Raw genomic sequence first — 57,165 nt, 5'->3', positions numbered from 1 at the left:
GCTGGAAGTACGGGCGAGCGCCGGGCAGCAGGTCGAGGTGGGCGACACCCTGGTGCTCCTCGAATCGATGAAGATGGAGATCCCGGTCCTGGCGGAGGAACCGGGCACCTTGGCCGATGTCAAGGTCGTGGTCGGCGATGTGATCCAGGCCGGCGACATCATCGCCGTCTACGAATGAACGGTGCGGGCAGGCGATTGCGTTCGCCGGACCGCTCGGCTGAGTAGCCCCAGCTATGTCGACGCTGGCAGATCTTCTGGCAGAACACACGCAGCTGTCCGACGCCGCGGCAGCCCACCTGCAGCGTCTGGTCGCGGAATGGCAGTTACTGGCCGATCTGTCGTTCGCGGACCTGCTGATGTCGGTGCGGACCGAGAACGGCGACATGGTGACGGTGGCACAATGTCGCCCGAACACCGCGTCGACCGTCTTTCCGAGCGATGAGGTCGGTTCGGTGGCCGACCGCGCGATGAATTCGCAACTGGACCGGGCATTCTTCGCCGACCGGGTGTTGCGTGACGAGGACCCGGAGTGGTTCGGTTCGGTGGCGATTCGTCGCGAAGCGGTTCCGGTGGGGTTTCCCGGCGCCGACGGAGCGATCGCGGTTCTCACGCGCGCGGTGGATCTGACCCATCCACGGTTGCCGTCACCTCTCGAGCTGGCCTATCAGGACTCGGCGAACGATCTGTGTCAGATGGTCGCCGATGGGACCTTTCCGCATCAAGAGGGCAATCCGCGCGGTCTGTCCACACCCCGCGCGGGTGACGGATTCGTCCGGGTCGACGAGCACGGGATGGTCGTCTATGCCAGCCCCAATGCGTTGTCTGCGTTCCACCGGATGGGGTGGAGTGCGGAACTGACGCACACCCGGCTGTCGGAGGTGACGTCGGCGTTGTTGACCGATCGGTTCGAATCCGAGGACGTGGCCACCATGATCGATGCGGCAGCGGGGGTCACCGCGCCGCCGGTGACGCCGTACCGCGACGTCGGGATGCGGATGGAGGCCGATGCCAGTCGGGCGACCGTGCTCATCCGTGCGGTACCGCTGCATCCGCGGGCCGTCGATACCGGTGCGGTGGTGTTGATCCGCGACGTCACCGAGGTCAAACGACGTGACCTCGCGTTGATCAGCAAGGATGCGACGATCCGCGAGATCCACCATCGGGTCAAGAACAATTTGCAATCGGTGTCGGCGCTGTTGCGTCTGCAGGCACGGCGCACCTCCAACCCGGAGGCGCGCGGCGCGCTGACCGAGGCGGTACGCAGGGTGGCGTCTATCGCCCTCGTGCACGAATTGCTCTCCGGCAGTGTCGACGAGGAGGTTGATCTCGACGAGGTCGTCGATCGGTTGGTGCCGATCCTGGTCGACGTCGCCTCCAGGGATGCCAGAGTGCAAGTGCGGCATCGTGATCGACTCGGTGTGCTCTCGGCGGAGCTCGCGATGCCGCTGGTGATGGTGCTCACAGAACTGATCCAGAACGCGATCGAGCACGGCTTCGATGATGGCGCCGCCGACAGCGAGATCGAGATCGTGGCCCACCGGGATGTCCGAACACTCCGTATCGCCATACGTGACAATGGTTTCGGGCTACCCGCTCATTTCGACATGAGCACCTCGGATCGACTCGGCCTGCAGATCGTGCAGACCATGGTGTCGATCGAACTCGGTGGCACCCTGGCCATGGGAGCGAATCCCGCGGGCCGGGGCGCCGAGGTGAGTGTGACGATCCCGTTGCGCTGAAAGCGAACCTGCTGATGGCCGAGATCGTATGTCCCACAGACGAAGAGACCCGGCCGGGGCCGGGTCTCTTCGATGTCGCCGTGGCGACTGGAGGCTGTGGCCCCTGTCAGACGCTGCTCCGCGTCCGCGTCCGCGCGGTGCGCCGTTTGAGCGCGCGCCGCTCGTCCTCGCTCATTCCTCCCCAGACGCCTGCGTCCTGCCCGGACTCCAGGGCCCACGAGAGGCATTCGGCCGTGACGGGGCACCGGGCGCAGACGAGCTTCGCATCAGCGATCTGTGCGATGGCCGGTCCGCTGGTCCCCACCGGGAAGAACAGCTCCGGATCTTCGTCGCGACAGATTGCTTTGTGACGCCAGTCCATTCCTTCTCCTTCAGGTGCTTGACGCACCACTCGACAACTACCAATGTCTGGTTTGTTGTGGCTGTAACCGCTAGTTCACGCGGACCCACCAAATGTTTCCGCACTGTTGCTTGTGAATACTTTCACGAATCCAGGCGAAGTCAATGGTGTTCCGTTAACACGTGTGCAATATCACTGTTCGGTGACCCTCCCCGAGGGGGGTGGCTGCACTTGGTTGCGCACCGATGTACTACTCTACTCGGGTTTGTGGCTGCTTTGGTGTGATTTTCGCTGGTCGCCGAAAGAAATCCCTGGTGGTCTTCGAGTCATAGTCGGTAGTCTGTGAGGCATGCCACGACGACGACGTTGATCCTCATCACACCGACCGCGCTCCCGGCGACGGGCTGAGGGCGCCGACCGGCTGAGCGTGGCCGCCTCGGTCGCGGCACTGGCCGAGGACGCGATCCCGCTCTACCCACTGTATGCGGTCATGTTCGCCGACCCCGACGTCGTCGGGGCCGGACTCTCACCCGCGTCGATCTCCGTGCTGTTCATCATCTGGTCGGCGTGCTCCTTTCTCTTCGAGATCCCGACCGGGCTCCTTGCCGACCGTGTCTCGCGTCGCCCCCTGCTCGTCGTGGGTCCGCTGGTGACCGGGGCAGGCTTTGCGCTGTGGACCTGGTGGCCGTCGTTCGGGGCGTTCGCTGCGGGCTTCGTGTTGTGGTCGGCGGGCTCGGCGCTGCGCTCCGGCACGACGCAAGCGCTGCTCTACGACACCCTGGCCGCCCGAGGGCACGCCGTGCGCTATTCGGCGCTGGCCGGCCGACTGCGCGCATTCGGTGCCTGCGGTGTGCTCGTGGGCACGGTCTCGGCGGTGCCGTTGGCGGCGTGGGGCGGATATCAGGCGGCCGGCGCGGGGAGCGTCGCGGCGTGCGTGGTCTGCGCGGTCGCGTCGTGGGCACTGCCCGAAGAGCGGGCACCCGTCGGTGACGTCCACGATCTCGCGCGAGGCAACGGCGACGGAGCCGACCGGGAAACGGATGCCGAACACGGCGTTGCGTGGACCGTCTCGGTGACGGCCATCCGCATGCTGTGCACCGACCGGGCGTTGGGCGGGCTGTTTCTGCTGGTGATCGCGCTCACCTGGGTATCGGCACTCGACGAGTATCTGCCGCTGCTCGCCGACGAGATGTGGCATGGGGGCCGGTGGGGGTGGCCCCCTTCCATCGGGGTCCCCGTTGCGATGATCGTGGTTGCCGTCGGGGACATCGTCGGTGGCTGGGCGGCACACCGGACCCGAGTCGAGCGGCTCACCGCGCGGGGCACGGCGCCGTGGCTGCTCTTGGGCGCAGCGGCACTGGCAGTCGGCTCGTGGTGGGCCCATCCGGCCGGAATCGTGGTGGTTGCGGGTGCCTTCGCGATCTTCGGCTGGGCGTTCGTGATGGCCGAGGCGATGATGCAACGGCGGGTTCGGTCCGAAGTAAGGGCCACCACCTCGTCGGTGGTCGGCGTGGGGGAGGAGGTGATCGCTGTGGTGGCGTTCGGTGCCTGGGCGCTGGGATCGGGCTGGTGGCCCCCATCGGTGTTGTTCGCCGTCGCGGCGGTGCCCTATGCCGTGCTGGGTGTGCTGCTCGGCGTCGGGGTGGGGGCCACCACGGCGAGAGCGTCGGCGCGATACCCGAAATCGACCGCATGATGGGCGCCGATGTAGTCGCCGTCCATCTGGACGTCGATGGGTTCCTCGGCGCGGAACCGCACCCAGGCGACGTCGTCGTTGCGATGCAGATGGCGCGCTTTCGGCGTGCGATGGCTGAGCAGCCGGGCGGCCAGCGGGATATTGCGGGCGACGCCTGTCGACGTGGCCGCGAACACCCCGAGTCGCGTGTCGAAGCCGGTCGTCGGATTGGTGCGGATCTCGAAGTCGCCCAGGTAGGTCCACGGACTCGTGTTCGACACGAACGCAAACCGGACGCCGTCGATCGGGTCGAGGCCGGGCAATTCGACGGTGAACGACGAACGGTCCATCGCATTGCGCAGGAAGGACGCGACAGTCGTCCACAGGTAGCGCATCGGCGTGGCCGCCTTGCCGGCATGCCGCTTGTCCTCCATCGCATGCACGACGACGGCATCCATTCCCATACCGGTGTTGAACAGGAACCACCGATCGCGGGTGTGTCCCAGGCCGATGCGCCGGCACCCGCCGCCCTCTAGCAGTCCACTGAGCTGAGCGGTCGCCGCGAGTGGATCGGGTTCGATACCCAGGGTGCGCGCGAAGACGTTGGCACTGCCGCCCGGGATGACGCCGAGCGCCGGCAGCCGGCGGTCGGGATCTGGCATGGTGCTCGGCGGCCCCAGGATGCCGTTGACCGCTTCGTTGACCGAGCCATCGCCACCGTGGACGAGCACCACGTCGAATCCTTCGTCGACCGCACGGGCGGCCAGCTCGTGGGCGTGACCACGATGGGTGGTGTGCTCGACGTCGAGGGCGAACCGTGAACTCAGCGTGTGCGCCAGAGCGTCGCGGCCGGCCGGGGTGGTCGCGGTGGCGAAGGGATTGACGATGAGCATCATGCGCACGAGATCCCACGATATGGGGTCCGGGCGTGTGACGTGCACCCGCCCATCTCCGTTGTCGCTCGCCACCCATAGTCTGGAGTGGTGAGCAGCAAGCAGGGCGCCGGTCGCGCAACAGGTGGTGACGGGCAGTCGGGGGCCGATTCCGCGGTGGCGCAGCGACCGCCGACCACCGTGCGGGCGGCCGGTGCGGTGACCGCGCTGGAGGGCGCCGTCGCCGTCGTCGTCGCGATTGTTCTCGCCATCCGCGAGGCGGCGGGCCATCGGGAGGCGTTCATCAGCGGCTACGGCACTGCGGCATGGTTCGGCATCATCGGCGGCGGAGTGTTGATCGGCGGCATCGCCCTGCTGACAGGTCGCCGATGGGGACGAGCGATTTCGGTGGTCGCCCAGATCCTGCTACTGCCGGTTGCCTATGCGCTGCTGACCGACAGCGGGCAGCCGTGGTTCGGTATCCCACTGGCCATCGCGGCGCTGGCCGTGCTGGTGCTGATCTTCAGTCCGGCATCCACGCGATGGCTGGTCGGCGAGTACACCACCGACGACACCCCCGAGTCGGGAGCCGGCTCGCGACGACGACGCTGACCCGGGCGGTACCGATCACGGCCGGTTCGACTCGGGCCGGTCGGTAACGCGGGTTACCCCAGACGGGGTGAGTGATCGGCCGTACAGTTGAGGCCATGACCCGCATGCTGGCCATCGCGAATCAGAAGGGTGGGGTCGCCAAGACCACCACTGTCGCGTCATTGGGCGCGGCGCTGGCCGACCTTGACGTGTCGGTACTCGTCGTGGATCTCGATCCCCAAGGCTGTCTTACCTTCTCACTCGGGCACGACCCCGACCAGCTGGAGTCGTCGGTGCACGACGTGTTGTTGGGCGAGGAGGAGATCGCCGACGTGTTGCTCGACACCGACGACAACGTGACGCTGTTGCCGGCGACCATCGACCTGGCCGGCGCCGAGGCGTTGTTGTTGATGCGGCCGGGGCGGGAGTACGCCCTCAAACGCGCACTCGCAGAGGTCGCCGAGGACTACGACGTCATCCTGATCGACTGTCCACCGTCACTGGGTGTGCTCACCCTCAACGGGCTCACCGCCGCCGACGAGGTGGTGGTTCCGCTGCAGTGCGAGACGCTGGCCCACCGCGGCGTCGGGCAACTGTTGCGCACAGTCAACGAGGTGCAACAGATCACCAACCCGGCGTTGACGACCCTGGGCGCGGTGGCCACCCTCTATGACGCGCGCACCACCCACAGCCGTGACGTGCTCGGTGATGTCGCCGACCGCTACGACCTGCCGGTTCTGGACCCACCGATACCGCGTACGGTGCGGTTCGCCGAGGCGTCGGCGTCGGGCACGTCGGTGATGCGCGGCCGGAAGAACAAGGGCGCCAACGCTTATCGTGGACTGGCGGAGAATCTCTGGAAGCATTGGGAGGCCGGGACACCGGTCCAGACTTTCGACACCGCCTGACGTCTGAATCTGTATCTACGAGCGGCGCAGCGCTCCTGCGTGACCAGCCGGGTGCGCAGCGCCGACGATGCTCCCGAGCGGGGTGTGTGACGACCCGGCATCGTACGGCCGGGATCAGGCAGGGGAGTAGGACGTGACGGTTGGCCCCCACTGTTCGATGACGTCGGCGCCCAGCACCCGCAGAGCCACCGGCTCGTCGCGGCGGCCGTCTCGCGGCAGGGTCATCGCGCGCAGTTCGCGGCCGGTGGCCCCGTCGCGGACGCTGACGCCGTCGGCGGTCGGCAGGAGCAGCTGGCCGGCCATGACCTCGCCCGTCCCGATGGTGCCGGGGATCTGGTAGATGGGCCGAAGATCGGAAGCGTCCAGCACCACGGTGGCCGTGCCGGTGTAGAAGGTGGTCAGGCCGCCGCCGGTGACGACGACTCCATCACCGGGGGGTGCTTGCACCCCGTTGACGGTGTTCGTGGCGGTGGGTGCTCCGTCCGAGGAGAACTGCCGGATCGTCGGCGTTCGATTGCCGTCAGGCGTCGGGGTGTCCGCGGCGGGAAGCGGCGGGTCGCCGCCGCCGTCGTAGACCGCGATGGTCGAACTGGTCATCGCGATCAGGATCGGCGGTGGGCCCGCTGAACCATCGGTGATTATCGATGAACCGTACTGCTGCACATCTTCATCGTCGTCGAGGACGGCACCGAGCACGGTCAACCGGTAGCCAGGGTCATCGGCGCAGCGCTCGATGACCGCGACGCGGCTACCACCGACCGCGGACGACAGCAACTGGCAGTCAGAGCGGCCCGGCTGCACATCCGGGTTCACCGGTGCATCCACCCGGCCGTACTCGATTCCGCGCACCAGATTCGACCCCCACGTCTCCAGACGTGTAGGGCCCTGGGAGACAACGTAACCGGAGTCCGACAGGAGTCGGACCCGATCGTCGGCGTCACTGCTGCGGCCGCCCGCACGCTGTCCCGAGGAAGCGTCGAGTGCGGTGATCTCGCCACAACCGCGCGAGTTGCGGTAGGCGGCGAGCACCTTGTTGTTGCTCGCCGGCCACGCCGCGATCGCCGCGCACAAGTCCAGGTTCCGGGTGTAGCGCCACAGTTCGCGTCCGGTCCGCGGGTCGCGGCCCGCCACGGTGCCGCCGTCGGCGGTCACCACGGTCGAGTTCGCGACGGCCGGGATCCGGGTGGCCGGCGACTGCGCCCGCCACGAAGGTGTGAGGGCCGTGGGCACCTGCGCCGACGGCTCGACCTCGGGTACCGGCGCGACGGCTTGAACGCTCTCGGTCTGCCGGACCGGACTGTTCGCCCAGACGAGCAGTCCGACGACGACGGTGACCACGATGATCGCCGCGGTGACCGCCAGGTCGACCGGGGTGCGACGCTCAGGTCGAATACGGGCCACGTGCCCTCCGGTCGCCACTCACACGTCGACCAGCGCCGAAACGGGTCACTCGGCTGCGGCGACGGTCGTGGTCTTCTCCGGCTGTGAGTCGCCCGACGCAGCACCGCGCTTGGCGCTGCCGCGACGACGACGACGTCGACGCGGGCGCTCACCGCCGGCGGAATCGCTACCGTCGGCCGCACCGGCCCCCGCGTCTGTGGTGTTCTTGCCCGACGTCTGATTGTCGGCGGCGTCGTCCGAGGACCGCGCCGCTCCGTCGGAGGACTTGCCGCCGCGGGTACGTCGACGCACCCGGTTCGACTTCGGACGCTGCGACCTGCTCGTGCGCTCCTCGCGCTCACCGGATGGCTTCGGCGTGGCGATTCGTCCGGTGGCCGATTCCGGGATCGAGAGCTCTTCGCGCAGATGCTCCGAGGTCGAGTAGGTCTCCACCGGCGCCGGCACATCGAGACCCAGCGCCGAGTTGATCAGCTCCCAGCGATGCAGCTCATCCCAGTCGACCAGGGTGATCGCGATGCCGGTCCGGCCGGCACGTCCGGTGCGGCCGATGCGGTGCACGTAGGTCTTGTCGTCCTCCGGGCACTGATAGTTGATGACGTGGGTGACATCCTCCACGTCGATGCCGCGGGCTGCGACGTCGGTGGCCACGAGCACGTTGATGTCACCGTTGCGGAAACGCTTGAGTGCTTTCTCGCGCGCGACCTGTCCGAGGTCACCATGTACCGCGCCGACGGAGAAACCGCGTTCGGCGAGGTCGTCGGCGACCTTCTGTGCCGTGCGCTTGGTGCGGGTGAAGATCATCGTGGCGCCCCGGCCCTCGGCCTGCAGAATGCGTGCGACCAGTTCGGCCTTGTCGAGTGCGTGGGCGCGGTAGATGAACTGCGTGGTCCGCTCGTGGACGGCCGAGTCATTGGCGTGTTCGGCGCGGATGTGGGTCGGGCGGTGCAGGAACGTGCGGGCCAAGGTGACGATCGGACCCGGCATGGTGGCCGAGAAGAGCATGGTCTGCCGGGGTGTGGGCAGGGCTGCCATGATGCGTTCGATATCGGGCAGGAACCCGAGATCGAGCATCTCGTCGGCCTCGTCGAGCACCAGCACGCCGACCTTGCCGAGGATGAGGTGGCCCTGCTGGGCGAGATCGAGCAGGCGGCCGGGAGTGCCGACGACCAAGTCGACGCCCGACTTGAGGTCGGCGATCTGCGACTCGTAGGGGCGCCCGCCGTAGATCGAGGTGATCTTGAGCGGACGGGTGGTGCCGTCGGCGAGGGTGACGTCGAGCTTCTTGGCCGCGACCTCGAGGTCGCCGGTCACCTGCAGACACAGCTCGCGGGTCGGCACGATGACCAGGGCGCGCGGAGTGTTGTCGAGTGGGCGGAGACCCGATGCCTCGGCAGTCGCGAGACGATGCATCATCGGTACGCCGAACCCGTAGGTCTTGCCCATGCCGGTACGGGCCTGACCGATCAGGTCGTCCCCGGACAGGGCCAGGGGAAGCGTCAGCTCCTGGATCGCGAAGGTATGTGTCTTGCCGTCGTCGGCGAGTGCCTCGACGATGCTGTCGTGCACGCCGAGTTCGGCGAAGGTGGGGGAGGTGTGGGTTTCGTCGACGATCGTCGTCTGGACGTCGTCACGGGAGTTGGTCCCGGTGGTATCGCTCATGTGAGGTTGTATGCCTTTCTGCATTTCACGCACGCACGAAAGGCACCACAGTGGGGTCGAGCGGCCTGCGCCGGAAGGGCCCTGGTCGGGCCGCGTCGGTGGGTCCGGGACGGACCGCGCAAACCGCGTTCGGTGACTGTGTGGTGGCTCCGCTCGGGCAGTGTCACCCGGCGACCAGTGCGCGCACATTGTCCGGTGACCGCGCGATGAAAGGGCCGCTCCGCCCGGCCGTGATGAGTCGTTGCCGGTCGGTTCGCCACCGAATCGTCATGATCGCGTCAGTGCACCGTCGTCCAGTGTACTTGGTGAACGTCGAGAGCCCGCATACCATCACCAGCATGTCGACTGCGCCGCACCCATCCGGAGTTTCCCCCGATCCCGCAGATACCGCTGCGACCAGCGTCGATGGCGGTGCCATCGGCAAGTTGTTCGCCGTCTTGCTGGCCGGTGAATACGCGGCTTTCTATCGCCTCATCGACGAGTCCCGGATGGCACCCGACGTCGCGAGCAAGGTGGCCATCGCCCGGATGGCGGCGTCGGAGATCAATCACTACGACACGTTGGCCGAGCAGGTCTGCGCGCGCGGCATCGACCCGATCGCGGCGGTCGAGCGTTACCGATCGATCTTTGACGACTACCACCGTGTTACCACCCCGAAGACCTGGTATGAGGCGCTGGTGAAGGCGTATGTGGGCGACGGGCTCGCGGCCGACTTCTACACCGAGGTCTCGGGAGTTCTGCCCGCCGATGCGCAGACCGTCATCCGCGAGGTGATGGCCGAGACGGCCAACTCCCGGTTCGCGCGCGACCAGGTCGCGGCCGCCGTCGCCGCCGACCCGTCCTTGAGATCGCCGCTGATCCTGTGGGGCCGGAGATTGCTCGGCGAGGCCGTCACGCACGCCCAGTGGGTGCTCGCCGCCGAGGAGGAGGTCACCGACCTGCTGTTCGCCGGTTCGGCATCGCTTCAGGGTATTGCCGGATTCTTCGATGCGATCACCGCCGACCACGCCACCCGGATGGCCGAACTCGGTCTCGGTGGATAGGTCGGGTGGGGTCGAGGCTTCGCGTGTTGCGCTGTGAGCGGAGCCGATGTCGTCGGCGATCGGGTCTGATCTAGCCTGGATCAGCAGACAGTTGAGTGCCGTGTGCGCGGTTGGCCGCGACGCGGCGGATGACCTTCGGAAGGGTGGCCATGGCCGTTGAAGTGAAGATCGGAATCACCGACAGTCCTCGTGAGCTGTCCATCCAGACCACGCTCACCAGTGACAAGGCGTACTCGGAGGTCGAGGCGGCGCTGTCGGGTTCCGGACAACTGCTCGCGCTCACCGACGACAAGGGCGCGCGCTTCTTGGTGCCGGTGACGAAAATCGCCTACGTCGAGGTGGGCAGTACCGAGAACCGGCGGGTGGGCTTCGTCGCCTCCTGACCCATTGGCTCCGATGTACGGCCGCTGTCGATGAGTGTCGACGGCGGCCGAAGTCGTTTCCGCAGCCGGCTCCGGGGAGAGCGCGGCGGTATCGAGCGCTTCTCGGAGCTTCTCAGGCCAGGTCGTCGGAGTCGTCGTCGCCCGTCCCGATGCCCTGCAACGGCACGTGGGACAGCCCGCCCCACAACAGGGCGACCGTGGTGTCCACCGCGGCCCGCTTGTCGACCGGGCGTTTGGCCTCGAGCCAGTAGCGGGCGTTGACCTGGCTTGCGCCGACCAGCCCCGCAGCCAGCATCCGCGAGCGGTACGGGTCGAGGCCGGAGTCGTGCATGACCAGCCCGTAGACCGCGTCGACGCATGCCTCGGTGGCTCCCTCCACCCGCCGGATCACAGCGGGGTCCTTGGCGTCGGAGGAGAAGATGAGCCGGTAGCCGGAGTTGTCCTGGTCGATGAAGTCGAAGAATGCCTCCACCGCGGCACGCACGCGCTGCTTGTTGTCGGTCGTGGTCAGCAGCGCGCGGTTGACGTCGCTGACGAGCTTCTCGGCGTGGGAGTCGACGACGGCGATGTAGAGGTCCAGTTTCGACGGGAAGTGCTGATACAGCACCGGCTTGCTGACTCCGGCATGCACGGCGATCTCGTCCATGCCTGCAGAGTGGTAGCCGCGCTCCACAAAGATCTCGCTCGCTGCATCGAGCAGCTGCATACGCCGGGCACTGCGCGGCAGTCGGGTGTTGCGCGCGGCACCGTTCGACGGGTTTGTGGTGGTCGACATGGGTAGAGCGTACTCGGCGACGATGCCGGGTCCCGTGGCCGCACGGCCCCATCGCGACACACCGTTCCACGCCTGCGCGTTTACCTGTGAGAAGGTTGAGCTGTGAGTCACCCAGGAGGCGGGCCGAACTCGCCCTACCCCGGGGCCGGAGGGCCCGGCGCGACCGGTGGGGGGATCGGGGCCGGGCGGACAACCGGCACGACCACGGGCATACGCACCGGTGCCGGGTCGTCGGCGGAGCCCCCGCGGGCCAGACCGAAGCCGGACCAACCACTGCGTGCCCGGTGGGATCCCACCGACGACAGCGGACGGATCCGGGTCGATCGCGATGCTCAGCCCGAGCGCAAGAAACAGAGCGCATTGGGTCGGTTCGTCGCCACCTATGGGTGGCGCGCCTATGCCATCCCGGTCTTGATCGTGCTGACCGTCGTGCTCATCGTGGTCACCGTGCGGTCCGCCGACGACACCGCCTTCGTGCCCGCCGCGGACGTCAACCCCGATGCGGCCTCACGCAACACCGACGTGAGCAAGGAGACCGGGCCGATCGGTGCCCCGACCGGAACCATCCAACCCGAGGCATTGCCCGCCGGGACACTGCCCGCCGGCGGGCCGTACACCGAAAAGGGGCGTGAGGTCTACCACGTGGTGCCCGGGGCCGGCAAGCAGGTCGGCACCGGCGGCGAGGTCTACACCTACACCGTCGAGGTCGAGAACGGCATCAACGCGCAGGACTTCGGCGGCGATCGGTCGTTCGCGAAGATGGTCGACGCGACCCTGGCGAATCCGCGCAGTTGGATCGGGGACGGGAAGGTCAGCTTCCGACGCATTGACTCCGGTGAGCCGGACCTGCGCATCACGCTGGCATCGCCGGCCACGACACGTGAGTTGTGCGGCTACCAGATCCAGCTGGAGACGTCGTGCTTCTATCCGCCGGAGGAGCGGGTGACGCTCAACGAGGCGCGCTGGGTACGTGGTGCCATCTCATATCAGGGTGACGACCTTCTCTACCGGCAGTACCTGATCAACCACGAGACAGGGCACGGCATCGGGTACGAGGCGCATGAACCGTGTAAAGAGAACGGCGCGCTGGCGCCGGTGATGATGCAGCAGTCGTTCGGGGTGGCCAACAGCGAGATCATGGCGCTCGACCCCGATATGCAGGCGAATCGCAGCTATGTGTGCAAGCCGAATCCGTGGCCGTTCCCCGACCTGTGATGCGGCCATCCGTGGCTGCGGAATGACCGTGCCGCCGCGGCTGTTGTGATCAGCAGACCGCTCTCGAACAACGACGTAGGAGGAGGCGCCCGTGTCGTCCTTGCCCCCGCTGGTGGAACCTGCAGCGGAACTGTCCAACGAAGAGGTGGCCCGATACAGCCGCCACCTGATCATCCCGGATGTGGGGATGGACGGCCAGAAGCGGTTGAAGAATGCCAAGGTGCTGGTGATCGGCGCGGGTGGTTTGGGATCACCCACGCTGCTGTACCTGGCTGCCGCGGGTGTCGGCACCATCGGCATCGTCGAGTTCGACGTGGTCGACGAGTCCAATCTGCAGCGTCAGGTCATCCACGGACAGTCCGACATCGGCCGGCCCAAAGCAGAGAGCGCCCGCGACTCCATCCTCGAGATCAACCCGTTCGTCACGGTCAACCTGCACGACGAGCGCCTGGAACCCGAAGGCGCCATCGAACTGTTCTCCCAGTACGACCTGATCCTCGACGGCACCGACAACTTCGCGACGCGTTACCTCGTCAACGATGCCGCCGTGCTCGCGCACAAGCCGTACGTGTGGGGGTCGATCTACCGGTTCGAGGGTCAGGCGTCGGTGTTCTGGGAGGACGCGCCGGACGGGCGCGGCCTCAACTACCGAGATCTGTATCCGCAGGCGCCGCCGCCCGGCATGGTGCCCTCGTGCGCCGAGGGCGGTGTGCTCGGCATTCTGTGCGCCTCGATCGGATCGATCATGGGTACCGAGGCGATCAAGTTGATCTGTGGCATCGGTGAACCGCTGCTGGGTCGCCTGATGGTCTACGACGCCCTGGACATGAGCTACCGCACCATCAAGATCCGCAAGGACCCCGAGGGTGAGCGGGTCACCGAGCTCATCGACTACGACGACTTCTGCGGGGTGGTCTCCGATGAGGCCGCCGATGCCGTGGACGGTTCGACGCTGACCGCCGCAGAGCTCAAGGAGAAGATCGACGCCGGCGATCGTGTCGCTCTCATCGATGTCCGGGAGCCGGTGGAGTGGGACATCGTCCACATCGACGGTGCCACGCTCATCCCCAAGGACGAGATCCTGTCCGGTGTCGGACTCGCCAAGTTGCCGCAGGATCGCCCAACGGTGCTCTACTGCAAGACCGGTGTTCGCTCGGCAGAAGCGCTCGCCGCGCTCAAGCGCGCAGGGTTCGCCGATGCCACGCACTTGCAGGGCGGGGTCACCGCGTGGGCCAACCAGGTGGACAAGACGCTGCCGGTCTACTGATCGGGCGCGTTCATGTGGTCCGGGACTTGATTGGAGACCAGATGCCCGCGTCGTTGCCGCATTCTGCCTGCATCGCTCGGTAATCTCTGCAGATGTGAACACCGTCGAGCCGCCCGAACACGTGCTGAACACGTTCGGGCTGACCGCACATCCGCCGATTCAGATGGGCGATTCCTGGGTCGGCGGTTGGCGGGTCGGTGAAGTCGTCTTGTCCTTGGTGCCCGACCACGCGCGGGCCGCATGGTCGGCGTCGGTCCGTGAATCGCTCTACGTCGAGGGGTTGCGGATCGCGCGACCGTTCCGCGCCACCGACGGCCGATATGTTGTGTCCGGGTGGCGAGCGGATACCTATATCGCCGGTGCGCCAGAGCCGCGGCACGACGAGGTCGTCCTGGTGGCCGATCGCCTGCATGCGGCCACCGCAACGCTGGACCGGCCACGGTTCCTGTTGCAATCGCCGGCGCCGCCGCATACCGACGTCGACGTGTTCACCGCCGCCGATCGTGCGGCGTGGGAGGACGTCCCGTTGCGCACGGCCCGGGCGGCCGGCATGGGGGAGCCGACGTCGCCGGATGGTGCGCAGAGCGTCGAGATGCTGAAAACCCTTGCCACCCTTCGTAAGAACGTGTCGCTGCAGTCGCAAGTGGTGCACGGTGACCTTTTCGGCACCGTCCTGTTCGCCGGTGCCGCCGCGCCGGGCATCACCGACATCGTGCCGTACTGGCGGCCCGCGTCCTGGGCGTCAGCGGTGGTTGTGGTGGATTCGCTCGCCTGGGGTGGCGCTGACGACGACCTCGTGCGACGCTGGGCGGATCAGCCGGAATGGCCGCAGATGATGCTGCGGGCAACCATGTTCCGTCTGGCGGTCCACGCGTTACATCCGCGTGCCACCGCCGGCGCACTACCCGGGCTGCAGCGGGTCGTGGATCTCGTGCGCTTGATGCTGTAGGCGCAGGTCAGAGTCTTCTGGTCCTTCTCACACGCGCGCCCTCGCGATGTGAGCACAACGTGACTCTTCGGTCACGCGAGGGAAAATCCCGGCAACACACGCTGCCTAACTTTGAGTCCAATCGTCCGACAGAGTCGTCGGTCACTGCGTCCACAACAACGATTGGATGACTCATGCCCGTACTTCCCGCATCCGTGCGGACCGCGCTCGCGCGTGACCACCGGATCACCGACTGGGATCCCGAGGACCGCACTGCCTGGGACAACGGCAACGCCGCCATCGCCAAGCGAAACCTGGTGTGGTCGGTGATCTGCGAGCACGTCGGCTTCTCGGTGTGGTCGCTGTTCTCGGTGATGGCCCTGTTCATGGGACCGGAGTATGGCATCAGCCTCGATCAGAAGTTCATCATCGCGGCGACCGCCACTTTCGTCGGCTCCTGCCTGCGCATTCCCTACACCCAGGCGACCGCGCGGTTCGGTGGCCGCAACTGGGCGATCTTCAGCGCCATCGTGCTGCTGATCCCGACGGCGCTGACCATGATGCTGATGATGAACCCGGGCGAGTTCGGATTCGGCTGGTTCCTCGGCGTCGCCGCACTGACCGGTTTCGGTGGCGGCAACTTCGCCTCGTCGATGACCAACATCAACGCCTTCTATCCGCAGCGGCTCAAGGGCTGGGCGCTGGGTCTCAACGCCGGCGGCGGCAACATCGGTGTGCCGGTGGTGCAGCTCATCGGCCTCGCGGTCATCTGGCTCGCCTCCGATCAGCCTGAGATCGTCTGTGCCATCTATCTGGTGGCTCTCGCCGTGGCCGGTGTCGGCGCGGCGATCTACATGGACAACCTCGATCACCAGACTTCCAGCGGCCGCGCGATGATCGACTGCCTCCGGCACAAGGACACCTGGCTGATCTGCCTGCTCTACATCGGCACCTTCGGATCGTTCATCGGTTTCGGATTCGCTTTCGCGCAGGTCCTCAACATCAGCTTCACCGAGGCCGGCGCCGAGAAGCCCGCGCTGGCCGCCGCCACGATCGCCTGGATCGGGCCGCTGCTCGGCTCTGTGTCGCGCCCCTACGGTGGCAAACTCGCCGACCGCGTCGGCGGCGGCAAGGTGACGTTGTACTGCTTTGCCGCGATGACGCTGTCCGCCGCGATCCTGGTCATCGCCGGCACCGTCGCCGACAGCAATGGTCAGATCAGCGGGGGTGTGCTCAGCGCATTCGTCGTCGGCTTCATCCTGCTGTTCCTGCTCTCGGGAATCTCAAACGGTTCGGTCTACAAGATCATCCCGACCATCTGGGAGAACAAGTCCAAGGAGCTCACCGGCCTGAACGCGTTGGGCAAGACCAAGTGGTCGCGCAGCATGTCCGGTGCCCTCATCGGCATCGCCGGTGCGGCAGGCGGTCTCGGTGGCGTCGGCATCAACCTGGTGCTGCGGGCGAGTTATCAGTCGAATCAGTCGGCGACCGTTGCCTTTTGGATCTTCATGGGCTTCTACGTTCTCGCTGGAGTCATCACCTACGTGTTCTACGTCCGACGTCCGATGGTGATCAGCGAGACCACCGATCTGCAGGTCGCCGCCGACACGGTCGGTGCCGGCGAGACGACAGACGGCTCCGGGCCCGCCGACAAGGCGATGGCCTGAGCCAGACCAGCTCAGAATCAACAAGGAGTAACCAGTGACCAGCGAATCCAAGACCGTAGTCGTGGTCGGCCACGGCATGGTGGGTCACCGCTTCGTGCAGACCCTCCGTACCCGCGACATCAACGACACCTGGCGGATCGAAGTTGTTTCCGAAGAGGCCGATCCCGCCTACGACCGCGTCGGACTGTCCTCGTATGTCGGTTCCTGGCAGCGGGATTCGCTGGCACTGGATGGCAACACCTACGCGGGTGACGATCACGTCGTGACCCACCTGGGTGAAGTCGTGACCGACGTCGACCGTGCGGGCCGGCGGGTGGTGACGTCGGTGGGACGGGAAATCGACTATGACGCTCTCGTGCTCGCCACCGGGTCATATGCCTTCGTCCCGCCGGTTCCCGGACACGACAACGACAAATGTTTCGTCTATCGCACGCTCGATGATCTGGACGCCATCCGGACGGCCGCCGAGGCAGCCGGACCGGGTGCGCCCGGAATCGTCGTGGGCGGCGGTCTGCTGGGACTGGAGGCGGCCAATGCGCTGAAGCTGATGGGGATGGCCCCCCATGTGGTGGAGTTCGCGCCACGGTTGATGCCCATGCAGGTCGACGACGGGGGCGGGTCGGTCCTGGAGAACCTGGTGACCGACCTGGGGTTGACTGTGCACACCGGCGTCGGAACGGCCGACATCGCCGATTCCGACTCCGGCGGGCTCACCGTGACGCTCAGCGACGACAGCGAGATCGATGCCGCCCTGGTCGTGTTCTCGGCGGGCGTGCGGCCGCGCGACCAGGTGGCCCGCAACGCCGGTCTTGCGGTCGGCGAACGTGGCGGCGTGCTGGTCGACACCTCATGCCGAACCGATGATCCCGACGTGTTCGCGATCGGGGAGGTCGCCGCAGTCGAGGGTCGTTGCTACGGGCTGGTCGCGCCCGGATACAGCACCGCCGAGGTGGTGGCCGACCAACTCCTCGGGCAGCAGTCCACTTTCCCCGGTGCGGACATGTCGACCAAGCTCAAATTGCTCGGTGTCGACGTGGCCAGCTTCGGTGACGCCATGGCGACCACCGAGAACGCGCTGGAGATCGTCTACCACGACCCCGTTGCCGGGCGGTACGCGAAAGTGGTGGTCTCCGATGACGCCAAGACACTGCTCGGCGGCATCCTCGTGGGTGATGCGTCGGCATACGCGCTGCTCAAACCGATGGTGGGCAGCGAGATCCCGGGTGACCCGGCTGCGCTGATCGCGCCGGCCTCGGGTCCCGCGGTCGGCGTGGACGCGCTGCCCGACGAGGCCGAGATCTGTTCGTGTAACGGCGTTTCCAAGGGAACCATCTGCTCGGCGATCGCCGACGGCGCCTGCGAGATCGCCGACATCAAGAAGACCACCTGCGCCGGAACCACCTGCGGTGGCTGTCTGCCCAGCGTCAAGTCGCTACTGGCGGCCTCTGGTGTAGAACTGTCCAAGGCCCTGTGCGAGCACTTCGAGCAGTCGCGCGCCGAACTGTACGAGATCATCTCGGTCACCGGTATCCGCACGTTCTCCGAGATCATCGACCGCTACGGCAGCGGTCAAGGCTGCGACATCTGCAAGCCGACGGTGGCGTCCATCCTGGCCTCCACGTCAAGCGACCACATCCTCGACGGCGAGCAGGCGTCCCTGCAGGACACCAACGACCACTTCCTCGCCAACATGCAGAAGAACGGCTCCTACTCGGTCGTCCCGCGCATGCCGGGCGGGGAGGTGACCCCCGAACAGCTCATCGTGATCGGTGAGATCGCCCGTGACTTCGGTCTGTACACCAAGATCACCGGTGGTCAGCGCATCGACCTCTTCGGCGCCCGCGTCGACCAGCTCCCGGAGATCTGGCGTCGCCTCGTCGACGCCGGCATGGAATCCGGGCACGCCTACGGCAAGAGCCTGCGCACGGTGAAGAGCTGCGTCGGGTCCACCTGGTGCCGCTACGGTGTGCAGGATTCCGTCGGCATGGCCGTCTTTCTGGAGAAGCGCTACCGGGGCCTGCGGTCGCCGCACAAACTGAAGTTCGGTGTGTCGGGCTGTGCCCGCGAATGCGCCGAGGCGCGGGGCAAGGATGTCGGTGTCATCGCCACCGAGAACGGGTGGAACCTCTACGTGGCCGGTAACGGCGGACAGAGCCCGAAACACGCCCAACTGCTGGCCAGCGGAGTGGATGACCAGACGCTGGTCGCCTACATTGATCGGTACCTGATGTTCTATATCCGCACCGCCGATCGCCTGCAGCGTACCGCGCCGTGGCTGGAGGCGATGGAGGGCGGACTCGATCATCTGAAGGCGGTGGTCTGCGACGACAGCCTGGGTCTCGCGGCCGATCTCGAAGCGGCCATGGAACGCCACGTCGAGGGCTACCGCGACGAGTGGGCAGCGGTACTCGAGGACGAGGATAAGCTCAAGCGCTTCGTCTCGTTCGTCAACGCACCGGAGGTGGTCGATCCGACGATCCAGTTCACCGACACCGACGTCGAGCGCAAGATCCCGGTGCTGCTCGACATGCCGTCGATGCCCGGCCGCGTCGACACCGAGTCCGCCACCAACGACGCAACAGAACGTGAAGGAGTGCCGACATGACAGTCGCTGCGCGATCGACGGCGAACCAACCCGCTGACCCGACCACGCATGCCGAGGCCGTACCCGGACAGTGGATCCGTGCGTGCGCCCTGGCCGATCTCGCCATCGGACGAGGGGCCGGTGTGTTGGGTCCCGACTTCGAGCAGGCCGCGCTCTTCCGCATCCCGGCGGTGGAGACCGACCGAGAAGCGGTGGTGGGACGGACCCGGCTGTACGCCATCGGCAACATCGACCCGTTCGCACGCGCAGCGGTGCTGTCCCGCGGCGTCACCGGCGACCGCGGTGGCGAGCCGACCGTTGCCAGCCCGCTGGGCAAGCAGGTGTTCTCGCTGCGCTCCGGCATCTGCCTCGACGACGAAGCGATGTCGGTGCCCAGCTACGCCGTACGGGTGGTCGACGACATTGTCGAGGTGTACTTCCAGCGCCGATGAGCAACAGCAAAGACACGGCCCTCGCCGACGACGCCGAGGCCCTACCACTGGCCGGATTCACCATCGGGATCACCGCGGCGCGGCGCGCCGAGGAATTCGCTGCGCTGCTCGAACGCCGGGGTGCCGAGGTGATGGCCGCTCCGACGATCCGGATCCTGCCGCTCGTCGACGACACCGAACTCGAGCAGGTGACCGAGACGATCATTGCCGATCCACCGGAACTGATGGTCGCCACCACGGGTATCGGCTTTCGTGGCTGGGTGGAGGCCGCCGACGGCTGGGGCGGGGCCGAGCCGCTGATCACCGCGTTGGGAAAGAGTCGGCTCATCGCCCGGGGACCGAAGGCCAAGGGCGCGATTCGGGCGGCCGGGTTGCGCGAAGAGTGGTCTCCGGGAAGCGAGTCGTCGTCGGAGGTGCTCGACCGGTTGCTGGACGAGGGGGTCGAGGGCGTGCGGATCGCGGTCCAGTTACACGGTGCGACCACCGAATGGGAGCCCTTGCCGGACTTCTGCGCAGTGCTGCGTGCCGCTGGCGCCCAGGTGCTACCGATCCCGGTGTATCGCTGGAACATGCATCCCGACGTCGATCGGATCGATCGCATGATCGGCGCAGTGGTACGCGGCGATCTCGACGCGATCACCTTCACCAGCGCGCCGGCCGCGGCGTCGATCCTCACGCGCGCCAAAGAACTCGGCAAGCTGCCGCAGTTCGTGCACGCGATGCGGACGGCGGTGCCGGTGATGTGCGTGGGTTCGGTCACCGCCGGTCCGTTGGAGGCGTTGCAGATCCCGACCAGTTATCCGAAACGGTATCGACTCGGCGCCTTGGTGCGGTTGATCACCGACGAGTTGCCCCGGAGAAGTCACAACTTGCGAGTTCACGGTCACGACACCGCCATCCGCGGTCAGGCGGTGATCGTCGACGGCGCGCTGCGTGATATGTCGGCGACCAGTTTGATCATGCTCAAGGCACTCGCTGCCTCACCCGGTCGGGTGGTCTCGCGCCACGAGCTGCTGGCCGGACTGCCCGGCGACAGCTCCGACACCCACGCCGTGGAAGTGGCAGTGGCCCGGCTGCGCAATGCACTGGGTGATCCGAAGATGATCCAGACCGTGGTCAAGCGGGGATATCGACTCGCTGTCGACCTGGAATACGAGGGGGAAGAGGACGGGGAATGAGGCATCGACACACTCGTCAGTACCTGCCGTTCGGCGACCGGCTGCGTGACGTCAGCCCGGTGCTGGTCGCTCACGGCACCCGAAATCCGCACGGCGTCAGCGTGATCGCGGAGATCGCCGAGGCCGTCGGAAAGCAGGTGGGTACCACCCGCACCGCCTTCGTCGACGTGCTCGGCCCCACCCCGGCCGAGGTCATCGCCGATGTCGACCGCCCGGCGGTGTTGGTACCGGCGTTCCTGGCGTCGGGGTATCACGTCCGCAAGGATCTGCCGCAGCATGTCGAGGCAGCGGGGCGTTGCGACACGATCGTCACCCGGGCGCTCGGGCCGGATCCGGCCATCGCCGATGTGGCCCGCCTGCGGCTCGTCGAGGCCGGTTGGGAGCCGGGTGACTCGGTGGTGCTGGCCGCGGCCGGCTCGTCTGACGAGAGCGCTTGCGGCCAAGTGCATCTCGCTGCCCGGCAGCTGGAGTCGATCATCGGCGGACGTGTCGAAGTGGGCTTCATCACCACCGCGACGCCGTCGGTTCCCGAAGCTGTCGAACGGGCATCGCGGAACGGACGCCGCGTGGCCATCGCGAGTTATCTGCTGGCGCCTGGGTTGTTCCATCAGCGACTGCACACCTACGGTGCCGATGTCGTCGCCGATCCGCTCGGAGCCGATCAGCGCATCGTGGACCTCATCGTCACGCGCATGCGCGCCGCGATCAGCCCATACCGTCGTCAGGCGCCGGTCAGCGGCTGACCCCAATGGCGACCTCCGGTGGATGGCCGCGAACGGAGTGAGTGGCGTATCGAGATCACATCACGGTCCCGCCAGAGAGCCGATCACCTCCGGTCAGTCATCGATGCCGGGTCTCCAGCGGCACTCGCGGAGGACGACCCGCCCGTCTCGGATGGGAACGCCCTCGGCGTGCAGCCTCGCCAACTGTCGCTCGGCCAGGTGTGGGGTCGGGCGGCCCGAGGCGGGGACCACGCGATGCCAAGGGAGGTCACCGGAATCGGTCCGCATGATCGCGCCTACGATCCGCGGGCTGGACAACCCGGCCGCATGGCCGAGGTCACCGTAGGTGGTCACCATGCCTTCCGGGATCGCCGCGACCAGTCCCCGCACCCGCTCCACGTCGTCATCAGTGATGGCGGCCATCTCAGACCTGCTCGAGAATCTCGCGGATCAACGTCGCGGTGAGTTCCGGCTCCAGGTACGGCACCATGTGCCCGCAGTCGGCATGTACCACCCGAATCGACTCCGCGTCCGCGCAGGATGCGAGGAAGTCGGGGCCCACGAACGGTGGCCGGACGCGATCGGCCACCACGACCACCGTCGACAGTCCGGTCGGTGGGAGCAACGCCTCGCGGGCCATCTCACTCCACGCCGTGGCCGCCGCCGGCGCACTCACCCGCCATCCCACCCGGCCGTTGGCCAGGGGAACCAGGTGCTCATCGATCTCCTTGTCCAACAGCGTCTCCGGGATGTCCGCCCACCCCTCGCTGCGTTTCGCCGACCGGGCGTGATCGGCGTCGGCGTAGTCCCAGTGGGCCAGGCTGTCGGTGGCGACCTCCAGCGCCCACGACGGATCGAGACCTTGCGCCGGGTCGAGCAACACCAACCCCGCGACCGCATCGCCGAGACGATGGGCCAGCCGGACGGCGAGCGCTCCGCCGAACGAGTGACCGACGATCACGAACGGACGCGCAGAGGCAGGGATGTGCTCGTCGACAACTGCGACCAACGCGTCGACGTGGTCTTCGTAGGACCACGGCGGTGTCCACGGCGAGTGGCCGTGGCCGAGGAGATCAGGTGCGATCAGGCGCAGGTCGGGTAGCTGGTCGCCGGCCAGTGCCGCCCACCGGCGGCCGTGGCCGGTGAGGCCATGGATGGCCAGGACAGCTGCGGCGTCGCCGGTATCGGGTCCGAATGTGTGGGTGGTCAACGGCATGACGCCATCCTGCCGTAGCAGCGTGGCGACTGCGTTGGCACGCCATCTTCACGGTGCTGCTCGCCGAGGCTGTCGGTGGCGCGTGCTTCCATGGGGACATGGCCCGACGCAGCGATTCCCACCCCACCGCGGGGACGGCGCTGCGTACCCGACTGACCGCGGCACCGGGCGTCGACGACCGTACGCGGCAATGGCCCGCGGAGGTCACCGAAGTGATCGAATCGGCGGTGACGCGGGATTCGTCGCGGTCGTGGTCGCCTGTCCGGGTACACGGTGGCCCGGGTACGGGAAAGACGTCGGTCATCGTCGACGCCGCGGTCGCGCGGCTGTTGCGTGACGATGTGGATGCCGAGTCCGTTCTGGTGCTCGCGGCGTCCCGACGTGCCGCGGCCTCGTTGCGAGAAGAGATCACCCGACGGGTGTTGTCGGCGACCTCGGGGGGTGCGGACGGTGGCGTCGAGAACCGCGCGCTGCGTGAACCATTGGTGCGCACCGTGCACTCCTACGCCTTCGCGGTGTTGCGGCTGCAGGCCTCCGCGCACGGCAATCCGCCGCCCCGCCTGATCACCGGGTCCGAGCAGGACATGGTGCTGCGCGAACTGCTGGCCGGTGACATTGAGGACGGCGCCCGGTACTGGCCGGAACGGCTGCGGCCGGCGCTGGGCACCGATGGATTCGCACAGGCACTACGCGACCTGATGATGCGGGCTGCCGAGCGTGGCGTGGGACCCGAGGAACTGACCGCGCTGGGACGCGAACACCGCCGGCCGGAATGGGTGGCGGCCGGTCGTGCCTACGCGCAGTACGAGCAGAACATGTTGTTGCGCGGCGCAGTCGGTGCCGACGCCCCCGGCGCATCGGCGCCCGCGGTGGATGCGGCCGAACTCATCGGTTCGGCGCTGTCGGCGTTTGCGACCGATCCGGATCTGCTCGCCGGGCAGCGCCGACGAATTCGGCATCTGCTGGTCGACGACGCTCAGCACCTCGACCCGCAGGCGGCGGCGTTGGTGACGTTGATCGGGACGGGCGCGGATTCGACGATCATCGCAGCGGACACCGATCAATCGGTGTTCGGTTTTCGCGGGGCCAGTCCGCGATTCGCCGACGAGCTGACCGACCTCGGCACTCCGCGAGATGTTCTGCTGGAAAAGACTTTCCGCAACCATCCCGAAATCGCGGCGGTCGGTGCCGCGCTCGCAGCTCGGCTGCCCGGCGCCCGGTCGCACCCGTATCCGAGGCCGACCGACGAGGCCGACGGCGATGACACGGATCCATTGCCCGGGGGTGCGGAGGTGAAGGTCTTCAGCTCGGCGGCCAAGGAGGCGACCGCCGTCGCCGACCTGTTGCGTCGCGCGCATCTGTTCGGTGGCGTGCCGTGGTCGCGGATGGCGGTGGTGGTGCGGTCGGTGTCGCTGGCCTTGCCTGCGTTGCGGCGCGCCTTCCGCTCGGCCGGGGTGCCGGTGACGACGCCCACCAGCGATCTGCCGTTGCATCGCCAACGGGCCGTCGGCGCCCTGATGGGTGTCCTACGCGTGGTGGCTGCGCGGGATCTGGCGCAGCGGGAGTCGGCCGAACGGGAGCTGGCCGGACAACCGGCTGATCGCGACAGGGCGGATGGCGAACCGGCAGCGCCGGACGCTGTGGACAAATCGGCGGTGGACGACGGATCGGCCGCGGACCATGAGTTCACGATCGACGATGCGGTGGCCCTACTGGGTGGTCCGGTCGGTGGCGCCGATCCCGGCGCGATGCGCCGACTACGTCGCGGTGTGCGGCGTCTCGACGAGCGCAGCGGGGGAGGCGCGGCCACCGATTCGCTGATCGCGATTCGGCGGGCGTTGCTCGACCCTGACGTCGCCGCCCGCTACATCGCGGCGCTGACCGAGGCTGAGGCCCGCCCGCTGGTGCGCACTCTCGACGTCATAGCGGCCGCCGATCGTGCCCATCGCGCTCGACGTGGGGTCGAGGAGACACTCTGGGCGGCATGGCAGGCCACCGGCCTGGAACGACGGTGGGCGGCGAGCGCGATCCGTGGCGGACCGGCGGGTGAGCAGGCCGACCGCGATCTCGATGCCGTGATGGCCATGTTCGAGGCCGCCGCCAATTTCGTCGATACCTTGCCCGCGGCGGGGCCGGCCGGATTCGTGCGGTACCTGGCGGCGCTGCAGATTCCGCGGGACAGTCGATTGGCCGGCTCGGCCAACGACGCGGTCACGGTGCTCTCGGCGCACGCTGCCGCCGGCCGCGAGTGGGACGTGGTGGCCGTGGCCGGGGTTCTCGATGGGCTGTGGCCGTCATTGCGCAGTCGTGGCAGCGTGCTGGCGACCGGACAACTCGTCGATCTGCTCGACGGTCTCGACCCGGATGCCCTGGACACGGTCGCGCGGTCGCGGTCGGCGCTCGCCGACGAACGCCGATTGCTGCTGGTGGCGTGTACTCGCGCGCGTCGTCGACTGCTCGTCACCGCGGTGGAGGACGGCGGCGGTGATGCCTCGCCGTCGCGGTTCGTCGTCGAGATTGCCGACGCCATCCGTCGGTTCCGGGGCACCGCCCTGCCCGATGCCGACGATCTCGGTGCCGACGGCACGGCGGACACGGCATTGGCCGAATTGCCTCTGGACCCGGGGGTCGACCGTGTGCTGTCGCTGCCGTCGTTGGTGGCGACGCTGCGCTCCGAGGTGGTCGGTGACATCGGTCCCGACGGTCCGGGAGAGAAGGCCCGCGCGGCCGCGGAACTTCTTGCCCAACTGTCGGATTCCGATATCCCTGGTGCCGCGCCCCGGGACTGGTACGGCCTGGGCGGGCCCAGCGCCGAGATCGCGTTGTGGGCTCCCGACCGGGGGCCGGTGACGTTGTCGCCCTCAAACGTCGAGGCGCTGACCCGGTGTTCGTTGCGATGGGTGCTCGAGCGTCATGGCGGCCGCGACGGGGACGGGACGCCGGCGCTGACCGGCAGCCTGGTCCACACGCTCGTCCAGGCGGTCGCCGGCCAGATCGAACCGGCTGAGGTCACCGCCGCGCTGCGCGGCATCTGGGATCGGGTGGACACCGGCGCGGCGTGGTACTCGGTCCGTGAACTTGAACGCGCCGAAGCGATGCTCACCAACTTCCGGGACTGGCTGCGGATCTCACGCGACGAGCTGTCCGAAGTGGGGGTGGAGGCCGATATCGACGCGACGGTTCCGGTTGACGCGGACGAGCAGGAGATGGCGGTGCGGCTGCGGGGTCGGATCGACCGGCTCGAGCGCGATCATCAGGGCCGTCCGGTGGTGGTGGACGTGAAGACGGCCAAGACGGCGATCACCAAGGCCGACGCCCAGGAGCACGCCCAGCTGGCCACCTATCAGCTGGCGTTGGCCCTCGGCGGGGCGACGAGTGGACAGTCCGAGCCGGTGCAGCCCGGCGGTGGACGGCTGGTGTACGTGTCGTCGGCGAACAAGAACACCGGCGCGGCCGAACGTGTCCAGGAGCCACTGAGCACCGAGCAGGTCGACGAGTGGATCTCGGTGGTGCGCAATGCCGCCCGTGCCAGCGTCGGTCCGGTGTTCGCCGCCACCCGCAATCCCGGATGCAGTCATTGCGCGCTGGCGTCGAGCTGTCCGGCCCAGCTTCGTGGGAAGATGGTGATCGATGACTGAGCGGCCCACGATCTCGGCCGTCGCGATCGCCGCTGCCCTTGGTTTGCCGACTCCGACGCCCGAACAGGTCGCGGTGATCGAGGCACCGATGGAGCCGGTGTTGGTGGTGGCGGGCGCCGGTGCGGGCAAGACCGAGACCATGGCCTCTCGGGTGGTGTGGCTGGTGGCCAACGGTCTCGTCGCTCCCGACGAGGTGCTCGGCCTGACGTTCACGCGGAAGGCGGCCAGTGAGCTCGGCGCGCGGATCCGGCGAAGACTGTCGATGCTGGCGGGGTCCTCGGCGTTGCGCGGCTGGGATGTCGACGGTGCCATCGCCGCCCGGCTGAGCGGCGGTGACCCCGAGGTGAGTACCTATCACGCTTACGCCGGGCGGCTCATCGCCGACTACGGTCTGCTGCTGCCGGTGGAACCCAACTCCACGCTCCTGTCGGAGACGGAGTTGTGGCAGATGGCGTTCTCGGTGGTGTCCAACTGGACCGGCGAGCTGCAGACCACCAAGGTGCCGGCCAGCGTCACCGAAGCGGTGCTGAAGCTCTACGGCGACATGGCCGAGCACCTGGTCGACTTCGACGACCTCCGTCGCGCCGGTGACGACCTGTACCAGCTGATCGACACACTGCCGAAGGGACCGCGTCAGCGCGACACCCCGACTCAGGCGTTGCTGAAGATCCAGGACGTCATCGACGAGCGGCGCGAACTCATCCCGATGGTCATCGCGCTGGGTGAGACGATGCGGGCGGCGACGGCCCTCGATTTCGGCAGCCAGATGTCCCTGGCGGCCCGGCTGGTGATGCGAAACCCGGAAGTCGCCGCTGCCGAACGCACCTCGTTCAAGGCGGTGTTGCTCGACGAGTACCAGGACACCGGCCACTCGCAGCGCATTCTGCTCGCCACACTGTTCGGCGTGGCGCCGGGCGCGCCGAAACGATCGGCGCGGGGATCGGTCGCGGTTACCGCGGTCGGCGATCCCATCCAGTCGATCTACGGCTGGCGTGGGGCCTCGGCGGCCAACTTGCCTCGCTTCACCGACGACTTCCGTCAGTCCGACGGCACCCCTGCGGTGCGCCTGGAATTGCTGACGAGTTGGCGTAATTCGGCACACGCTCTGCGGTTGGCCAACCAGACATCCGAAGAGCTGCGGCGCCGCGGCATCCCGGTCAGTGTGTTGCGGCCCCGGCCGGACGCGCCCACCGGCACCGTCGACCTCGCCCTCACCGAGACCGTCGTCGACGAACGGCGCTGGATCGGCGAACAGGTCGAACGCCTCTACCGAGGCGCCGAGGCGGCCGGTGAGCCGCCACCGACCACCGCGATCCTGGTGCGCCGCAACGACGATTCGGCGCCCTTGGCGGCCGAACTGGAGAGCCGTGGCATTCCTGCCGAGGTGGTCGGCATCGGCGGGCTGCTGCACGTGCCGGAGATTGAGGACGTGGTGGCGATGCTGCGCCTGATCGCCGATCCGATGGCCGGTACGGCGGCGATGCGGTTGCTGACCGGCGCCCGATGGCAACTCGGTGCGGGCGACCTCGCGTCACTGTGGAAACGGGCCACCGAGCTCGCAGCCGTCGAGTTCACTGCCGCCAACGGGATCGTCGCCTCGCGCGAGGCGCTCGACAACGCGTTGGATGCGGTGCTGCCCACCGAGATCGTGGATCGCGCAGGCATCGCCGATGCGTTGGTCGACCCGGGAGAGCCACATCGATACAGCGAGGAGGGTTTTCGGCGTATTCGGACGTTCGGCGCCCAATTGGAGTCGCTGCGCCGCCGGATCGGCCAGCCGTTGCCCGAATTGGTCGCCGACGTGGAGAACACCATCGGAGTGGCCGTGGAGGCGCAGATCCGGGCGCGCCGGATGCGTGGTGCGATCACCGGCCGTGAGCACCTCGATGCATTCGCGGAGTACGTGACCACCTACGCCGAACGGTCGGGTGCGAATCTGCCCGGCTTGTTGGCGTTCCTCGAGACCGCCGAGACCATCGAGAAGGGGCTCGAGCCCGGTCGCATCGAGGTCGCCGAACAACGCGTGCAGATCCTCACCGTCCATGCCGCGAAAGGCCTGGAGTGGGATGTCGTGGTGTTGCCTCATCTGTGCCACAACATCTTTCCGGGCGGACGTGCCGACAGCACCTGGTTGGGTAGTGCCAAGGAACTGCCCGCGCAATTGCGCGGCGACCTCGCCGACGGTGCGAACGCGGAGGGCTTCCCGCCGCTCGACCTGCACGCGGTCGCCGACCGCAAGGAACTCGAAGTGGCGCTGACCGAGCACAAGGAGGCCATCGCGCAGCGTCGGCTCGAAGAGGACCGGCGGCTGCTCTATGTCGCGCTCACCCGAGCCAAGGAGACGTTGCTGATCTCCGCCCACCACTGGTCGGAGAGCGGCGACCGACCGCGCGGTGGGTCGGAGTTCTTCGCCGAGATCCGCGCGATCGTCACCGCGGCGATCGACGATCCGACCGTCGACTCGACCGGCATGGCGATCGATGTCGACGCCGACGAGCCGGCGCAGGACGCAACCAATCCGTTGGCCGACGAGATCGTGAGCGCGCCGTGGCCTCGGGACGTGCTGGGGGAGCGGCGAGACGCGGTCGACGCCGCGGCACGACTGGTGGAAGACGCGATCGCCGCGCGCGGCACACCGACGCTGTTCGAGGCGTCGGCCACTGACATCACACCCGGGTCCGGAGCGTCGGTGACCTCGGAAGCAGACCTGACCGAGTCGGCTCGGGAGATCGCCGCCTGGCGCGCCGAGGTGGACGCTCTGCTGGCCGAGCACCACCGCATCAACACCGCGGAGGTCGACGTGGCGTTGCCGACGCACCTGTCGGTCAGCCAGCTCGTCGAACTCGACGCCGACGAGGCGGCCTTCGCGCGGCGGCTGCGTCGCCCCACCCCATTCGCACCCAACCCGACCGCGCGCCGCGGCACCGCCTTCCACGCCTGGGTGGAGGGCTGGTTCGGCGCCACCCGACTCCTCGACATCGACGAACTGCCCGGTGCGGCCGACGCCACCGCGGCTCCCGACACCGACCTCGAGGAGCTGCGTGCGTCCTTCCTCGCGTCGCGCTGGGCTCAGCGCAGCCCCACCGAGGTCGAGGTGCCGTTCGAGACGGTCATCGGTCCCACCGTGATCCGCGGCCGCATCGATGCGGTGTTCGCCGAATCCGATGGCGGCTGGCTGGTGGTGGACTGGAAGACCGGTTCGGTGCCCGAGCCGGCCCGCCGCGAGTCGCTGTTCGTGCAACTCGCCGCCTACCGGATCGCCTGGGCGCAGTTGGCCGGGGTCCCGCTGGAGAAGGTGCGCGCGGCATTTCACTACGTGCGGTCCGGCTACACCCTGGAACCCGATGACCTGCCCGATCGACCTGCACTCGCGGCTTTGCTCGCGAAATGAGCTAGATTCGCCTCGTGAACGAACGGCGGCACATTTGAGACGACCTCGTGGATTCGGCAGCCGGCTACGATCCGAGCACTTGTCGGAGGGGCCCGACTACGCACTGGTCGGGGTCGTCCGCATCCCGGAACTGCAACAGAGTCCGGGACGGGCGATCGGCAAGCGCGTCGTGTTCGCGGTCATCGCCCTGTTCCTGACGTCGGTGATCGTGTTCCTCGACCGGGACGGCTACAAGGACTCCCAAGGCGGGGAGCTCTCGTTTCTGGATGCTCTGTATTACTCGGCGGTGACGTTGTCGACCACTGGATACGGCGACATCACCCCGGTGACCCCGTTTGCCCGCCTGATCAACCTGCTGGTGATCACCCCGCTGCGCGTGCTGTTCCTGATCGTGTTGATCGGCACCACGCTCGAGGTGCTGACCGAGCGATCCCGGCAGGCCCTCAAGATCCAGCGTTGGAGGAACAGCGTGCGTAACCACACCGTCGTGATCGGATTCGGCACCAAGGGACGAACCGCGGTGGACGCGATGATCGGTGACGGCATCAAACCGGCCGAGATCGTCGTGGTCGACGCCGATGCCGATGTGCTCGAGGCCGCGGCCGCAGACGGGCTTGTCACCGTCCGCGGCGACGCCACCAAGTCCGACATCCTGCGCTTGGCGGGGGTGGCCCATGCGGCGAGCATCGTGGTGGCCGCCAACCGTGACGACACCGCGGTCTTGGCCACCCTGACCGCCCGCGAACTCAATCCCCGGGCCAAGATCGTCGCGTCGATCCGCGAGTCGGAGAACACCCACCTGATGCGTCAGTCGGGTGCGAACTCGGTTGTCGTGTCGTCGGAGACCGCCGGCCGGCTGCTCGGCATCGCCACCATGACCCCGTCGGTGGTGGAGGTGATCGAGGACTTGCTCACCCCCGACGCCGGCTACGCCATCGCCGAACGCGAAGTCGACCCCACCGAGACCGGCGGATCTCCGGCGCACACCCGCGACCTCGTGCTCGGGGTGGTGCGCAACGGCGTCTTGCATCGCGTGGACGACAGCGAGGTCGAACAAATCGAGGTCGGCGACCGACTGCTGTATGTGCGCAAGGGAGGTCAGGACTGATGGCCCACTTCACGTTGGCCCGCCCGCCGATGCTGGCGCAGGCCAGGTTCGACCGGGCCGACGAGATCCGCGACGACCCGGACCGGATGCAGTCGGGTTGGCCGACGGCGCGGGTGCTGCAGATCGATCAGGCCGGGCGGTATCCGGTGGCCGACGACGGTGGCCTGCGATGGATCGAAGCCACCGACCTCGGTGACCGACCGCCGATGGACGCGGTGTTTCTCGGCGTCGGGAGCAGCGACCTGTGGACAGTGCGGGTCAGCGAACTCGACGGCCGCGCCGACGATCCGCGCCGCGGCGCCCACGGGCTGACCGCCGACGACGCAGGTCTGCTGGCGACGGCCCTGGGTATTCTCAATTGGCATGCCACCGCGGCGTTTTCGCCGGTGGATGGCACGCCCACCCGACCGGCGCGGGGCGGTTGGGTGCGCCGGCACCCGGACACCGGTGTAGACGAGTTCCCGCGCACCGATCCGGCGATCATCACCGTCGTCCACGACGGGGCCGACCGGGTCCTGTTGGGGCGACAGTCGGTGTGGCCCGACGGTTGGTATTCGACGCTCGCCGGATTCGTCGAGCCCGGTGAGTCGCTGGAGCAGTGTGTTCTGCGGGAGGTGTACGAGGAGGTCGGCATCACCGTTGCCGAGCCGCGGTATCTGGGCAGCCAGCCGTGGCCGTTCCCGCGGTCGCTGATGCTCGGTTTCTCTGCTCTCGGCGACCCCGCCACGCCGCTGCAGTTCTTGGACGGTGAGATCGGCGACGCGGCCTGGTTCGAGCGTGCCGAGGTGATCGAGGCGCTCGAGAACGGCAGCGAGTGGGTCCGTGGCGACGGCGCGGTGGGCACCAGCTCCGACGGACGCCGACTCCGGCTACCCGGCTCGATCTCCATCGCCCGTTCGCTGATCACGGCGTGGGCCTACGCCGAGCACTGAACTGTCCGGACACCGAGCCGTCCGGTCTCGAACCCGATGAGTGGGAACAGCAGCGGGATTCGTGCTGTTATGGGGGACATGAGCAACGTGATCGACGACGACGCCTCGGCCCGGGTTTCCGACACCGGCGAACTGACCATGTACACCACGAGTTGGTGTGGTTTCTGTGCCCGCCTCAAGACCGGGCTCAAGAGTCTCGGTCTGACCTGGCAGGAAGTGGACATCGAGCTGAATCCGGACGCCGCCGAATTCGTCGGCAGCGTCAACGGCGGCAACCACGTGGTTCCGACCGTGCTCTACGCCGACGGCACCACTGCGACCAACCCGTCGGTGGCCGAGGTCAAGGCCAAGCTCGGCGTCTGAGCCACCCCGGAGCGGGCCCGTTCGCGATGTCGGCGACCGATGGCATAGTGAACCGGTGCCCGATCCTCACCGCATCCTCGACGGTCTCGACCCCGAGCAGCAGCGGGCGGTGATGGCACCCCGTGGGCCGGTCTGTGTGCTGGCCGGTGCCGGAACCGGCAAGACCCGCACCATCACTCGCCGCATCGCTCACCTGATCGACAGCGGTCAGGTGAGTCCGGGCCATGTTCTGGCGGTGACCTTCACCACCCGGGCGGCCGGCGAGTTGCGGTCGCGGCTGCGCGCGTTGGAGATCAGCGGTCCGGGGGTGTCGGTTCAGGCTCAGACCTTCCACGCCGCGGCTCTCCGTCAACTGCGCTATTTCTGGCCGCGCGGCCTGACCTGGGAACTGCTCGATCACAAACTGCCGGTGGTGGCCCACGCCGCACGCGGGGTCGGGGTGACCACCACGAGTGAATCGCTACGCGATCTGGCCACCGAGATCGAGTGGGCGAAGGGCTCGCTCATCAGCCCGGCCGACTACCCGGCTCGCGCCGCCACCGCCGGCCGGGACGCGCCGTTCGGTCATGACGTGGTCGCCGCGGTCTACGACGCGTACGAGGCGGCGAAACGCGATGGTTCGCACCTGTTGCTCGATTTCGACGACCTGATCATCTATGCCGGCGAGATCCTGCGCGAGCCGGATGCCGCGGCCAACTTCCGCGCCCGTTACCGCTGTTTCGTCGTCGACGAGTACCAGGACATCACCCCGGTGCAACAGCGCCTGCTCGATTCCTGGCTCGGCGAACGCGACAACCTGACCGTGGTCGGCGACGCCAACCAGACCATTTACTCCTTCGCCGGGGCCACCGCCGACTATCTGCTGGGTTTCACCCGTCGCTTCCCGGAGGCCACCCTCGTCCGCCTCGAGCGTGACTATCGGTCCACACCGGAGGTCGTCGCCGTCGCCAACCAGGTCATCGGGGCGGCCGAGGAACGCAGCCCGGGTACGCGTCTCGAACTGATCGGTCAGCGTGATAGGGGACCGGCCCCGCGGCCGGCCGAGTTCGCCGATGACATGCGTGAGGCGCGCGGGGTGGTTGCGCAGATCAAACACCTGGTCAACGCGGGCACCCCGCCCGCCGAGATCGCGGTCCTGTACCGGGTCAACGCGCAATCGGAGCGGTTCGAGGAGGTGCTGACCGAGGCCGGCATTTCTTATCAGGTCCGCGGCGCCGAGGCATTCTTCACCAGGACCGAGATCGTGCAGGCCATGCGCAAACTCACCGACGTCGCCGCTCGCGACGATCTGCCGGCGGACGCCGATACCGCCCGAGTGGTGCGCGCGGTGCTGGCGCCGCTCGGACTCGGCGCCGACGAGCCGGCCGGCCCGCACGCCAAGGCCCGGTGGGAATCCCTGCGGGCGTTGATGTCCGTCGTCGACGAACTACTCGCAGACGAGCCGGGCATGTCGTTGCGCAGGCTGGTGTCCGAGCTGACCACGCGTGCCGAGGAACGCCACACACCCGAACGCACCGGGATCACCTTGGCGTCGCTGCATGCGGCCAAGGGACTGGAATGGGATGCGGTCTTCCTCGTCGGGCTCACCGAGGGATCGGTACCGATCGCACAGGCGATCAGCAACGGAGCCGAGGCCATCGAGGAAGAGCGTCGGCTGTTCTATGTGGGCATCACCCGCGCGCGGGTGCATCTGTACCTGTCGTGGAGTCTGTCGCGCACCGGGGCGGGTCGCGTCACGCGTCGCCGGACCCGCTTCCTGGACGGGATCGAACTGGACCCGCGACGCAGTGGTCGCTGTGTCGAGTGCGGCGCCGACCTGGTGAACCCGGAGTCGCGGGTGCGTGGCCGGTGCGGCAGCTGTCGCATCGAAGAGCAGGGTGACGAACTGCTGGCGGCACTGCGCGCCTGGCGCCGTGACCACGCACAGGAGCGCGGTATCGGCGAACTGGCCGTGCTCACCGACGCGATGCTGGAGGCGATCGCCGATCGCCGTCCGGCCGACACCGCGGCGTTGGGGTCCATCCCCGGGATCGGGCCGGTGAAGCTGGAGCAGTTGGGTGGCGCGGTTGTGGAGTTGGTCCGGGCGCGCGGGGGCGCTCGCCGCGGATGACCGGTGGTCCAGGACACGAAACCGCAGGTCAAAAATAGGTTGTGCGATTCGCGTCGCCCCGCCTACTCTTGATTCGTCAGCACGGGGAGAGACTCGTATGTCCGTAACGGGTCACCTCACAGGTGGAAGCCCTCGAGCACAGGAAGGAGCGGATCAGTGAACGGAATCATCAAGGCGGCACTCGTCGGAATGCCCGCGGCGCAGCCGAGCCTGGCTCTGGCCATCGATGCACCCCGTCACGCCCGCTTCTGGGTCGACGAGACCCGCGTGCCGGTGGCCGTCCATCCGATCGCCGGCCGGGTAGCCAAGGCACCCGCAGGCGAAGCAACCGCCGCAGCGCGAGCGCCGCAGCGGTTCCCCGTGCAGATACGAAATCCGCGGAGTCACTGACTCCGACCTTTCGGGCCACGGGCGAATCGCAGAGGCGAAACCCGTGGCCCCTTTGTGTACGACCGTGAACCACCTCTGACGACCTCGTCCGACACCGGCGAGTGCCGAGGCTTTCGTTTCACAGTCGACATCCACATCGGGACTCGGGTGCAACACACCAAACACGAGCAGATGTGGAGAGCAGAATGACTGTCGATTACGTTCTCGAATCCTGTCTTTCGGCGGACCGCGAGTCGGTCGGCGGCCTGGACCTGCCCTGCCAGGTGGCCGACGCCGATCTGTGGTTCGCCGAGGATCCCCGAGACCTGGAGCGCGCCAAGGCCATGTGCGCCGAATGCCCGTTGCAGCAGGCCTGCCTGCAGGCCGCGCTCGACCGCGCCGAGCCCTGGGGGGTCTGGGGCGGCGAGATCCTCGAGCGAGGCGCGGTGATCGCGCGGAAGCGCCCCCGTGGCCGCCCCCGCAAGACCGCCGCGTGAGAGGTGGGGTGTCCGGACTCAGTCGGCGAGTCCGGGCACCCACTTCTCCATGATCGCCCGGTAGGGCGCGTCCGCCTCGAGCTGCGATGCGATCCCGACACAACCGGCCAACACCCGGAAGACCATCACATAGTTCTTGGGCACGTTCAGGTTTCGTGACGTCTTGTACACATCGCCGCGAACATCGGTGGCCTTGCCGGCCGCTCGTTGCATCCACTTGCGAGTGAAGTGGAAGGACTCGGTGTACAGGGGATCGACGTAGGGCTTCAGATATGCCTCGATGTCGGCTGCGCTCACCCGATCGGCGCGCGACGCCAGGATGAAATCGGTGCGCACCATCAGGTCTTTGAGTTCTTCGTACTGTTTGTCGCGGGCCAGACGCAGGATCTGTCCTGTTTCGCTGGGCAGACCATTGGGGTAGTGTCCGACGGCGCCGAAGTCCAGGGCGCCGAACCGGCCGTCGGCGGTGATGAAGAAGTTGCCCGGATGCGGATCACCGTGGAGCAGGCCCACTCGGAACGGCGAACTCACTTCGAAGGTGGCCATCTTGGCGGCCGCGTCGTTGCGGGTCTCCTGATCTCCCGAGACGATGATCTTCGACAGAGGTGTGCCCACAAGCCATTCCGACACGATCACCTTCGGTGCGCTGGCGACGACCTTGGGGATGACGAAGTCCGGGTCGCCATCGAAGGCCTTCGCGAACGCACGTTGGTTGTCCGCTTCGCCGAGATAGTCGAGTTCTGCCTCGGTGCGATCGATGAGTTCGTCCATCATCGCCTTGACGTCGGTGCCCGGTGACAGTTTCTGGATCACACCCGACATCCGCGACAGAGTCTTGAGGTCGGCCTTCAATGCATGATCGGCGCCGGGATACTGGACCTTGACTGCCACCTCGCGACCGTCCGACCAGATTCCCTTGTGGACTTGGCCGATGCTCGCCGACGCCGCCGGCTCGTCGGAGAACTCGCGGAAGCGGTCACGCCATTTGGTGCCCAGTTGCTGATCGAGCACCTTGTGCACCTTCGGTGCCGGCATGGGGGGCGCCTCGGCCTGCAATTTGGTCAAGGCCTCGCGGAACGGTTCCCCGAATTCGTCGGGGATGGCGGCCTCCATGATCGACATGGCCTGGCCGACCTTCATCGCGCCGCCCTTCAATTCCCCGAGAACGGAGAAGAGTTGTTCGGCGGCGCGTTCCAGCATTTCCTGCTGGACCTCGTCCTTGTCCCGGCCGACCATGCGTTTGCCGAGTCCGGCCGCAGCGCGACCGGCCATTCCGATGGGCAGTGACGCCAGTCTTGCGTTGCGCCGTCCCTGTCCCCGAGCGATGTCACTCATAGCGTCCTTTCCCCACCACAGGATAGAGGACCAGACGCTGCACCCGGTCCCCGCCACACGTGGGCATCACCCTGCCCGTGCCGCCGCCGGTCGGCACAGACAGAGGGGATGTGGCGGCCATCTGGTCGCAACCAGGCGGGCCGGGGCCGGATGGAACTCCAGCGCCCGGTCGATCAACTCGGGTGCACGATCAGTGCGATCCGACCACAGCGCCGTCCCGAGTTGCTCGATCTGTGACTGGGCGAGTGCGGCCGTGCCGCGCACGATGCCGGCCGAACCGAATCCGATCTGCGCGACCAACTGAGCCGCCAACATCGGCCAGTCCGGCTCGAGGTCTGCCCGGTGGCGATCGGCGCAACGCAGACAACTCGACAGGCCCGGCAACACCAACGGACCCACCACACCCACCCCGTCGCGTACACGTACCGGCAGATGCGCGATCCGCGCGTCGATCAGCGCGTTGACGACCTCCGGATCATGCACGAGGTAGTCGGTGAGCACCACGAGGTTCGCGGTCCAGCCGTCGACGGCGACCACCGGCGGCCGCCGCGCCGATCTGCGCGGCGCCAGACCCGACTCGGTGAGCGAGGTGATCAGCAGATCGGCCAGCGGGCCCTCACCGTGAAGCGCAATGCGCAAGCTCGTGGCCGCCGGACCCGAGGCCGGGATGGTCGCGAGGCCCGCCGCGGTCAGGTGCGAGACGATGTCGGTGAGGTCGGTGACGGTCAACCCGATCGCGCGTGCCCTGCGTTGTGTCTCGGCTACCGGTGTGACCACCGCGAATCCTCGGAGCAACACCGCGACATCGGCGGCCCGCACCGGCGAGGGCACGTCGATCACGAGGCTCCCGTGTGGGTCGCTGCCCACATGGACACGGTTTCCGGGCCGCACCAGCACCGGTGTGCCCGGACGCAACAGCGGCAGACTCAGAGTTGCGACGTTGGCCGGTGCATCCGGCTCCTCCGCACCCTCACCTGCCGGAACCACACATCGGACACCTCGATCGGACATGGCGTCACTGTGCCACCTCTGGGTCCGGATGCCCCGGAGTTGTCCACAGGCGCAGGGGGCCGAGGAGGTTATGCAGAATTACCGTCGCGGCCGCCGTCCTCATGGTCCGTGTCGTTGCCGGCTGGGTTGTCTCCCGCGCCGGAGTCGTCAGAGGGCTCGCGACCGTCGGCCCCGTCGGCGGATTTCTCGGCGCGTTCCTGCGCAAGGGTGGCCTCGAGCTGGGCGATCGGATCGTCGAACGAGCTCACGCCGCCGCCGATGACACCGTCGATGAAGGCGGCGGGATTGTCGAGATCCTCGGCGTCGGGCATCAGATCGGGGTGCGCCCACACCCCATCACGGGTGGCGATGTCACCGGCCTCGAGCAGCTGTCGCCACAGGGCCGATGCCTCGCGTACCTTCCGCGGCCGCAGCTCCAGGCCGACCAGGGTGGCGAAGGTCTGTTCGGCGGGGCCACCGGAGGCGCGTCGGCGGCGCATCGTCTCCGTCAGCGCGCCGACGCTCGGGATGCGGTCGGCCAGTGCGGTCGACACCACCTGCTCCACCCACCCCTCGATGAGGGCGAGGAGCGTCTCGAGGCGCGCGAGGGCCGCCTGCTGCTCCGGGGTGGTGGTCGGCTCGAAGGATGCCGACGACCCGATCAGTTCCTCGAGTTTGGCCGGGTTCGACAGCAGCTCCTGGGGATCGACACCCGAGGTCATGTCGGCGATGCCGCTGAAATCGATGCTGATCCCACGGGCGTACTCCTCGACCGTGGACAGCAGCCGTTGGCGCAGCCACGGGACATGGCTGAACAGCCGGACATGCGCGGCTTCCCGGGCGGCGAGGAAGACGACGATCTCCTGGGCCGGCTGCTCGAGGCCTTCGGCGAATTTCGCGATCGCCTCGGGCAACAGGACCGCCACACCCTCCGGCGCCAGGGGCAACCCGACGTCGGTCGAGGTCAGCACCTCCTTCGCGAGCTGGCCCAGTCCCTGACCGAGCTGGGTGCCGAAGGCCATGCCGCTCATCTGGGTGAGCATGCCCATCATCGGTCCGGCGAACTGGGCGGCCTCGGCCGGAAGATTCTGCTCCCAGGTCCGCGACAACTGCTCGGCAACGGGATCGCACAGCCGTTTCCAGGTGGGCATCGACTCTTCGAGCCACGTCACCGGCGTCCACGCCACCGACTGACGCACCCCGCTGGGGAAGGTGGTGACATCATCGAGCCAGACCTCGGCCAGGCGGACCGCGTCGGTGACAGCGTTGGTCTCCTTGTCCAGCACCGGCGTGAAGTTGCCGATCTGTTGGCGCGCCAGATTCGATGCGACCTGGTAGTTCACCGGGCCGCCACCGCCGGAGCCGGGAGTCATCCCGGCGCCCATGCCGCTGAACATGCTGCCCAATTGGGAGAACATCTGGCCCAATTGAGCTGGATCGAACGAACTGGGATCGAAACCCTCACCGCCGAGGGCGAATCCGAAGGGGTTCTGGGTGCCGCCGGAGGATTCACCGGACCCGGACTGATCCTTACGGCGCTCGTTCTCGGCGCGGCGCTCATCATCTCCATCACCGGATGGGGAGAAGCCGAAGGGCAGATCATTCATGGTCTCCACGGTACCGTCCGCAGTCCGGGGAGGCGTTCGCCTTGAGCGTAGGCGGCTCACGGTGCCACGCCGAGGCCGGACCGGCGGCCCCGATCGCCGTCGGGGAGGTCAACTACTGTGAGCGGAATGAGTCTTCAGCCCGGTCACCGCCGGCTCGCGACGGTCGCCGTGACGGCGGTGGTGTTCGTGGCGTTGCTGTTCATCGGTACATCCGTGCAGGTCCCGTTCGTCGCGCTGGGGCCGGGTCCCACCGTCAACACCCTGGGCGAGCTTGACGACAAACCGGTCGTCGACATCACCGGTGTGCCCACCGACCCGACCACCGGAAACCTCAACCTGACCACGGTCTCGGTGACCGACGGGATGTCGTTGTTCCAGGCGTTGGGTATGTGGATGTCGGGCACCTACAGCCTCGAGCCGCGCGACCGGCTGTTCCCACCGGACCAGAGTCCCGACGAGGTGCGCGAGCAGAACCAGCAGGAGATGACCGGGTCCGAGGACAGTGCGACCGCGGCGGCACTGCGCTACCTGGATCGCCCGACCAAGCTGGTGCTCACCTCAGTCGCCGACGGCGGTCCGGCAGCCGCCGAACTCGAGGTGGGTGATCAGGTCCTGGCCGTCGACGGGCAGGCGGTGTCGACGACCGCGCAGATGCAGGAGGCGGTGATGTCCCGCGCACCCGGCGACTCGGTGCCCATCGCCATCGATCGGGGCGGACAGCGGCAGTCGGTGACGGTCACCTTGGCCGCTCGGCCCGACGACCCGGAGGTCGGCTACCTCGGTGTCACCCCGGAGGTGGTCAATGCCGACCCGGCGTTGAAGATCTCCTACAACGTCGGCGACATCGGTGGTCCGTCGGCCGGGATGATGTTGACGCTCGCTGTGATCGACCGTCTGAGCCCGGGAGAGCTGACCCACGGCGACTTCATCGCCGGCACCGGCACCATCACCGAGGATGGGGTGGTGGGCCCGATCGGCGGAATCACCCACAAGACCCGGGCGGCGCGCGACGCCGGTGCATCGGTGTTCCTGGTTCCCGAACGCAACTGTGCCGAAGCCGTATCCGATGCGCCCGACGGTCTCACCCTGGTGAAGGTGGCGAACCTGGACGGTGCGGTCGACGCGTTGGACGCGATCGGTGCCGGCCGGTCGGCGCCGCATTGCTGAGATCGACAGGGTTCCCCATCTGACGGGTCGGCGCCGTCGACGCCGACTACTGATACGAATCGACGTCTGATGCGAATCGTCGCCGGCTCCGCACGGAGTGGAGTGGCGATCAGCTCTCGTCGAAGGTGTGCGCGAGCGCGGTCCGCAGGTCGGCGGCGAGGTCGTGGCGGGTGAGCAGTTCGATGTCGCCATCGGTGACGTCGGCAGCGGGGTCCGGACGTAGATGCAGCAGACCCAGGGTGGTCCCAGAGCGCAGCGCGCCGACGATGAGGCGCGCCACCCGGCGTTCGGGGTGCGCGGCTGCTCCCGAGAGGGTGTCGGTGCCCTCGGCCTCGGGCGGCAGGACGACGATCTCCTGGATCAACGCCGCTCCGGCGACCGCGGCAGGCCAACTCGTGGTGGCCAGTGCTCGTTCGATATCGGCCGTCAGGTCGGTCTTTGAGCGGTCGGTGTCCCCGGATGTCGCCTCGTCTGCTCGGGAGGCCACCGCCGCAACGTCGGCGGTTGTGTCGCGGGGGAAGGGTTCCTGTGCGATCGGACTCAGGACGGAGTCGTCGTCGGGGGCGATCAAGCCCGGCTGTGAGGCCGCCAGGATCGCGGTCGGTACCAGGGCGAACAGCATCGGTGGCTGTCCCCATCCCGCCGGGTCGACGAACTCGACGATGTCGCGCAGGGCGGCACCGAGATCGTCGACGGACAGCGTGGCGGGGTCGCTGGCGGGGCCTGAATCGTCGGTCACGGCCCCCATCTTGCCGTTTCGCGTCGGTGTGACGCGGAACTCACCGCGTCGGTCGATCGTTGCCGGGGTGTCGTGCACATCCGGCAGCACGTGACGGCCATCTCGATATGGCGCGGAGCGAAGCGGTACTCGGCGCCCGTGTGGCGCAGTCGATCGTTGTCCGGAGCCGACCAGTACAGTTGGGTGCACGAGTCAGGCGGGCGTCCACGCCGGTCGGGCCGATGTCCGGAATGAGAACTTTGGAGAGTGGGTCAGGTGGGCGTTCGCGGGCCGGCTGGTATGCCGACACTGTCGCGCAGAAGCAAGATCGCCATCGGGATCGGCGTCGGCATCCTGGTGCTGTTGCTGGTGGGGCCCCGTCTGGTCGGGTTGATCACCGACTGGTTGTGGATGTCCGACGTCGGATACACGCGGGTGTTCTCGACGGTCATGTGGACCCGCGTGATCCTGTTCCTGGTGACCACGCTGGTGGTCGGGCTGCTGATCTTCGGCGCCATCGCGATGGCGTACCGTTCGCGTCCGGTGTTCGTGCCGGCCTCGGGACCCAATGATCCGCTCGCGCGCTACCGCAGCACAGTGATGGGCCGTACCCGGTGGTTCGCCATCGTTCCGGCCGTGATCATCGGCATCCTGGCCGGGCTGGTAACGCAGGGGTCGTGGGCCACGGTGCAGACCTTCTTGCATGGTGAGCAGTTCGGCGTCACCGACCCGCAGTTCGGCATCGATGTGAGTTTCTACGCCTTCGACCTGCCTTTCATCAGGCTGGTGCTGAACCTGCTGTTCGTCATCGTGGTGATCGCCTTCCTCGCGAACCTGCTGACGCACTACCTGTTCGGGGGCATCCGGCTGACCGGCGGTGGCGCCAACGGCAACGGACCGTCGTTCTCCAACGCGTCCCGTATCCAGCTGGCCGCGCTCGCCGGAACCTTCCTGCTGCTCAAAGCGGCCGCCTACTGGCTGGACCGTTACTCGTTGCTCTCGAGTCAGCGCAAGCAGGACATCTTCACCGGCGCCAGCTACACCGACATCAATGCGGTGCTGCCGTCGAAGCTGATCCTGATGGCCATCGCCATCATCTGCGCGGTCGCGTTCTTTGCCGGCATCGTGCTGCGGGATCTGCGGGTACCGGCGCTGGCGACCGCGTTGATGCTGCTGTCCGCGTTGGTGATCGGCGTGGGTTGGCCGCTGGCGATGGAGCAGTTCTCGGTCAAGCCGAACGCGGCACAGAAAGAGTCCGAGTACATATCGCGAAACATCACCGCCACCGAACAGGCCTATGGGATAGGTCCGGAACAGGTGACCACCCAACCCAACTGGACGGCCGAACCGGTCAACCAGCCGTCGGTGGACGCGGACACGCCGACGTTGTCCAACATCCGCATCCTGGACCCGAACATCGTCTCGCCTGCGTTCACGCAGTTGCAGCAGCGACAGAACTTCTACGGGTTCCCGACACAGTTGGCATTGGATCGCTACGACATCGACGGCGAGATGCGCGATTTCGTGGTCGCGGTCCGCGAGATCGATCCTGCGCGACTGGTCGGCAACCAGACGAACTGGCTCAACAAGCACCTCGTCTACACCCATGGCAACGGCTTCGTCGCGGCGCCGGCCAACCGGGTCAATCAACCGGCCTCCGACGACGTCGAGGGTGGCGGTTCTCCGGTGTTCTTCGTCAGCGATCTGTCGAATTACCAGACCGAGGAATATCAGAACGAGGCGCCGATCAAGGTCACGCAGCCACGTATCTACTTCGGCGAGCTGATCTCGCAGGTCGACCCCGACTACGCGATCGTCGGTTCCAACAGCGACCAGTCCCGCGAGTACGACACGCAGGACTCGACGTACACCTACCAGGGCGATGCCGGTGTGTCGCTGGGCAACTACTTCAACCGGTTGCTCTATTCGATCCGGTTCGCCGAGCGCAACTTCCTGCTCTCCGGTGAGATCAACGAGAACTCGAAACTGCTCTACGACCGAGACCCGCGCGACCGTGTCAAGAAGGTCGCGCCGTGGTTGACCGTCGACTCCAAGACCTACCCGGCCGTGATGGCGGACGGGTCGATCAAGTGGATCGTGGACGGCTACACGACGCTGGACAACTACCCGTACGCGCAGCGCACCTCCCTGCAGGCGGCCACGACCGACGCGCAGGAACTGAACCAGGGCCAGACCGGACGCACCCAGGTCAATCGCAGCGTCTCCTACGTCCGAAACTCGGTGAAGGCCACCGTTGATGCCTACACCGGCGAGGTCACGCTCTATCAGTTCGACGACCAGGACCCCGTGTTGCGGACGTGGATGAACATCTTCCCCGGGACCGTGAAATCGCGCGCGGAGTTCGATCAGCAGGAATCGCTGGCCGATCACGTCCGCTATCCGGAGGATCTGTTCAAGATCCAGCGTTCGTTGCTGACGAAGTACCACGTCACCAACCCGCAGCAGTTCTTCGAGGGCAGCGACTTCTGGTCGGTGCCGTCGGACCCGACGAACGAGGACGCCGACGCGCAGGGCCTCGATCAGCCGCCGTACTTCTTCGTGGCGTCCTCGCCGGAGAACGGTCAGCCGTCCTTCCAGCTGACGTCGGTGCTGACCCGTCTGAACCGCCCGATCCTGGGTGCCTACATGACGGTGTCGTCGGATCCCACCGACTACGGTCAGATCACGGTCAAGACCATTCCGACCAACATCCAGCGTGATGGTCCGCGCCAGGCGTTCAACCCGATGCAGCAGGATGATCGCGTCGCCGAGAGTCGACGCAACTTCCAGGGCAACGTCGACGTCATGTTCGGCAACCTGTTGACGCTGCCGGTGGGTAACAGCGGAATCCTCTATGTGGTGCCGATGTATGCGCAGGCACGCGGTGAGGGTACGTATCCGCGCCTGTTCCGGGTGATCACCCGGTATGAGAATCGGGTCGGTTACGCGCCCACCACGGCGGGTGCGCTCTCGCAGGTGGGGATCAACCCGCAGGGAGCCGCGCTGGTTCCCGGGGAGACCACCCCGCAGCCGGAGGCGCCAGAGCAGACCGAGCAGCCGCCGGCCGGCGAGCAACAGCAGGTGACCCCGCCCGCGACCGGTTCGACCGCGGAGCGCGACGCCGCGCTGCAGGCGATCAGCGAGGCTCTCGACGCTTTGGAGCAGGCGCAGAGCGCGGGGAACTTCACCGCCTACGGCGAAGCCCTCGACCAGCTGAACGAGGCCGTCCAGCGCTACGAGGCACTGCCCAACTAGTCAGCATCAACTGGTGAGAACCGACCGCCCGCGTGAGCCATGTTCACGCGGGCGGTTCGGGTTGACGAGGGTCTGCTGGGTACCCGCGGGTGGTCGACAAGCCGCGCGAGCCGAGTCGGCCCGCGGCAGCCGAGTCCGCCCGCGGCAGCCGAGCGGGGTCCGCTCAGCTCAGCGGCGTGCGAGGCGCCGTATCACCCGCGATAACGCTGGCGATACCGACCGAGTTCGGCTTCGGTGTTGTCGGGCAGCACCGGGCTGTGATGGTGGCTGTGCGTCAGGGTCATGAAGATGGCGGTCGCGCCGGCAAACGCGCCGATCATCAGCAACCCGAACACGATCGCCGGGACGACGTTGCCGCCGGCCATCGCGACCAGCCACAGGGCGGCGCTGGCGAACCCGCCGAGCACCAACAGATATCCGAGAACGCTCATCGGATGATTTCCGTGGCTCTCGTGATGGGGCAGATGATGAGTTGCCATCGTTCCTCCTCGATCTCGCTGTATGCGGTATCTGTGAGGCCAGGATACCGCGCTGTGATGTTTATCACATTGAGATGGGTGTTCTGCTAGCCGTCAGCGGCGGTGTTCGGCGAGGTAACGCTGCTTTTCAGCGTCGCTGTCGTCCGGGATGAGTGGGCTGTGGCCCAGCCGCCGCGCCATTGTGGCGTAGATGGCGGCAGCGCCGACCAGGAATGCCGCGCCGGCGACGCCCGACGCCACCGCGCCGCCGGTGTTGCCCTCGGCGGAGAACGTGACCGCCAATCCGAGCGCCGGGATGATGAGCAGTACCAGCAGAAATGCGACGATGCTCATCGGGTGACGATTGTCGGATGCGGTGGCGTTGCCTGAGGCGAGGCTGGTCACGGTTGGTTCTCCTTTGTTTCGAACACACCTTCTGTCTCCCTCACGATGCGCCGGCAGCGGGCGCACCGACAGGGACTTTCGGCCCGGTCGGGGCGGGTCGTCGGATACTGAACGCGCTGTCGGTCGTGCGGGCCGCGGCTGCACCGATCGTCGGTCTGTTGGCGGCGGTGTACGCCGGACGACGGTCAGAACCAAGGCCAGGCGGATCGGTGCCGGTGGGTGATCCGACGGGTGTGCCTGAATCCGTTGGCGCGGCAGCTAGCGGCATTTCCGGCAGTCCGACCGCAGTGATCAAAGTGCCCTGTGTCACAGGGGGATTGGTTGTCGGCATGTGAACGCGACGGGGCGTCGGAAGCGATTTGCACCCGCGGCAAACCAGTGTGTAACGTGGTGTTCACCAACGCGGGGTGGAGCAGCTCGGTAGCTCGCTGGGCTCATAACCCAGAGGTCGCAGGTTCAAATCCTGTCCCCGCTACCACTCGAGAAGGCTCCGGAAGTGTGCTTCCGGAGCCTTCTCGCATGTCTGGGGTCACCCGAGAGTCATCAGTCCCGGTAGTCGTGAAGGTAGTGGCCGACCTCGACGGTGGTGTTGTCGGGAACCAGGGCGTCGTGGTGCAACCGCTTGGTCATGACCGTCAGGATCGTCGTCGCAGCCAGGAGGAGGCCGAGTGCGGCAACTCCGGTCACCGCTGCGCCGGTCGTCGCCTCGGCGAGCAGGACGATCCAGATGCCGCCCGCGGCGAAGCCGAGAAGCATGAACAAGTAGGCGAGAACTGCGACCTCGTGATAGCCGTGGTCGGTGTGATGGAGGGTGAACATCGCCATCATCTCCTTTGTGGGAATCCCTTCCGCTCCACTTCCGATAATACCCCTAGGGGTATGAAGTGAACTGTGTTCTGAGACACGTGGCCGGCGGCAGTGACGTGGCTCGGCGCGCATGTCCAGTCGCCGGTCGGGACGCGATTTTCACCCGCGGCGGGAGATGTGTACAGTGGGGTCAGCAACGCGGGGTGGAGCAGCTCGGTAGCTCGCTGGGCTCATAACCCAGAGGTCGCAGGTTCAAATCCTGTCCCCGCTACCACCACGAGAACCCCTGCCGGACAAAGCCTGGCAGGGTTCTTTGTTGTTCGGGTCCGCGGGCTGCAGGCGCCCACGGTGTCAGCGCACCGGCATTCCGCGACGGGGCGTCATCGCGACGAACCACGCCTCGTTGACGCCGAGCACCACGATGAGGCTCAACAACAGCCCTTCGAGTTCGATCGGGGTGAGCGCAAGATTCACCGCGTCGGCGAACCCCGGCCAGACGGCCACCACCACAACGGCGAGATACAGCGGCACACCGGCGCAGACGAAGATCCACGGCAGCACCCGCGCGTCGGTGCGCAGCGCGAACTGGTGGGCCAGCATGGTGATGCCGACAGCGCCCAGGATTCCGGCCACGGTGAACGCCGCTCGCCACACATCGGCGATCTCGGGAGCCACCTGCGCCAGCAGCGACACGGCGGCCGGGATCACGAACTGCAGGGACACCAGATAGGCCATGCGGCGTCCGGCTCTCGTTCCTCCGCCGAGGTCGCCGCGGTCCTTGATCGCCACCCACCACAGCCCGAGCAGGGTGAAATTCGTCGCGGCGACGACCCCGTAGAACGCGGACTGGTCCATGTCCTGACGATAGTCGCCCGGGGGGCTCCGCGTAACCCTGTTTGTACTGCTCACACCATGTTTTTCCGCTATCGGTGGTGCGGTTGGGCGGGGTCAGTCGGAGTGTTCGAGCACTGCCTTGAGCCGGCGCAGATCCTTGGTGTTCGCCCGGCGCATCGCACACGCCATGAACGGGGCGGCGACGGCTCCGAAGCCGGTGGGCTGCCCGCGGTTGCGCAGCGACATCCGCGTCGACTCGGTGTCCAGCCGCTCCCACTCGTAGGTGGTCTCCATCTCGAACGGGCCGTCACTGGTCCGCATCACGAACCGATGCTCGGGCACCATCTCCACGACGTCGTAGGTGTATTCGAGTCGGCGGCCCAGGAAGTGGGCGACGAACGCGATCTGTGAGCCGACCGCCAATGGCGGCGGTGTGCGCATCCGCGACGACTCGATGTTGGCGTACCAGTGCGTGGCGTTCGCCGGATCCTGGGCGTAGGTCGCGACGTCGGCGACCGGCCGTCGGATGGTGATGTGGGTGATGACGTCGACCATGCGCACCTACCTGCTTTCGCGCCGCGTAACCATCAGGCCAACACCATCATGGCAGTGCGCCCGCGGTGTCAGACGTGGATCGCCACGACCGAGTAAACAACGTCGTCGGGCAGGATGGCATCCATGACTCGGACCGAGCGCTTCACCTTCACCGGATCGTCGGGTACGCAATTGGCTGCGCGGCTCGACCGGCCGGAGGACGAGCCCCGCGCCTACGCATTGTTCGCACACTGCTTCACCTGTTCCAAGGACGTGATGGCCGCGTCCCGGATCAGTCGACGCCTGGTGGAGCGAGGTTTCGGGGTGCTGCGGTTCGACTTCACCGGCCTGGGGGCCAGCGACGGGGAGTTCGCGAACACCACGTTCACCTCCAATGTCGAAGACCTCGTCCTCGCGTCGGAGGCGCTCGGCGCCCGCCACGCGGCGCCGCGGCTGCTGATCGGGCACAGCTTCGGTGGTGCGGCCGCGTTGGCCGCGGCCCCGCGTCTGCCCGACATCACCGCCGTCGTCACGATCGCGGCCCCGTTCAACCCGGGGCAGATCCGGCATGTCTTCTCCGACGACGCGCTGCGGCGGATCCGTGAGCAGGGCAAAGCCGAGGTGACCCTGGCCGGGCGGACCTTCACCGTGGGTGCCGATCTCCTCGCCGACGCCGATGAACAGCACCTCGAGAAGATCCTGCCCGAACTCGGCCGCGCATTACTGGTGATGCATGCGCCACTCGACAAGGTCGTCGACATCGACAACGCGCGTCGCATCTACACCGCCGCCCGCCATCCGAAGAGCTTCGTCGCGCTCGACGGTGCCGACCATCTGCTCAGCAAACACGCGGACGCCGAGTACGCCGCCGACGTGTTGGCCGCGTGGGCATCCCGATACCTTCCCGCGGTCGTGGCACCCGAATCCGAACCGCCACCCGGCGGGACCGTGCTCGTCGAGGAATCCGACCGCGGGCATCTCACCCAGAGCATTCAGGCCGGGCGGCACTTCTGGGTCGCCGACGAACCGCTCGGGGTGGGCGACGACCTCGGTCCGAATCCCTATGACCTGCTGTTGTCTGCGGTGGGCGCGTGCACGTCGATGACGCTGCGCATGTACGCCGAACGCAAGGGTCTGCCGCTGGAACATGTGGCGGTCCAGTTGCGGCATCGTCGAAGCCACTCGAAGGACTGCGTCGACGCACAGGGTCGTCCCTGTCGGATCGAGTTCGTCGATCGCGAGATCCGCCTGACCGGCCCGCTCGACGACGACCAGATCCGGCGCATGGGTGAGATCGCCGACCGATGCCCGGTGCACCGCACCGTCACCGGCCAGCTCGAGGTACACACCAGCGTCACGATGGCGGACTCGGCGATCCGGTGACTCTGTTGAGTGCGACCATGGTGGGGTGCAGATAACCACCGAGCAGCAGTTGCGCGAGATCGTCGGACACCCGCATCAGAAGGTGATCGACAAGGTTCGGCCCGCCCTGCATCGGGTGCATGTCGAGTGGCTGGCGGCGTGTCCGATGGTGTTTCTGGCCACCTCCGATGCCTCCGGACGGATGGACGTCTCACCGAAAGGGGACCCAGCCGGCAAGATCGTGCACGTCCTCGACGAACACCGCGTCGCGCTGCCCGAACGGCCCGGTAACCGCCGCGTCGACGGGTATCTGAACGTGCTGCAGAATCCGCACGTGGGTCTGGTCGCGCTGATCCCGGGACGGGGAGACACGTTGCGGATCAACGGGACCGCCCGCATCGTCGACGATGGAGACTACTTCGACGCGCTCACCGTCAAGGGAGTGCGTCCGCTGCTGGCGCTGGAAGTCGACGTCGAGGAAGTGTTCTTCCACTGTGCCAAGGCATTTCTCCGCTCCGACCTGTGGCGCCCGGAGACCTGGGAACCCGACGCCGTGCCGAGTACGGCCAAGCTCACCAAGGCGCTGATGCCCGAACTCGACGAGGCCGAACTCGAGAAGGCCTACGCCGAACCCGAGTTCCGCAAGTGGCTGTACTGAGTTCAGCGTAAGGCCGCGTCGAGTGCCGCCTCGAGATGGTCGCTCGGCGACATCGGGAGGGTGTGATGGGTGCCGGCCGGCAACGTGACCACTGCCGCAGTCGGTAGCGCAGCGCGGACATTCGTCGCGACCTGGGCGACATCGTGCACCCGGCTGTCGGGGGCGAGGAGCACAGAGACCCGGTGGGCGTCGAGTGCCCGGAGATCCTGTGGTCGGGGTCGGCGGGGGATGACGGGCCGGGCCGACGGAAATGATCCGACGCCGGTGGTCGTCACGGTGAGCCAATCGGGGTCGAGGTCGGCGCCCTGGGTTTCCCACACCAGTAACCGACGCTGCCGGTCGGCGTCGGGTCGGAGCAGGACGGGCAAGGCCCGGATCAGATAGGCCGCCGACATTCCGGCGAAGCATGAGTTCGGGTCGAGCAGCACCAGACGCCGGACCCGGTGGGGACGCCGAAGTGCATACGCCAGTGCGATCATCGCGCCGTAGGAGTGCGCGACCACGTCGACGGTGGGCGCTGCGCTGTCGTCGAGTACCTCGTCGATCCAGTCACAGAGGTCGTCGGTGCTGCGGAACCGGTCGCCGGTGCTCCGACTCCGCCCGGGCTCACCGATGATGTCGGGCGCGATCACCCGATGGCCGCCGGCGAGGTGGCCGGCCAACGCGGTCCACGCCATCGAGGTGGCGCCACCCCCGTGCAGAAGCAGGAGCGCAGGTGCATCGGCTGCGCCGGTTGTCCTCGGCTGCCCGGCTGTCGTCACGTGCGTGGTGCCGAACCGACCCTCGGTCTCGCTCGTCGTCGTGTCGTCCGGCCAGCGCCGCAAGAGGCGCGCATAGGCATCGTCAAATGCGGCGCCGGCTGCAGACGCGGAAAAGTCCGCGACGGTTTTCGCCTTCGGTTGAGCCATGCGTTGTCCTCCCTGAGGTAGCTTGTTCATCAAGATAATCGCTGATCAAGAGAAACGGTAGGTGGGAGGGTGCCCGATCGATCGACTCCCGACCGGGTCGCAGACTCCGATCTCGAGCTCGTCCACGCCATCCGCGAGCTCACCGTCGCACTCGACCTGGAGGGGGCTGCCTTCGCGGCGGAGCGTGCGATGCACCCGACCGATGTGCGTGCACTCATCGCGTTGCTGGATCGGGAGCGCGAAGGTGGGGTGGCCACCCCCGGGTGGCTGGGGGACCGGTTGCGGCTGAACTCGGCGTCGGTGACCGCCCTCGTCGACCGGATGTCGGCGCGGCGGGAGGGAGTGGGACCGCTCGTCGAGCGGCATCGGGACCCGGTCGATCGGCGCCGGGTGATTCTGCGGGTCACCGACGACGCCCGCGCAATGGGATGGGAGTTCTTCGGCCCGCTCATCGGTCGCGTGATGGGTGTGGTGGCGGACCTCTCTGTCGAACACCGACAGGTGGTCCGGGCATTTCTGCGCGAGGTCACCGAAGCGGTCAGAACGGAGCCCGGCGACGATCGCCACCTTCCGTCGCAGCGCAGCGACCGCTGACCGCGCACTCGGCAATCCAACGTCGTGGCAACGACCACATCGATAGGGTCGTAGTCGACCACGGCACGGTTACGGCGGCCGACAACTCGGAGAGGGATGCGACGGCGATGGGGCATTACAGCGACGCGTTCGCGCGGGCACGCGACGATCAGGACGGCTTCTGGCTCGACGCCGCACAGGCCGTCGAGTGGGTGAACCCACCGACCCGCGCCCTCGACGACTCGGACGCACCGTTCTACCGGTGGTATCCCGATGCCACCCTCAACACCTCCTACAACGCGCTCGACCGGCATGTCGCGGCCGGGCACGGCGACCGCACCGCGATGATCTGGGACTCGGCGATGGTGGGGACGGTGCGTACCTATACCTATGCCGAGCTCCTCGACGAGGTGTCGCGGTTTGCCGGAGTGCTCGCGGCCAGCGGCGTCGCGGCGGGCAATCGCGTGGTGATCTATCTGCCAATGATCCCCGAGGCGGCCATTGCGATGCTCGCCTGCGCGCGCGTGGGTGCGGTGCATTCGGTGGTGTTCGGCGGATTCGCCGCACCCGAGCTGGCAGCACGCATCGACGACGCCGAACCCGTCGCCATCGTGACGGCGTCGGGCGGCCTGGAACCCGGACGCACGGTCGAGTACCTACCGATGGTGGCCAAGGCCCTCGAACTCTGCGCCTCGCCACCGGCGACGGTGATCGTCAAGGACCGCGAGGAGGTCGCGGGCAGCGCGGCCGACCACGACGGCTGGCTGGACTGGGACGCCCAGATGGCCGATGCCGAACCGACGGGCCCGACAACGGTGGCGGCGACCGACCCGCTCTACATCCTGTACACGTCGGGCACCACCGGAAAACCGAAGGGCGTGGTCCGCGACAACGGGGGCCACGCGGTCGCGCTGACCTGGTCGATGCGCAACATCTACGACATCGGTGCCGGCGACGTGTGGTGGACCGCATCCGATGTGGGCTGGGTGGTCGGGCACTCCTACATCGTGTACGGGCCGCTGCTGGTCGGTGCGACGACCGTGATGTACGAGGGCAAGCCGGTCGGCACCCCGGACGCCGGCGCATTCTGGCGGGTCATCGCCGACCACCAGGTCGCCGCACTGTTCACCGCGCCCACTGCGATCCGGGCCATCCGCAAGGCCGATCCGGACGCCGCCGAACTCGCCAAGTACGACACCTCCACGCTGCGGACGCTGTTCGCTGCCGGGGAGCGTCTGGACCCGGACACCTTCGAGTGGGCCACCGCGACCCTCGGGGTCCCGGTGGTCGACCACTGGTGGCAGACCGAAACCGGGTGGGCGATCGCCGCGAACCTGCGTGGCCTGGAGCCGATGCCGATCAAGGCCGGATCGCCGACGGTGCCCGTGCCCGGTTATCGGGTCGGCATCGTCGACGCCGGTGGGACGAAGCTGGGGCCCGGGGCGGAAGGCAACATCGTCATCGAACTACCGCTACCGCCGGGAACCCTGGCCGGCCTGTGGCACGACGAGGAACGATTCCACAAGTCTTATCTCGCCGCGTTCGACGGGTACTACCTCACCGGTGATTCCGGGTACGTCGACGCCGATGGCTACGTCTTTGTCCTCGGTCGCTCCGACGACGTCATCAACGTTGCCGGACACCGATTGTCGACCGGCAGCATCGAAGCGGTCGTCGCCTCGCATCCGGCCGTGGCCGAATGCGCCGTCATCGGCATCCACGACGACCTCAAGGGGCAACGGCCCAGCGGATATGTCGTACTCAAGGCCGGCGTCGAGATCGAATCCGACACCCTACGCAGCGAGCTGGTCGCCATGGTGCGCAACGAGATCGGGGCCGTCGCAACCTTCCGGGACGTGACCGTGGTGCCCGCCCTGCCGAAGACCCGCTCGGGCAAGATCCTGCGCAAGACGATGCGTCAGATCGCCGACCACGAGGAGTACACCGTGCCGTCGACGATCGAGGACCCCGACGTCTTGGCCGATCTCGCCAAGCAACTCGGCGGCTGAGCCGCGATTCAGGGCGCGAGACGACAGCAGCGTTCTCGGTACCTGTGCGACGTCGGTCAGAACCAGTTGGGTCGATCGGGCGGATGACTGGCGGTGGACGGTAGGGTGTCGGTCGGGTGATGGATCTCGCCCGGACCCGATCGTCGTGGACGACGGGCCCGAACCGCCGCCGCCGGCTGATAGTTCCTGGTCCGACAGACGGATGGGGCTGATGCATGGGTTCTGATCACATCTCGGGTGACACTTCACCCAACGAACTGCCGGCCGACACGCACGCCGAGTTACCAACAGATCCGGACACCGTTCGACCGCTGCATCTGCGGCCGACGGCGATTCTCTGGGTTCTGCTCGGCGGTGCCTGCGGAACGGGATTGCGCTACTGGGTCGAAGACCTGTTGCCCCACCACGACACCGGATGGCCATGGGGGACGTTCGCGGTCAACCTGATCGGGGCGTTCGCGCTCGGGGCCCTCCTCGAGGGGCTGGCGCGGTCCGGTGAGGACGCCGGTTGGCGTCGCCGGTGGCGGCTGCTGCTGGGCACGGGGTTCTGTGGCTCCTTCACCACCTACAGCAGCTTCGCATTGGAGATGTCGCTGCTGTCGCATCGCGGAGCGGTTCCACTGGCGATGGGATACGGACTGGCGAGCGTCGTCGCCGGCATCGTGTGCGCCTGGGCGGGAATCGCGGTGGCCGGAGTGGCACTGCGTCGACAGACAGGGGAGGTGTCGTGATCGTCCTGGCCGTGATGGCCGCCGGGGCGCTGGGCGCGGGTGCGCGATTCGTCCTCGACGGCGCGGTCAAGAGCCGGCGGGCGACGACCTTTCCGTGGGCGACCCTGGCGATCAACGTCAGCGGCTCGTTCCTGCTGGGGCTGATCGCCGGCGCCGTCATGTTCGGCACCCTCGATTCGGATGCGCAAGCGGTGGTCGGTACCGGATTCTGTGGTGGATTCACGACTTTCAGCACGGCGAGCTTCGAAACCGTTCGGCTGGCGGAGAAACGGCGGTCGCTGTCGGCCGCCGCCAACGCCCTGGCCTCGGTCGTGGGCAGCGCGGTGGCATGCGCCGCGGGTCTGGTACTGGCGTCGGCGGTGTGATCACCGCGGCGAGTGAGAGGGATGGCGATGAGCGACGATGACGTCGACTACGGACTGCGGCCCGGGGATGCGCCACTGCGCAGACGAATCCGAGGGCCCGCCGCGAGGCGTCCCGCGCAGGCGAGTCTGGTGATCGGGTGGGACCGGTCGCCGACCAGCACGGCTGCCGTGCGCTATGCGGTGGATCTGGCCCGTAGGCTCGATGCACATGTCCATGTGGTGCATGTGGTCGACATCGACGACACACCAATCGATCCGGACGCCCCGGACTGGGGTGATCAGCTGCGGGCGACGTTGATGTCCGACGCCGCCGAGGCCAAGGATTTGCTCGACGGTCTCGCAGCGTCGTGGACCTACCACAGTGGTCACGGCGACCCGGCGCAGCTGCTGGCCACCGTTGCCGATCGCTACAGCGCGCTGATGGTCGTCGTCGGGAGCCCACGAGGCGGATTGCTGTCATATCTGGATTCCCTGGTGGGGCAGTCGGTGTCGCAGCAGCTGATCGGTAACCGGAAGACGCCGCTGTTGGTGGTGCCCGCCGACGTCGAATCGTGACGAACGAGCGAGCAGGTGGCGCGCTCGGACCAGTTGTGGCGCAGGTGGTCTCGATACGCCCTCTCGCCTAGCGGCTCGAGGACTACTCGACCAGCGGAGTGAGGGTCCTCGATCGGCGGAGGGGGCCTCCACCGGCCGAGCGAGGGGGCCTCGACCAGCCGAGCGAGGGGGCCTCGACCAGCTGAGTGAGGGGCTTCGACCGGCGGAGGGGGGCCTCGACCGGCGGAGTGAGGGGGCCTCAACTGCCGGAGGGAAGGCTACTCGACCACCGGAGGGCGGCCCGGGACGTTCGTCGTTACTTCAGCTCGGCGCTGCTCTTGTTGAGCACGCGACGGGCGATGATGAGCTGCTGGATCTGCTGGGTGCCCTCGAAGATGTCGAGGATCTTCGAGTCGCGAGCCCACTTCTCCACCAGCAGCCGCTCCGAATAGCCCAGTGTGCCGGTCAGTTCCACCACTTTGTTGGTGATGTCGGTGCCGGTGCGCCCGGCCTTGGCCTTGGACATCGATGCCTCGAGCGAATTCGGTTCTTTGTTGTCGGCCATCCAGGCAGCCCGCATCGTGTGCAGGTATGCGGCCTCGAAATCCGACTCCATCCGAATGAACTCGGCAGCGGCGGCGTGCTGATCGGCGGCAGGGCGGTCGTAGTCAATCTGCACGCCGGCCTCCTCCAGTATGCGACGCAGCTCCTCGAGGGCCGCACGCGCGACGCCGACCGCCATACCCGCGACCATCGGCCGCGTGTTGTCGAAGGTCTGCATGACACCGCCGAAGCCCTTCTTGGTGTCGACCTCCGGTGAGCCGAGCAGGTTGTCCTTGGGGATGCGGCAGTTCTCGAACCGGATCACCGCGGTATCCGAGACTCGGATACCGAGTTTGTGTTCGAGGCGCACCACCTCGACGCCCGGGTGCTCGCGCGGTACGACGAAGCTCTTGATGGCTGCACGTCCGAGGCTCTTGTCGACCGAGGCCCACACCACGATGTGGGTGGCGCGGGATCCGGCGGTGACGAAGATCTTCTCTCCGTTGAGTACGTACTCGTCGCCGTCGAGGGTGGCCGTGGTCGACACGGCTGCGGAGTCGGAACCGAAGCTCGGCTCGGTGATGGCCATGGCGGCCCACACCTTGCCGAAGCTCTTGAGCTGTTCATCTGTGGCCACGGCGGCGATCGCGGCGTTGCCCAGGCCCTGATACGGGATGGTCAGCATCAGGCCGACATCGCCCCACGATGTCTCCATCGTGTTGATGACCGACTGCATGTTGCCGCCGTTGACCACCGCACCTTCGGGGCGGGGCTTGTCCGACTTCTGCTGGCTGCGTCCGCCGTCGGCGCCTGCGCCTGCCTGGCCTGCCTCGGCAAGGCCGTCGTAGAGGCTGGCCAAGGTGTCGAGCTCGACCGGGTAATCGTGCTCGCGCAGATCGTATTTCCGCGAGATCGGACGGAAGATCTCCGCCGCGGCCTGATGGGCCTGATCGATCGTCGCGTTCAGTTTCTTGGGGAGTTCGAGATTGATGCTCATAGTGGTTTCCTCACCGAATCCGTCGCGCCCTTACAGGACGACGATGCCCTCGCCGATGCCGGCGCCCCGCAGGTCGCGGTACCAGCGTTCCACCGGGTGCTCCTTGGTGAAGCCGTGACCGCCCAGGAGCTGGACGCCGTCGAGTCCGATCTGCAGACCCTTGTCGATCGTCAGCTTGCGGGCCAGTGCCGCCTCGCGGGCGAACGACAGGCCCTGCTCGGCGCGGGCGGCGCCACGCAGGGTGACCAGACGGATCGAATCGACCTCGGTGGCGATGTTGGCCACCATGAAGGCGACGGCCTGCCGGTTGGAGATCGGCTCGCCGAATGCCTCGCGCTCGTTCACGTAGGGGATCACGTAGTCGAGTACTGCCTTCGCGGTGCCGGCGGCCAACGCCGACCAGCCCAGACGCGACAGCCGCACCACATCGCGGTAGGCCGAGAACGCGGCCTCACCGTCGGCCCCACCCAGCAGCGCGGACTCGGGGACGGCCACATCCTGCAACAGCAGTCGACCCATGCCGGCCGCACGCACACCCATTCCCGGGTCGGCTTCGACGATCAGGCCCTTGGTGCCGGACTCGACGATGAACAGCGCCGGACGACCGTCGAGCTGTGCACCCACGATGAACAGTTCCGATGACCCGGCCGCCGGGACGAATGACTTGACGCCGTTGAGGCGGTACCCGCTGGGTACGCGGGTGGCCTTGGTGCCCAGGTCGAAGGCGTCGAACAACGGCTTCGGTTCGGCGATCACGACCGACGACTGCGGTACGTCCTCACCGGCGAAGTCGGGCAGGTAGGTGCGCTGCTGCTCGTCGGTGCCGAAATTCGTCAGTGTGGTGGCCACACCGCTCGGCGCGAGCAGCGGCAGTGCCAGCCCCATGTCGCCGTAGGCCATCGCCTCGGACACCAGTGCGTTGGTGACCACGCCGCGCTCGGCGGCGGCGCCCTCGAACTCCTCGGGCACGTTGATCATGGTGATGCCGAGCTCTGCCGAACGCTTGAGGATGTCCTCGGGCGCCGCGGCTGCGTTGTCGGCGTCGTACGCGGCCGGTCGCAGGATCTCGGTGGCGAACTCCCGAACGGTCTCGGCGATCATCTGCTGCTCGTCGTCGGGGGTGAGGTTGAAGTACCCCTTCGGCGAGGTGGTCAGCCGCTTGGCCTGACCCGATCCGCCCTGCGCCGCCTGGAACGCGCGGTTGGCCGCGCCCAGCGTCTGGAAGCCGGTCTTGGTGCCCTGGTAGGCGATACGGTTGAGGGGCTCGCGGATCTTGTACTTCTCGGCGAACTCCGACCCGGTGACCGTCGTCAGCACGCGCATTGCGGTGCCGATGAAATTGCGTGGATGCG

51 protein-coding genes, 2 tRNA genes and 1 riboswitch (2 of these 54 cut by a window edge) are annotated in these 57,165 nt (G+C 67.4%); of the genes, 34 read left to right on the top strand and 19 right to left on the bottom strand.

Features of this window, described 5'->3' with window-relative positions:
* A protein-coding gene (locus tag L1892_RS16065; protein WP_235724608.1) for a biotin/lipoyl-binding carrier protein crosses the window boundary here: on the top strand, window positions 1-178 show its 3' portion. 38 nt of this gene lie to the left of the window's left edge; only the last 178 of its 216 coding nucleotides appear in the window; its start codon lies beyond the left edge, outside the window; its stop codon occupies window positions 176-178.
* Between the two features lie 55 nt (window positions 179-233).
* The gene (locus tag L1892_RS16060; protein ID WP_235724607.1) at window positions 234-1,739 is read left to right on the top strand and encodes a sensor histidine kinase; all 1,506 of its coding nucleotides are present in this window, start codon (window positions 234-236) and stop codon (window positions 1,737-1,739) included.
* 106 nt (window positions 1,740-1,845) lie between these two features.
* On the opposite strand, the gene L1892_RS16055 is transcribed toward L1892_RS16060, so the two are convergent.
* The gene (locus L1892_RS16055) at window positions 1,846-2,100 is read right to left on the bottom strand and encodes a WhiB family transcriptional regulator (RefSeq protein WP_005170735.1); all 255 of its coding nucleotides are present in this window, start codon (window positions 2,098-2,100) and stop codon (window positions 1,846-1,848) included.
* Between the two features lie 406 nt (window positions 2,101-2,506).
* Between L1892_RS16055 and L1892_RS16050 the strand changes: the two genes are divergently transcribed.
* On the top strand, window positions 2,507-3,775 hold the full coding sequence (locus L1892_RS16050) for an MFS transporter (protein ID WP_235724606.1): 1,269 nt from the start codon (window positions 2,507-2,509) through the stop codon (window positions 3,773-3,775).
* Here L1892_RS16050 and L1892_RS16045 read toward each other — a convergent pair.
* Entirely contained in the window at window positions 3,688-4,656 is a 969-nt protein-coding gene (locus L1892_RS16045; RefSeq protein ID WP_235724605.1) for a diacylglycerol/lipid kinase family protein, read from the bottom strand. The genes L1892_RS16050 and L1892_RS16045 overlap by 88 nt on opposite strands.
* Before the next feature lie 147 nt (window positions 4,657-4,803).
* Here L1892_RS16045 and L1892_RS16040 point away from each other — a divergent pair, with 147 nt between their 5' ends.
* Window positions 4,804-5,238 carry a hypothetical protein gene (locus L1892_RS16040; RefSeq protein WP_235724628.1) on the top strand — a complete coding sequence of 145 codons (435 nt, stop codon included), beginning with the start codon at window positions 4,804-4,806 and terminating at the stop codon, window positions 5,236-5,238.
* 95 nt (window positions 5,239-5,333) lie between these two features.
* Window positions 5,334-6,125, top strand: coding sequence for a ParA family protein (locus L1892_RS16035; RefSeq protein WP_235724604.1), 792 nt, complete (start codon window positions 5,334-5,336; stop codon window positions 6,123-6,125).
* Between the two features lie 114 nt (window positions 6,126-6,239).
* On the opposite strand, the gene L1892_RS16030 is transcribed toward L1892_RS16035, so the two are convergent.
* Both L1892_RS16030 and L1892_RS16025 read right to left on the bottom strand, forming a co-directional pair.
* Window positions 6,240-7,526, bottom strand: coding sequence for an Rv3212 family protein (locus L1892_RS16030; RefSeq protein ID WP_235724603.1), 1,287 nt, complete (start codon window positions 7,524-7,526; stop codon window positions 6,240-6,242).
* Between the two features lie 45 nt (window positions 7,527-7,571).
* Window positions 7,572-9,185: a DEAD/DEAH box helicase gene (locus L1892_RS16025; protein ID WP_235724602.1), complete on the bottom strand. Its 1,614-nt coding sequence runs from the start codon at window positions 9,183-9,185 to the stop codon at window positions 7,572-7,574.
* Window positions 9,186-9,523: 338 nt separating this feature from the next.
* On the opposite strand from L1892_RS16025, the gene L1892_RS16020 reads away from it, so the two are divergent.
* Window positions 9,524-10,228: a ferritin-like fold-containing protein gene (locus L1892_RS16020; protein ID WP_235724601.1), complete on the top strand. Its 705-nt coding sequence runs from the start codon at window positions 9,524-9,526 to the stop codon at window positions 10,226-10,228.
* Between the two features lie 149 nt (window positions 10,229-10,377).
* Complete coding sequence (locus L1892_RS16015) at window positions 10,378-10,611, top strand: DUF3107 domain-containing protein (RefSeq protein ID WP_235724600.1); 234 nt, start codon at window positions 10,378-10,380, stop codon at window positions 10,609-10,611.
* A 112-nt stretch (window positions 10,612-10,723) separates the two neighbouring features.
* Here L1892_RS16015 and fasR read toward each other — a convergent pair whose 3' ends face one another.
* Window positions 10,724-11,386 (bottom strand): HTH-type transcriptional activator FasR, encoded by a 663-nt coding sequence (fasR, locus tag L1892_RS16010; RefSeq protein ID WP_235724599.1) that lies wholly within the window; start codon window positions 11,384-11,386, stop codon window positions 10,724-10,726.
* A gap of 210 nt (window positions 11,387-11,596) precedes the next feature.
* Between fasR and L1892_RS16005 the strand changes: the two genes are divergently transcribed.
* From L1892_RS16005 to L1892_RS15970, 8 genes are all read left to right on the top strand, one after another.
* Window positions 11,597-12,601, top strand: a complete 1,005-nt coding sequence (locus tag L1892_RS16005; RefSeq protein WP_235724627.1) for a DUF3152 domain-containing protein — start codon at window positions 11,597-11,599, stop codon at window positions 12,599-12,601.
* Window positions 12,602-12,692: 91 nt separating this feature from the next.
* Complete coding sequence (gene moeZ, locus L1892_RS16000; protein WP_235724598.1) at window positions 12,693-13,868, top strand: adenylyltransferase/sulfurtransferase MoeZ; 1,176 nt, start codon at window positions 12,693-12,695, stop codon at window positions 13,866-13,868.
* Between the two features lie 94 nt (window positions 13,869-13,962).
* Window positions 13,963-14,817, top strand: a complete 855-nt coding sequence (locus L1892_RS15995) for a TIGR02569 family protein (RefSeq protein ID WP_235724597.1) — start codon at window positions 13,963-13,965, stop codon at window positions 14,815-14,817.
* Between the two features lie 173 nt (window positions 14,818-14,990).
* On the top strand, window positions 14,991-16,463 hold the full coding sequence (locus tag L1892_RS15990; protein WP_235724596.1) for a nitrate/nitrite transporter: 1,473 nt from the start codon (window positions 14,991-14,993) through the stop codon (window positions 16,461-16,463).
* 34 nt (window positions 16,464-16,497) lie between these two features.
* Window positions 16,498-19,068 (top strand): nitrite reductase large subunit NirB, encoded by a 2,571-nt coding sequence (gene nirB, locus L1892_RS15985; protein WP_235724595.1) that lies wholly within the window; start codon window positions 16,498-16,500, stop codon window positions 19,066-19,068.
* Complete coding sequence (gene nirD, locus L1892_RS15980) at window positions 19,065-19,499, top strand: nitrite reductase small subunit NirD (RefSeq protein ID WP_235724594.1); 435 nt, start codon at window positions 19,065-19,067, stop codon at window positions 19,497-19,499. Before nirB ends, nirD begins: the two co-directional genes overlap by 4 nt.
* On the top strand, window positions 19,496-20,677 hold the full coding sequence (locus L1892_RS15975; RefSeq protein WP_235724593.1) for a uroporphyrinogen-III synthase: 1,182 nt from the start codon (window positions 19,496-19,498) through the stop codon (window positions 20,675-20,677). The genes nirD and L1892_RS15975 overlap by 4 nt, the downstream gene beginning before the upstream one ends.
* Window positions 20,674-21,420, top strand: coding sequence for a sirohydrochlorin chelatase (locus L1892_RS15970; protein ID WP_235724592.1), 747 nt, complete (start codon window positions 20,674-20,676; stop codon window positions 21,418-21,420). Before L1892_RS15975 ends, L1892_RS15970 begins: the two co-directional genes overlap by 4 nt.
* 93 nt (window positions 21,421-21,513) lie before the next feature.
* Here L1892_RS15970 and L1892_RS15965 read toward each other — a convergent pair whose 3' ends face one another.
* A complete protein-coding gene (locus tag L1892_RS15965) occupies window positions 21,514-21,822 on the bottom strand; it encodes an MGMT family protein (RefSeq protein ID WP_235724591.1) in 309 nt (102 codons plus the stop codon).
* Between the two features lies 1 nt (window position 21,823).
* Window positions 21,824-22,615: an alpha/beta fold hydrolase gene (locus L1892_RS15960; RefSeq protein WP_235724590.1), complete on the bottom strand. Its 792-nt coding sequence runs from the start codon at window positions 22,613-22,615 to the stop codon at window positions 21,824-21,826.
* 98 nt (window positions 22,616-22,713) lie between these two features.
* On the opposite strand from L1892_RS15960, the gene L1892_RS15955 reads away from it, so the two are divergent.
* The 8 genes from L1892_RS15955 to L1892_RS15920 all read left to right on the top strand — a co-directional run bounded on the left by L1892_RS15955 (window position 22,714) and on the right by L1892_RS15920 (window position 35,023).
* The gene (locus tag L1892_RS15955) at window positions 22,714-26,253 is read left to right on the top strand and encodes an ATP-dependent helicase (RefSeq protein ID WP_235724589.1); all 3,540 of its coding nucleotides are present in this window, start codon (window positions 22,714-22,716) and stop codon (window positions 26,251-26,253) included.
* The gene (locus L1892_RS15950) at window positions 26,246-29,644 is read left to right on the top strand and encodes an ATP-dependent helicase (RefSeq protein WP_235724588.1); all 3,399 of its coding nucleotides are present in this window, start codon (window positions 26,246-26,248) and stop codon (window positions 29,642-29,644) included. Before L1892_RS15955 ends, L1892_RS15950 begins: the two co-directional genes overlap by 8 nt.
* Window positions 29,645-29,723: 79 nt before the next feature.
* Window positions 29,724-30,752 (top strand): potassium channel family protein, encoded by a 1,029-nt coding sequence (locus L1892_RS15945; protein WP_235724587.1) that lies wholly within the window; start codon window positions 29,724-29,726, stop codon window positions 30,750-30,752.
* Complete coding sequence (gene nudC, locus L1892_RS15940; RefSeq protein WP_235724586.1) at window positions 30,752-31,684, top strand: NAD(+) diphosphatase; 933 nt, start codon at window positions 30,752-30,754, stop codon at window positions 31,682-31,684. The genes L1892_RS15945 and nudC overlap by 1 nt, the downstream gene beginning before the upstream one ends.
* 78 nt (window positions 31,685-31,762) lie before the next feature.
* Window positions 31,763-32,047: a mycoredoxin gene (locus L1892_RS15935; protein ID WP_235724585.1), complete on the top strand. Its 285-nt coding sequence runs from the start codon at window positions 31,763-31,765 to the stop codon at window positions 32,045-32,047.
* A gap of 55 nt (window positions 32,048-32,102) precedes the next feature.
* The gene (locus tag L1892_RS15930) at window positions 32,103-34,157 is read left to right on the top strand and encodes an ATP-dependent helicase (RefSeq protein WP_266062379.1); all 2,055 of its coding nucleotides are present in this window, start codon (window positions 32,103-32,105) and stop codon (window positions 34,155-34,157) included.
* Between the two features lie 156 nt (window positions 34,158-34,313).
* Window positions 34,314-34,547, top strand: coding sequence for a hypothetical protein (locus L1892_RS15925; RefSeq protein WP_235724584.1), 234 nt, complete (start codon window positions 34,314-34,316; stop codon window positions 34,545-34,547).
* 185 nt (window positions 34,548-34,732) lie between these two features.
* Window positions 34,733-35,023 carry a WhiB family transcriptional regulator gene (locus L1892_RS15920; protein ID WP_235724583.1) on the top strand — a complete coding sequence of 97 codons (291 nt, stop codon included), beginning with the start codon at window positions 34,733-34,735 and terminating at the stop codon, window positions 35,021-35,023.
* Window positions 35,024-35,041: 18 nt separating this feature from the next.
* Here the strand turns inward: L1892_RS15920 and L1892_RS15915 are convergent, their stop codons facing one another.
* The 3 genes from L1892_RS15915 to L1892_RS15905 form a co-directional block, all read right to left on the bottom strand.
* Window positions 35,042-36,358 carry an ABC1 kinase family protein gene (locus L1892_RS15915; RefSeq protein ID WP_235724582.1) on the bottom strand — a complete coding sequence of 439 codons (1,317 nt, stop codon included), beginning with the start codon at window positions 36,356-36,358 and terminating at the stop codon, window positions 35,042-35,044.
* A gap of 66 nt (window positions 36,359-36,424) precedes the next feature.
* Window positions 36,425-37,369 (bottom strand): hypothetical protein, encoded by a 945-nt coding sequence (locus tag L1892_RS15910; RefSeq protein ID WP_235724581.1) that lies wholly within the window; start codon window positions 37,367-37,369, stop codon window positions 36,425-36,427.
* A 68-nt stretch (window positions 37,370-37,437) separates the two neighbouring features.
* Window positions 37,438-38,955, bottom strand: a complete 1,518-nt coding sequence (locus tag L1892_RS15905; protein ID WP_235724580.1) for a zinc-dependent metalloprotease — start codon at window positions 38,953-38,955, stop codon at window positions 37,438-37,440.
* Between the two features lie 126 nt (window positions 38,956-39,081).
* Here L1892_RS15905 and L1892_RS15900 point away from each other — a divergent pair, with 126 nt between their 5' ends.
* Window positions 39,082-40,122 carry a YlbL family protein gene (locus tag L1892_RS15900; protein WP_235724579.1) on the top strand — a complete coding sequence of 347 codons (1,041 nt, stop codon included), beginning with the start codon at window positions 39,082-39,084 and terminating at the stop codon, window positions 40,120-40,122.
* Window positions 40,123-40,231: 109 nt separating this feature from the next.
* Here L1892_RS15900 and L1892_RS15895 read toward each other — a convergent pair whose 3' ends face one another.
* Window positions 40,232-40,870 (bottom strand): PPA1309 family protein, encoded by a 639-nt coding sequence (locus tag L1892_RS15895; RefSeq protein ID WP_235724625.1) that lies wholly within the window; start codon window positions 40,868-40,870, stop codon window positions 40,232-40,234.
* A gap of 270 nt (window positions 40,871-41,140) precedes the next feature.
* On the opposite strand from L1892_RS15895, the gene L1892_RS15890 reads away from it, so the two are divergent.
* Window positions 41,141-44,095 carry a UPF0182 family protein gene (locus L1892_RS15890; protein WP_235724624.1) on the top strand — a complete coding sequence of 985 codons (2,955 nt, stop codon included), beginning with the start codon at window positions 41,141-41,143 and terminating at the stop codon, window positions 44,093-44,095.
* Between the two features lie 191 nt (window positions 44,096-44,286).
* Here L1892_RS15890 and L1892_RS15885 read toward each other — a convergent pair whose 3' ends face one another.
* Window positions 44,287-44,574 carry a hypothetical protein gene (locus L1892_RS15885; protein WP_235724578.1) on the bottom strand — a complete coding sequence of 96 codons (288 nt, stop codon included), beginning with the start codon at window positions 44,572-44,574 and terminating at the stop codon, window positions 44,287-44,289.
* 93 nt (window positions 44,575-44,667) lie between these two features.
* Window positions 44,668-44,958, bottom strand: a complete 291-nt coding sequence (locus L1892_RS15880) for a hypothetical protein (RefSeq protein ID WP_235724577.1) — start codon at window positions 44,956-44,958, stop codon at window positions 44,668-44,670.
* A 401-nt stretch (window positions 44,959-45,359) separates the two neighbouring features.
* Here L1892_RS15880 and L1892_RS15875 point away from each other — a divergent pair.
* A tRNA-Met gene (locus tag L1892_RS15875) sits at window positions 45,360-45,436 on the top strand.
* A gap of 65 nt (window positions 45,437-45,501) precedes the next feature.
* Here the strand turns inward: L1892_RS15875 and L1892_RS15870 are convergent.
* On the bottom strand, window positions 45,502-45,777 hold the full coding sequence (locus L1892_RS15870; RefSeq protein ID WP_235724576.1) for a hypothetical protein: 276 nt from the start codon (window positions 45,775-45,777) through the stop codon (window positions 45,502-45,504).
* A 185-nt stretch (window positions 45,778-45,962) separates the two neighbouring features.
* Here L1892_RS15870 and L1892_RS15865 point away from each other — a divergent pair.
* Window positions 45,963-46,039 (top strand) — tRNA-Met (locus L1892_RS15865).
* Between the two features lie 77 nt (window positions 46,040-46,116).
* Here L1892_RS15865 and L1892_RS15860 read toward each other — a convergent pair.
* Complete coding sequence (locus L1892_RS15860; RefSeq protein WP_235724575.1) at window positions 46,117-46,620, bottom strand: hypothetical protein; 504 nt, start codon at window positions 46,618-46,620, stop codon at window positions 46,117-46,119.
* 93 nt (window positions 46,621-46,713) lie between these two features.
* On the bottom strand, window positions 46,714-47,154 hold the full coding sequence (locus tag L1892_RS15855; protein WP_235724574.1) for an SRPBCC family protein: 441 nt from the start codon (window positions 47,152-47,154) through the stop codon (window positions 46,714-46,716).
* Between the two features lie 123 nt (window positions 47,155-47,277).
* Between L1892_RS15855 and L1892_RS15850 the strand changes: the two genes are divergently transcribed.
* Window positions 47,278-48,516, top strand: coding sequence for a bifunctional alpha/beta hydrolase/OsmC family protein (locus tag L1892_RS15850; protein WP_235724573.1), 1,239 nt, complete (start codon window positions 47,278-47,280; stop codon window positions 48,514-48,516).
* 25 nt (window positions 48,517-48,541) lie between these two features.
* On the top strand, window positions 48,542-49,153 hold the full coding sequence (locus tag L1892_RS15845) for an MSMEG_1061 family FMN-dependent PPOX-type flavoprotein (RefSeq protein ID WP_235724572.1): 612 nt from the start codon (window positions 48,542-48,544) through the stop codon (window positions 49,151-49,153).
* A gap of 2 nt (window positions 49,154-49,155) precedes the next feature.
* Here L1892_RS15845 and L1892_RS15840 read toward each other — a convergent pair whose 3' ends face one another.
* Window positions 49,156-50,061 (bottom strand): alpha/beta fold hydrolase, encoded by a 906-nt coding sequence (locus L1892_RS15840; RefSeq protein WP_235724571.1) that lies wholly within the window; start codon window positions 50,059-50,061, stop codon window positions 49,156-49,158.
* Window positions 50,062-50,130: 69 nt separating this feature from the next.
* On the opposite strand from L1892_RS15840, the gene L1892_RS15835 reads away from it, so the two are divergent.
* From L1892_RS15835 to L1892_RS15815, 5 genes are all read left to right on the top strand, one after another.
* Entirely contained in the window at window positions 50,131-50,655 is a 525-nt protein-coding gene (locus L1892_RS15835) for a MarR family winged helix-turn-helix transcriptional regulator (RefSeq protein WP_235724570.1), read from the top strand.
* Window positions 50,574-52,643 (top strand): propionyl-CoA synthetase, encoded by a 2,070-nt coding sequence (locus L1892_RS15830; protein ID WP_372475129.1) that lies wholly within the window; start codon window positions 50,574-50,576, stop codon window positions 52,641-52,643. Before L1892_RS15835 ends, L1892_RS15830 begins: the two co-directional genes overlap by 82 nt.
* A gap of 106 nt (window positions 52,644-52,749) precedes the next feature.
* Window positions 52,750-52,839, top strand: a riboswitch (Fluoride riboswitch).
* A 19-nt stretch (window positions 52,840-52,858) separates the two neighbouring features.
* Complete coding sequence (crcB, locus tag L1892_RS15825; protein ID WP_235724568.1) at window positions 52,859-53,374, top strand: fluoride efflux transporter CrcB; 516 nt, start codon at window positions 52,859-52,861, stop codon at window positions 53,372-53,374.
* Window positions 53,371-53,739, top strand: a complete 369-nt coding sequence (gene crcB / locus L1892_RS15820; RefSeq protein ID WP_235724567.1) for a fluoride efflux transporter CrcB — start codon at window positions 53,371-53,373, stop codon at window positions 53,737-53,739. Before crcB (L1892_RS15825) ends, crcB (L1892_RS15820) begins: the two co-directional genes overlap by 4 nt.
* Window positions 53,740-53,766: 27 nt before the next feature.
* Window positions 53,767-54,294, top strand: coding sequence for a universal stress protein (locus L1892_RS15815; RefSeq protein ID WP_235724566.1), 528 nt, complete (start codon window positions 53,767-53,769; stop codon window positions 54,292-54,294).
* 295 nt (window positions 54,295-54,589) lie between these two features.
* On the opposite strand, the gene L1892_RS15810 is transcribed toward L1892_RS15815, so the two are convergent.
* Entirely contained in the window at window positions 54,590-55,813 is a 1,224-nt protein-coding gene (locus tag L1892_RS15810) for an acyl-CoA dehydrogenase family protein (RefSeq protein WP_235724565.1), read from the bottom strand.
* 30 nt (window positions 55,814-55,843) lie between these two features.
* Window positions 55,844-57,165, bottom strand: partial view of an acyl-CoA dehydrogenase family protein gene (locus L1892_RS15805; RefSeq protein WP_235724564.1) — the 3' portion only. 64 nt of this gene lie beyond the right edge of the window; the window shows 1,322 of its 1,386 coding nt (coding positions 65-1,386); its start codon lies beyond the right edge, outside the window — the gene reads right to left on this strand; its stop codon occupies window positions 55,844-55,846.

The sequence above is a fragment of the Gordonia tangerina genome (assembly GCF_021556435.1).
Classification (GTDB): domain Bacteria; phylum Actinomycetota; class Actinomycetes; order Mycobacteriales; family Mycobacteriaceae; genus Gordonia; species Gordonia tangerina.
Note: the sequence above shows the minus strand (reverse complement) of the source record. Positions and strands in the feature narration are given on the sequence as shown.

What these genes read in the sequence shown, in the direction of transcription:
- L1892_RS15915 (WP_235724582.1), bottom strand. Translation starts at nt 36,358, where the DNA reads ATGAGTGACATCGCTCGGGGACAGGGACGGCGCAACGCAAGACTGGCG.
- L1892_RS16020 (WP_235724601.1), top strand. Translation starts at nt 9,524, where the DNA reads ATGTCGACTGCGCCGCACCCATCCGGAGTTTCCCCCGATCCCGCAGAT.
- L1892_RS15965 (WP_235724591.1), bottom strand. Translation starts at nt 21,822, where the DNA reads ATGGCCGCCATCACTGATGACGACGTGGAGCGGGTGCGGGGACTGGTC.
- nudC (WP_235724586.1), top strand. Translation starts at nt 30,752, where the DNA reads ATGGCCCACTTCACGTTGGCCCGCCCGCCGATGCTGGCGCAGGCCAGG.
- L1892_RS16015 (WP_235724600.1), top strand. Translation starts at nt 10,378, where the DNA reads ATGGCCGTTGAAGTGAAGATCGGAATCACCGACAGTCCTCGTGAGCTG.
- L1892_RS15840 (WP_235724571.1), bottom strand. Translation starts at nt 50,061, where the DNA reads ATGGCTCAACCGAAGGCGAAAACCGTCGCGGACTTTTCCGCGTCTGCA.
- nirD (WP_235724594.1), top strand. Translation starts at nt 19,065, where the DNA reads ATGACAGTCGCTGCGCGATCGACGGCGAACCAACCCGCTGACCCGACC.
- L1892_RS15815 (WP_235724566.1), top strand. Translation starts at nt 53,767, where the DNA reads ATGAGCGACGATGACGTCGACTACGGACTGCGGCCCGGGGATGCGCCA.
- L1892_RS15855 (WP_235724574.1), bottom strand. Translation starts at nt 47,154, where the DNA reads ATGGTCGACGTCATCACCCACATCACCATCCGACGGCCGGTCGCCGAC.
- L1892_RS15975 (WP_235724593.1), top strand. Translation starts at nt 19,496, where the DNA reads ATGAGCAACAGCAAAGACACGGCCCTCGCCGACGACGCCGAGGCCCTA.
- L1892_RS16035 (WP_235724604.1), top strand. Translation starts at nt 5,334, where the DNA reads ATGACCCGCATGCTGGCCATCGCGAATCAGAAGGGTGGGGTCGCCAAG.
- L1892_RS16025 (WP_235724602.1), bottom strand. Translation starts at nt 9,185, where the DNA reads ATGAGCGATACCACCGGGACCAACTCCCGTGACGACGTCCAGACGACG.
- L1892_RS15900 (WP_235724579.1), top strand. Translation starts at nt 39,082, where the DNA reads ATGAGTCTTCAGCCCGGTCACCGCCGGCTCGCGACGGTCGCCGTGACG.
- L1892_RS15970 (WP_235724592.1), top strand. Translation starts at nt 20,674, where the DNA reads ATGAGGCATCGACACACTCGTCAGTACCTGCCGTTCGGCGACCGGCTG.
- L1892_RS15850 (WP_235724573.1), top strand. Translation starts at nt 47,278, where the DNA reads ATGACTCGGACCGAGCGCTTCACCTTCACCGGATCGTCGGGTACGCAA.
- L1892_RS15885 (WP_235724578.1), bottom strand. Translation starts at nt 44,574, where the DNA reads ATGGCAACTCATCATCTGCCCCATCACGAGAGCCACGGAAATCATCCG.
- L1892_RS15910 (WP_235724581.1), bottom strand. Translation starts at nt 37,369, where the DNA reads ATGTCCGATCGAGGTGTCCGATGTGTGGTTCCGGCAGGTGAGGGTGCG.
- L1892_RS15955 (WP_235724589.1), top strand. Translation starts at nt 22,714, where the DNA reads ATGGCCCGACGCAGCGATTCCCACCCCACCGCGGGGACGGCGCTGCGT.
- L1892_RS15990 (WP_235724596.1), top strand. Translation starts at nt 14,991, where the DNA reads ATGCCCGTACTTCCCGCATCCGTGCGGACCGCGCTCGCGCGTGACCAC.
- L1892_RS15935 (WP_235724585.1), top strand. Translation starts at nt 31,763, where the DNA reads ATGAGCAACGTGATCGACGACGACGCCTCGGCCCGGGTTTCCGACACC.
- L1892_RS16060 (WP_235724607.1), top strand. Translation starts at nt 234, where the DNA reads ATGTCGACGCTGGCAGATCTTCTGGCAGAACACACGCAGCTGTCCGAC.
- L1892_RS15860 (WP_235724575.1), bottom strand. Translation starts at nt 46,620, where the DNA reads ATGGACCAGTCCGCGTTCTACGGGGTCGTCGCCGCGACGAATTTCACC.
- L1892_RS16055 (WP_005170735.1), bottom strand. Translation starts at nt 2,100, where the DNA reads ATGGACTGGCGTCACAAAGCAATCTGTCGCGACGAAGATCCGGAGCTG.
- L1892_RS15870 (WP_235724576.1), bottom strand. Translation starts at nt 45,777, where the DNA reads ATGTTCACCCTCCATCACACCGACCACGGCTATCACGAGGTCGCAGTT.
- L1892_RS15895 (WP_235724625.1), bottom strand. Translation starts at nt 40,870, where the DNA reads ATGGGGGCCGTGACCGACGATTCAGGCCCCGCCAGCGACCCCGCCACG.
- L1892_RS15810 (WP_235724565.1), bottom strand. Translation starts at nt 55,813, where the DNA reads ATGAGCATCAATCTCGAACTCCCCAAGAAACTGAACGCGACGATCGAT.
- L1892_RS15960 (WP_235724590.1), bottom strand. Translation starts at nt 22,615, where the DNA reads ATGCCGTTGACCACCCACACATTCGGACCCGATACCGGCGACGCCGCA.
- L1892_RS15905 (WP_235724580.1), bottom strand. Translation starts at nt 38,955, where the DNA reads ATGAATGATCTGCCCTTCGGCTTCTCCCCATCCGGTGATGGAGATGAT.
- crcB (WP_235724568.1), top strand. Translation starts at nt 52,859, where the DNA reads ATGGGTTCTGATCACATCTCGGGTGACACTTCACCCAACGAACTGCCG.
- L1892_RS15890 (WP_235724624.1), top strand. Translation starts at nt 41,141, where the DNA reads ATGCCGACACTGTCGCGCAGAAGCAAGATCGCCATCGGGATCGGCGTC.
- L1892_RS15920 (WP_235724583.1), top strand. Translation starts at nt 34,733, where the DNA reads ATGACTGTCGATTACGTTCTCGAATCCTGTCTTTCGGCGGACCGCGAG.
- L1892_RS15950 (WP_235724588.1), top strand. Translation starts at nt 26,246, where the DNA reads ATGACTGAGCGGCCCACGATCTCGGCCGTCGCGATCGCCGCTGCCCTT.
- fasR (WP_235724599.1), bottom strand. Translation starts at nt 11,386, where the DNA reads ATGTCGACCACCACAAACCCGTCGAACGGTGCCGCGCGCAACACCCGA.